General features: G+C 41.7%; 56 protein-coding genes, 2 tRNA genes and 1 riboswitch (2 of these 59 only partly in view). Of the genes, 29 read left to right on the top strand and 29 right to left on the bottom strand.

Annotated elements, in window-relative coordinates:
- A protein-coding gene (locus ABIB50_RS15365; RefSeq protein ID WP_429380970.1) for a DUF3822 family protein crosses the window boundary here: on the bottom strand, positions 1-736 show its 5' portion. It extends 77 nt beyond the left edge of the window; the window shows 736 of its 813 coding nt (coding positions 1-736); it begins with the start codon at positions 734-736; its stop codon lies off the left edge, out of view.
- A 60-nt stretch (positions 737-796) separates the two neighbouring features.
- Between ABIB50_RS15365 and ABIB50_RS15360 the strand changes: the two genes are divergently transcribed.
- Positions 797-2,227: an ATP-dependent DNA helicase gene (locus tag ABIB50_RS15360; protein WP_429380968.1), complete on the top strand. Its 1,431-nt coding sequence runs from the start codon at positions 797-799 to the stop codon at positions 2,225-2,227.
- Here ABIB50_RS15360 and ABIB50_RS15355 read toward each other — a convergent pair.
- Positions 2,224-3,549, bottom strand: coding sequence for a sensor histidine kinase (locus tag ABIB50_RS15355; RefSeq protein ID WP_429380966.1), 1,326 nt, complete (start codon positions 3,547-3,549; stop codon positions 2,224-2,226). The two genes, ABIB50_RS15360 and ABIB50_RS15355, sit on opposite strands and share 4 nt — an antisense overlap.
- 216 nt (positions 3,550-3,765) lie before the next feature.
- On the opposite strand from ABIB50_RS15355, the gene clpB reads away from it, so the two are divergent.
- Positions 3,766-6,381, top strand: coding sequence for an ATP-dependent chaperone ClpB (gene clpB / locus ABIB50_RS15350; protein ID WP_429380964.1), 2,616 nt, complete (start codon positions 3,766-3,768; stop codon positions 6,379-6,381).
- A gap of 62 nt (positions 6,382-6,443) precedes the next feature.
- On the opposite strand, the gene ABIB50_RS15345 is transcribed toward clpB, so the two are convergent.
- The 5 genes from ABIB50_RS15345 to ABIB50_RS15325 all read right to left on the bottom strand — a co-directional run bounded on the left by ABIB50_RS15345 (position 6,444) and on the right by ABIB50_RS15325 (position 11,726).
- Positions 6,444-7,232, bottom strand: a complete 789-nt coding sequence (locus ABIB50_RS15345) for a polysaccharide deacetylase family protein (protein WP_429380962.1) — start codon at positions 7,230-7,232, stop codon at positions 6,444-6,446.
- The gene (locus ABIB50_RS15340) at positions 7,229-8,173 is read right to left on the bottom strand and encodes a glycosyltransferase family 2 protein (protein WP_429380960.1); all 945 of its coding nucleotides are present in this window, start codon (positions 8,171-8,173) and stop codon (positions 7,229-7,231) included. Before ABIB50_RS15340 ends, ABIB50_RS15345 begins: the two co-directional genes overlap by 4 nt.
- Positions 8,170-9,345, bottom strand: a complete 1,176-nt coding sequence (locus ABIB50_RS15335; RefSeq protein ID WP_429380958.1) for a glycosyltransferase family 87 protein — start codon at positions 9,343-9,345, stop codon at positions 8,170-8,172. The genes ABIB50_RS15340 and ABIB50_RS15335 overlap by 4 nt, the downstream gene beginning before the upstream one ends.
- A gap of 108 nt (positions 9,346-9,453) precedes the next feature.
- Positions 9,454-10,671: a homoserine dehydrogenase gene (locus tag ABIB50_RS15330; protein ID WP_429380956.1), complete on the bottom strand. Its 1,218-nt coding sequence runs from the start codon at positions 10,669-10,671 to the stop codon at positions 9,454-9,456.
- A complete protein-coding gene (locus tag ABIB50_RS15325; protein ID WP_429380954.1) occupies positions 10,671-11,726 on the bottom strand; it encodes a homoserine O-acetyltransferase family protein in 1,056 nt (351 codons plus the stop codon). The genes ABIB50_RS15330 and ABIB50_RS15325 overlap by 1 nt, the downstream gene beginning before the upstream one ends.
- Before the next feature lie 214 nt (positions 11,727-11,940).
- Positions 11,941-12,050: riboswitch (SAM riboswitch) on the bottom strand.
- A 221-nt stretch (positions 12,051-12,271) separates the two neighbouring features.
- Between ABIB50_RS15325 and ABIB50_RS15320 the strand changes: the two genes are divergently transcribed.
- On the top strand, positions 12,272-12,784 hold the full coding sequence (locus ABIB50_RS15320) for a DinB family protein (protein WP_429380952.1): 513 nt from the start codon (positions 12,272-12,274) through the stop codon (positions 12,782-12,784).
- Here ABIB50_RS15320 and ABIB50_RS15315 read toward each other — a convergent pair.
- Complete coding sequence (locus ABIB50_RS15315) at positions 12,769-13,884, bottom strand: trans-sulfuration enzyme family protein (RefSeq protein ID WP_429380950.1); 1,116 nt, start codon at positions 13,882-13,884, stop codon at positions 12,769-12,771. The two genes, ABIB50_RS15320 and ABIB50_RS15315, sit on opposite strands and share 16 nt — an antisense overlap.
- A gap of 90 nt (positions 13,885-13,974) precedes the next feature.
- On the opposite strand from ABIB50_RS15315, the gene ABIB50_RS15310 reads away from it, so the two are divergent.
- The 12 genes from ABIB50_RS15310 to ABIB50_RS15255 all read left to right on the top strand — a co-directional run bounded on the left by ABIB50_RS15310 (position 13,975) and on the right by ABIB50_RS15255 (position 23,235).
- A complete protein-coding gene (locus ABIB50_RS15310) occupies positions 13,975-14,484 on the top strand; it encodes a hypothetical protein (RefSeq protein WP_429380948.1) in 510 nt (169 codons plus the stop codon).
- A 194-nt stretch (positions 14,485-14,678) separates the two neighbouring features.
- A complete protein-coding gene (gene mqnE, locus ABIB50_RS15305; protein ID WP_429381006.1) occupies positions 14,679-15,872 on the top strand; it encodes an aminofutalosine synthase MqnE in 1,194 nt (397 codons plus the stop codon).
- Between the two features lie 85 nt (positions 15,873-15,957).
- A complete protein-coding gene (locus ABIB50_RS15300; RefSeq protein ID WP_429380946.1) occupies positions 15,958-16,578 on the top strand; it encodes a histidine phosphatase family protein in 621 nt (206 codons plus the stop codon).
- Positions 16,579-16,586: 8 nt separating this feature from the next.
- A complete protein-coding gene (locus tag ABIB50_RS15295) occupies positions 16,587-17,330 on the top strand; it encodes a menaquinone biosynthetic enzyme MqnA/MqnD family protein (RefSeq protein ID WP_429380944.1) in 744 nt (247 codons plus the stop codon).
- A gap of 94 nt (positions 17,331-17,424) precedes the next feature.
- A complete protein-coding gene (locus ABIB50_RS15290; protein ID WP_429380942.1) occupies positions 17,425-18,063 on the top strand; it encodes a hypothetical protein in 639 nt (212 codons plus the stop codon).
- Positions 18,064-18,341: 278 nt separating this feature from the next.
- A complete protein-coding gene (locus ABIB50_RS15285; RefSeq protein WP_429380940.1) occupies positions 18,342-18,815 on the top strand; it encodes a hypothetical protein in 474 nt (157 codons plus the stop codon).
- Positions 18,816-18,996: 181 nt separating this feature from the next.
- On the top strand, positions 18,997-19,632 hold the full coding sequence (locus ABIB50_RS15280) for a peroxiredoxin (RefSeq protein WP_429380938.1): 636 nt from the start codon (positions 18,997-18,999) through the stop codon (positions 19,630-19,632).
- A 137-nt stretch (positions 19,633-19,769) separates the two neighbouring features.
- Positions 19,770-19,967: a cold-shock protein gene (locus tag ABIB50_RS15275; RefSeq protein ID WP_429380936.1), complete on the top strand. Its 198-nt coding sequence runs from the start codon at positions 19,770-19,772 to the stop codon at positions 19,965-19,967.
- A gap of 122 nt (positions 19,968-20,089) precedes the next feature.
- Positions 20,090-21,340, top strand: a complete 1,251-nt coding sequence (locus ABIB50_RS15270; protein ID WP_429380934.1) for an MFS transporter — start codon at positions 20,090-20,092, stop codon at positions 21,338-21,340.
- On the top strand, positions 21,341-21,838 hold the full coding sequence (locus ABIB50_RS15265) for a hypothetical protein (RefSeq protein WP_429380932.1): 498 nt from the start codon (positions 21,341-21,343) through the stop codon (positions 21,836-21,838). It begins immediately after the preceding gene.
- Positions 21,839-21,922: 84 nt separating this feature from the next.
- Positions 21,923-22,837, top strand: coding sequence for an oxygen-dependent coproporphyrinogen oxidase (gene hemF / locus ABIB50_RS15260; protein WP_429380930.1), 915 nt, complete (start codon positions 21,923-21,925; stop codon positions 22,835-22,837).
- A gap of 2 nt (positions 22,838-22,839) precedes the next feature.
- Positions 22,840-23,235, top strand: a complete 396-nt coding sequence (locus ABIB50_RS15255) for a hypothetical protein (RefSeq protein ID WP_429380928.1) — start codon at positions 22,840-22,842, stop codon at positions 23,233-23,235.
- 54 nt (positions 23,236-23,289) lie between these two features.
- Here ABIB50_RS15255 and ABIB50_RS15250 read toward each other — a convergent pair whose 3' ends face one another.
- Positions 23,290-24,336 (bottom strand): glycosyl hydrolase, encoded by a 1,047-nt coding sequence (locus ABIB50_RS15250; RefSeq protein WP_429380926.1) that lies wholly within the window; start codon positions 24,334-24,336, stop codon positions 23,290-23,292.
- Positions 24,337-24,846: 510 nt separating this feature from the next.
- Between ABIB50_RS15250 and gyrA the strand changes: the two genes are divergently transcribed.
- The 7 genes from gyrA to ABIB50_RS15215 all read left to right on the top strand — a co-directional run bounded on the left by gyrA (position 24,847) and on the right by ABIB50_RS15215 (position 32,959).
- A complete protein-coding gene (gene gyrA / locus ABIB50_RS15245) occupies positions 24,847-27,408 on the top strand; it encodes a DNA gyrase subunit A (protein ID WP_429380924.1) in 2,562 nt (853 codons plus the stop codon).
- A gap of 2 nt (positions 27,409-27,410) precedes the next feature.
- Positions 27,411-28,544, top strand: coding sequence for a tetratricopeptide repeat protein (locus tag ABIB50_RS15240; protein WP_429380922.1), 1,134 nt, complete (start codon positions 27,411-27,413; stop codon positions 28,542-28,544).
- 4 nt (positions 28,545-28,548) lie between these two features.
- The gene (locus tag ABIB50_RS15235; protein WP_429380920.1) at positions 28,549-29,853 is read left to right on the top strand and encodes a tetratricopeptide repeat protein; all 1,305 of its coding nucleotides are present in this window, start codon (positions 28,549-28,551) and stop codon (positions 29,851-29,853) included.
- A gap of 153 nt (positions 29,854-30,006) precedes the next feature.
- The gene (locus tag ABIB50_RS15230; protein WP_429380918.1) at positions 30,007-30,480 is read left to right on the top strand and encodes a PaaI family thioesterase; all 474 of its coding nucleotides are present in this window, start codon (positions 30,007-30,009) and stop codon (positions 30,478-30,480) included.
- Positions 30,481-30,945 (top strand): GNAT family N-acetyltransferase, encoded by a 465-nt coding sequence (locus ABIB50_RS15225; RefSeq protein ID WP_429380916.1) that lies wholly within the window; start codon positions 30,481-30,483, stop codon positions 30,943-30,945.
- 1 nt (position 30,946) lies between these two features.
- Entirely contained in the window at positions 30,947-31,570 is a 624-nt protein-coding gene (locus tag ABIB50_RS15220; RefSeq protein WP_429380914.1) for an AlbA family DNA-binding domain-containing protein, read from the top strand.
- Between the two features lie 9 nt (positions 31,571-31,579).
- Positions 31,580-32,959: an MATE family efflux transporter gene (locus tag ABIB50_RS15215; RefSeq protein WP_429380912.1), complete on the top strand. Its 1,380-nt coding sequence runs from the start codon at positions 31,580-31,582 to the stop codon at positions 32,957-32,959.
- Between the two features lie 93 nt (positions 32,960-33,052).
- Here ABIB50_RS15215 and ABIB50_RS15210 read toward each other — a convergent pair whose 3' ends face one another.
- From ABIB50_RS15210 to ABIB50_RS15200, 3 genes are read right to left on the bottom strand one after another with little or no spacing between them, the layout of a single operon-like run.
- Positions 33,053-33,655, bottom strand: a complete 603-nt coding sequence (locus tag ABIB50_RS15210) for a DNA-3-methyladenine glycosylase (RefSeq protein WP_429380910.1) — start codon at positions 33,653-33,655, stop codon at positions 33,053-33,055.
- Positions 33,652-34,302 (bottom strand): alpha/beta hydrolase, encoded by a 651-nt coding sequence (locus ABIB50_RS15205; protein ID WP_429380908.1) that lies wholly within the window; start codon positions 34,300-34,302, stop codon positions 33,652-33,654. The genes ABIB50_RS15210 and ABIB50_RS15205 overlap by 4 nt, the downstream gene beginning before the upstream one ends.
- Positions 34,295-34,777: a GAF domain-containing protein gene (locus ABIB50_RS15200; protein ID WP_429380906.1), complete on the bottom strand. Its 483-nt coding sequence runs from the start codon at positions 34,775-34,777 to the stop codon at positions 34,295-34,297. The genes ABIB50_RS15205 and ABIB50_RS15200 overlap by 8 nt, the downstream gene beginning before the upstream one ends.
- Before the next feature lie 74 nt (positions 34,778-34,851).
- Between ABIB50_RS15200 and ABIB50_RS15195 the strand changes: the two genes are divergently transcribed.
- The 4 genes from ABIB50_RS15195 (at position 34,852) to ABIB50_RS15180 (ending at position 38,666) form a co-directional block, all read left to right on the top strand.
- A complete protein-coding gene (locus ABIB50_RS15195; RefSeq protein WP_429380904.1) occupies positions 34,852-35,550 on the top strand; it encodes a DUF3291 domain-containing protein in 699 nt (232 codons plus the stop codon).
- A 129-nt stretch (positions 35,551-35,679) separates the two neighbouring features.
- Positions 35,680-35,928, top strand: a complete 249-nt coding sequence (locus ABIB50_RS15190; RefSeq protein ID WP_429380902.1) for a hypothetical protein — start codon at positions 35,680-35,682, stop codon at positions 35,926-35,928.
- A gap of 253 nt (positions 35,929-36,181) precedes the next feature.
- A complete protein-coding gene (locus ABIB50_RS15185) occupies positions 36,182-37,438 on the top strand; it encodes a PQQ-dependent sugar dehydrogenase (protein ID WP_429380900.1) in 1,257 nt (418 codons plus the stop codon).
- 1 nt (position 37,439) lies between these two features.
- A complete protein-coding gene (locus tag ABIB50_RS15180) occupies positions 37,440-38,666 on the top strand; it encodes a PQQ-dependent sugar dehydrogenase (protein ID WP_429380898.1) in 1,227 nt (408 codons plus the stop codon).
- Between the two features lie 251 nt (positions 38,667-38,917).
- Here the strand turns inward: ABIB50_RS15180 and ABIB50_RS15175 are convergent, their stop codons facing one another.
- Positions 38,918-39,802 (bottom strand): TIM barrel protein, encoded by an 885-nt coding sequence (locus ABIB50_RS15175; RefSeq protein ID WP_429380896.1) that lies wholly within the window; start codon positions 39,800-39,802, stop codon positions 38,918-38,920.
- 65 nt (positions 39,803-39,867) lie between these two features.
- On the opposite strand from ABIB50_RS15175, the gene ABIB50_RS15170 reads away from it, so the two are divergent.
- Complete coding sequence (locus ABIB50_RS15170; protein WP_429380894.1) at positions 39,868-40,308, top strand: nuclear transport factor 2 family protein; 441 nt, start codon at positions 39,868-39,870, stop codon at positions 40,306-40,308.
- Positions 40,309-40,368: 60 nt separating this feature from the next.
- Here the strand turns inward: ABIB50_RS15170 and ABIB50_RS15165 are convergent.
- The 12 genes from ABIB50_RS15165 to ABIB50_RS15110 all read right to left on the bottom strand — a co-directional run bounded on the left by ABIB50_RS15165 (position 40,369) and on the right by ABIB50_RS15110 (position 52,871).
- Positions 40,369-40,450, bottom strand: a tRNA-Leu gene (locus tag ABIB50_RS15165).
- Positions 40,451-40,530: 80 nt separating this feature from the next.
- On the bottom strand, positions 40,531-41,322 hold the full coding sequence (locus ABIB50_RS15160; protein WP_429380892.1) for an ABC transporter substrate-binding protein: 792 nt from the start codon (positions 41,320-41,322) through the stop codon (positions 40,531-40,533).
- A gap of 5 nt (positions 41,323-41,327) precedes the next feature.
- Positions 41,328-42,257: a KpsF/GutQ family sugar-phosphate isomerase gene (locus ABIB50_RS15155; RefSeq protein WP_429380890.1), complete on the bottom strand. Its 930-nt coding sequence runs from the start codon at positions 42,255-42,257 to the stop codon at positions 41,328-41,330.
- 85 nt (positions 42,258-42,342) lie between these two features.
- Positions 42,343-43,155 (bottom strand): 3-deoxy-8-phosphooctulonate synthase, encoded by an 813-nt coding sequence (kdsA, locus tag ABIB50_RS15150; protein ID WP_429380888.1) that lies wholly within the window; start codon positions 43,153-43,155, stop codon positions 42,343-42,345.
- Positions 43,156-43,422: 267 nt separating this feature from the next.
- Positions 43,423-45,144: a right-handed parallel beta-helix repeat-containing protein gene (locus ABIB50_RS15145; protein ID WP_429380886.1), complete on the bottom strand. Its 1,722-nt coding sequence runs from the start codon at positions 45,142-45,144 to the stop codon at positions 43,423-43,425.
- A 91-nt stretch (positions 45,145-45,235) separates the two neighbouring features.
- Positions 45,236-45,688, bottom strand: a complete 453-nt coding sequence (gene arr, locus ABIB50_RS15140) for an NAD(+)--rifampin ADP-ribosyltransferase (protein WP_429380884.1) — start codon at positions 45,686-45,688, stop codon at positions 45,236-45,238.
- Positions 45,689-45,907: 219 nt separating this feature from the next.
- Complete coding sequence (locus ABIB50_RS15135) at positions 45,908-46,726, bottom strand: DUF4249 domain-containing protein (RefSeq protein ID WP_429380882.1); 819 nt, start codon at positions 46,724-46,726, stop codon at positions 45,908-45,910.
- Between the two features lie 4 nt (positions 46,727-46,730).
- Complete coding sequence (locus tag ABIB50_RS15130; RefSeq protein ID WP_429380880.1) at positions 46,731-49,403, bottom strand: TonB-dependent receptor; 2,673 nt, start codon at positions 49,401-49,403, stop codon at positions 46,731-46,733.
- Between the two features lie 120 nt (positions 49,404-49,523).
- Positions 49,524-50,504 (bottom strand): FecR family protein, encoded by a 981-nt coding sequence (locus tag ABIB50_RS15125; protein ID WP_429380878.1) that lies wholly within the window; start codon positions 50,502-50,504, stop codon positions 49,524-49,526.
- Between the two features lie 68 nt (positions 50,505-50,572).
- On the bottom strand, positions 50,573-51,154 hold the full coding sequence (locus tag ABIB50_RS15120; protein WP_429380876.1) for an RNA polymerase sigma-70 factor: 582 nt from the start codon (positions 51,152-51,154) through the stop codon (positions 50,573-50,575).
- A gap of 107 nt (positions 51,155-51,261) precedes the next feature.
- Positions 51,262-51,690, bottom strand: a complete 429-nt coding sequence (gene arr, locus ABIB50_RS15115) for an NAD(+)--rifampin ADP-ribosyltransferase (protein ID WP_429380874.1) — start codon at positions 51,688-51,690, stop codon at positions 51,262-51,264.
- A gap of 413 nt (positions 51,691-52,103) precedes the next feature.
- Positions 52,104-52,871 (bottom strand): SDR family oxidoreductase, encoded by a 768-nt coding sequence (locus ABIB50_RS15110; RefSeq protein WP_429380872.1) that lies wholly within the window; start codon positions 52,869-52,871, stop codon positions 52,104-52,106.
- 112 nt (positions 52,872-52,983) lie between these two features.
- On the opposite strand from ABIB50_RS15110, the gene ABIB50_RS15105 reads away from it, so the two are divergent.
- Positions 52,984-53,415: a winged helix-turn-helix transcriptional regulator gene (locus tag ABIB50_RS15105; RefSeq protein ID WP_429380870.1), complete on the top strand. Its 432-nt coding sequence runs from the start codon at positions 52,984-52,986 to the stop codon at positions 53,413-53,415.
- 65 nt (positions 53,416-53,480) lie between these two features.
- Here ABIB50_RS15105 and ABIB50_RS15100 read toward each other — a convergent pair.
- The 4 genes from ABIB50_RS15100 to ABIB50_RS15085 form a co-directional block, all read right to left on the bottom strand.
- A tRNA-Leu gene (locus ABIB50_RS15100) sits at positions 53,481-53,560 on the bottom strand.
- Between the two features lie 27 nt (positions 53,561-53,587).
- Positions 53,588-54,115 (bottom strand): Fe-S protein assembly co-chaperone HscB, encoded by a 528-nt coding sequence (hscB, locus tag ABIB50_RS15095; protein ID WP_429380868.1) that lies wholly within the window; start codon positions 54,113-54,115, stop codon positions 53,588-53,590.
- 78 nt (positions 54,116-54,193) lie between these two features.
- Positions 54,194-55,960: an ATP-binding protein gene (locus ABIB50_RS15090; protein ID WP_429380866.1), complete on the bottom strand. Its 1,767-nt coding sequence runs from the start codon at positions 55,958-55,960 to the stop codon at positions 54,194-54,196.
- Between the two features lie 134 nt (positions 55,961-56,094).
- Complete coding sequence (locus ABIB50_RS15085) at positions 56,095-57,225, bottom strand: acyltransferase family protein (RefSeq protein WP_429380864.1); 1,131 nt, start codon at positions 57,223-57,225, stop codon at positions 56,095-56,097.
- A 137-nt stretch (positions 57,226-57,362) separates the two neighbouring features.
- Between ABIB50_RS15085 and ABIB50_RS15080 the strand changes: the two genes are divergently transcribed.
- Positions 57,363-57,671: the 5' end (the start) of an AAA family ATPase gene (locus ABIB50_RS15080; protein ID WP_429380862.1), read on the top strand. Its footprint extends 441 nt past the window's final position; only the first 309 of its 750 coding nucleotides appear in the window; the start codon lies at positions 57,363-57,365; the stop codon falls past the right edge of the window.

Below are 57,671 nucleotides of genomic sequence, written 5' to 3'. Positions count from 1 at the left end.
ACTCTAATAATTGCGGGTTAAAGAAAGTTACGTTTGAAAAGAAAGTAGCCAGCCGGCTGCTGAATTTATCTTCGGGTTTAATATTGCCGCTTAGTTTAAGGTGGGTACTGTTAGCATGCAACCCTAATTCTTCAACTACAAACGTAGCGAAATAGGCCAGGTCATCCTCGCTTTTAAATTCAAAATTATTATAGAAACGGATAGCATCGTTTTTAAAATACAAAAATTCTGCTTTACCGTTTTCAGTATGCAGATACAGGTCCTGGCTGGTTGAATTATCTTGCGCAGCCGCCATTATCCAGCCCTTATTTACATACACGACATTGTTAAGATCGTACTTCTGTATAGCCGATATTATCTTTTCGTCAACCTTATAAATAATGTAATTGTCTTTATCTAATGATTGTGCTAAAACCCTTTCGTCGGGTTTTACATCTAAAAGGCGGGCATAGTTAGTTATTTGCTCTTTGCTAAAAATAGGTGCAGGCACCAGTGTAAAACCATCAGACGATAAACCAATAATAACTTTTTTATAGGTTGCTGTCAGTTCATTGGCCAATTCCTGCGGATTAGTTAGTTCGGCAAGGTTGCAATTGGTGTCCCACGCAATTACCTGCTTTTTGTAAGTAATCGCGTATGAAAATGAACCTCCGCCGATTTGAATTAGCAGCGTATAATAATACGCCTGGTTAATATTAAACGACGGATCGCGGAAAGTATAAATTTGTTCGCTCATGCTATCAACAAAAGTAATATTTTTTGAATTACTTAGATTAGTTATCAGCATTTTTGCTGCGTGTTAGATAACGATCATATCCGCAAAGCTTTTCCGCACGAACCGACTGCCCAGCAACAGGAGCTATTTGGCCGTTTACACAAGTTTTTATTGGAAGAAAACGGCGACGAATGCTTTATATTGAAAGGATACGCCGGTACCGGTAAAACCACGATAGTAGGGGCATTAGTAAAAGCATTGCGTAATTACAATTACAAATCGGTTTTACTGGCGCCTACAGGCCGTGCCGCTAAGATCATTACCAGCTACTCGGGGCGCAAGGCATTTACCATACATAAGCGCATCTACCGCAAAAAAACGGCGTTGAACGTTGATGAGTCATTTTCCATAGCCGATAATTTAGCCAGCAACACCATATTTATTATTGATGAGGCGTCCATGATCTCTGATCAGCTAAGCGGCAATAACCGCGACACCCTGTTGTTTGACCTGGTTAAGTATGTTTACAACGATAAGAATTGTAAGCTGATGCTGGTGGGCGATACCGCACAGCTACCCCCGGTTGGATCAGACCACAGCCCGGCATTAGACGAGAATTTAATGAAAGCTGATTATGGCCTCTCCATTTTCAGCTATGAATTGACCGATGTACTGCGCCAGGGAAAGGATTCAGGAATTCTATATAATGCTACCCGTATCCGTGATATTATCCGCCAGGGGCAGGAGGTCATCCCGCAAATAACTACTAAAGGGTACACCGATGTTTTCAGGATGACGGGTGAACGCCTGGAAGAGGGACTGGAGTACGCTTATAATAAATATGGTAATGAAAATACGCTCATCATCTGCCGCTCAAACAAAAACGCAAATCTTTATAACAAACAGATTCGTGCCCGTTTACTTTGGCGCGAAGAAGAGTTAACCGGCGGCGACCAGTTGATGATCGTCAAGAACAACTACTTCTGGTTAAAAGACCAGGAGGAGGGAAGCACTGCCTTTATTGCCAATGGCGATATTGCCAGGATACGCAAAGTGCGCAAGTTTGAAGATATGTATGGTTTCCGCTTCGCGGATGTGCAGTTGGAGTTTATTGATTATGCCGAGGACCCGGTATTAGATTGTAAGGTGTTGTTGGATACCCTTTATTCAGAATCGCCGGCATTGCAGCCCATAGATCAAAAACGTTTGTACTTGGAAGCAATGAAGGATTACGACCATATCCCCAGTAAAAAACATAAGCATGACGAGCTAAAGCTGAACCCTTACTATAACGCGCTGCAAATTAAATTTGCCTATGCTATTACCTGCCATAAAGCCCAGGGTGGCCAATGGGACGCGGTTTTTGTAGACCAGGGGTATTTAACAGACGAAATGGTGAACACCGATTTTTTGCGCTGGTTTTATACCGCCTGCACCCGTGCCACTAAAGAATTGTTTTTGGTGAATTTTAACGATAAGTTTTACGGCGAGCCAATTGAGCGGCCGTTTTAAGCACTTACCGGGAGCTGAATAAGGAAGGTAGTACCCTGACCTTCAACACTACTTACGCTTATTTTGCCTGTATGGCTCTCTATAATTTGTTTAACAATACTCAAACCTAAGCCTGTTGATTTTTCGCCCTTTAAACCGGTACGGCCAGCTTTACTAAAGCGTTCAAAAATATGCGGGATCATATCCTGCGGGATACCCAGGCCATGGTCTTTAACCTCGATAGTTATCAAATCGCTTTTTTTATTCAGGTGCAATTCAACCTTGTCATTTTCTTTCGAGAATTTAAGTGCGTTACTTATCAGGTTATCCAATACCCGGGTAAATTTCTCTTTGTTAAGTTGCGCATTTAACGGGTTTACCGAACTTATTAATACAATGTTAATAGGGTTCTGAATTTTCCAGGCATCAATTATACTTTTTAGATATTGATTAAGCTCGATCTTTTGTGTTTCAATAATGTTAATGTTGTCGTTCTTGGCAGCCTCTAACAGATCATCCAAAATTCCACGCGCCTTACTGCATGATTCTTTGATCATGTTAACGTTATCCTGCATGTCTTCATCAATTTCATCCAGTTCTATTATCATGGCTATTGACTCAACAGCGCCTATGGGGTTACGCAAATCATGCGCTACCATACCCAATACCTGGTTTTTAAATTCGCCGGCTTTTTCAATCTCAATATTCTTACTGCGGATCTCAATGATCTGCTGGTAGTAGCTGGCTTTGTAGGAATAGAAGTACCGCGATATTAAATAGAAACCCGATAATAATACCACAGATATTAACTGGTCGTACAGCATACTTGTGGCATCAGCATGTGCATATAGTAACAGCGTTGTGAAAACGATCTCTGTTAATATCAACAAGATAATAACCTCATCATATTCAAATACACACATTACGCTGATAACAATTAATGCGATAAGATAGATAGTTAAATTATTACGGGGCTCGGAAGTAGCTATAAAGGCCGAATACATACCGCTTAAAATGATATATAGCGAAAACATAAATACTAACAGTATCATGCCCGCGCTAGCCTTCTTTATTTTCTTGATATGATTAATGAACAGGTGGCTGCCGAGATAAAAAAATGGCGTTAATGCCAGGTATAGCCAGTTGGTAAAATCAAACTCGGGGAAGTTTTGCGCTTTGGTTATACTGATAGGTAAGATCAAAACCAATACCCGCAATACCAGGTTTATTAAAAAAAATATAGCTGCGCAGTTACGTATAGATACCAGATTCTGCAACGTATAATAATTGCGGAATGCCGACCGGTATTTACCGGATAAGCTTTTAAAGTAATGGGTATCCAACGCGTTAAATTAAGGGTCCTTCAAAAATATCAAAAAATGTGATGGATTTATGCCCGATATCATTTTTTTACTGTTCATTAATCAACTTTAATCGGATTAATTGGTTATAAATTAGCGAGATCGCTAAACAAGCCGACAAAAAGACATACCAGTTTATTTAAAAATGCCATAATTTCATAAAAGAGGTTATGGCAAGTATTTTGACTACTCATCAATATGAATTTTAACAATTTTACCATAAAGGCCCAGGAAGCTGTACAAAAGGCTTCAGAGATTACAACCGGTAATCAGCAGCAAGCTATTGAGCCTGCTCACCTGCTAAAAGGTTTACTATTGGTTGATGAGAATGTTATATCCTTTTTATTAAAGAAATTAAACGTAAACCTTAACCGTTTACATGATATTCTGGACGAGCAGATCGCTTCGTTCCCCAAAGTTAGCGGCAGTGATGTTTACTTGTCGTCAAACTCAAATGCTGTGCTTCAAAAAGCAACAGGTTATTTAAAAGAGTTTAAAGATGAGTTTGTATCGGTCGAGCATATACTGTTAGGGATTTTAAGCGTAAGCGATAAAACCAGTACCGCGCTTAAAGATTTCGGCGTAAACGAAAATGATCTTAAAAAAGCGATCATCGCTTTGCGAGGCGATAATAAAGTAACTGACCAAAATGCCGAAGCATCTTACAACGCGTTAAACAAATACGCCCGTAACCTGAACGAGTATGCTGAATCGGGCAAGCTCGACCCGGTTATTGGCCGTGATGACGAGATCCGTCGTACCATTCAGATCTTATCGCGCCGTACAAAAAACAACCCGATATTGGTTGGTGAACCGGGTGTGGGTAAAACTGCTATTGCCGAGGGTATTGCCTTCCGTATTATAAAAGGTGATGTGCCCGAAAGCTTAAAATCAAAAACGGTTTACTCGCTGGATATGGGCGCCCTTATTGCGGGTGCCAAATACAAAGGCGAGTTTGAAGAACGCCTTAAAGCAGTAATCAAAGAAGTTACCCAGGCCGATGGCGAGATCGTATTATTTATCGACGAGATCCATACCCTGGTAGGTGCAGGTGGCGGCGAAGGGGCTATGGATGCAGCTAACATTTTAAAACCGGCCCTGGCACGTGGCGAACTAAGAGCCATTGGCGCGACAACGCTTAATGAGTATCAAAAATATATTGAGAAGGATAAAGCCTTAGAACGCCGTTTCCAGATGGTTCTGGTTGATGAACCTGATACTGCCGATGCAATTTCTATTCTTCGTGGATTGAAAGAACGCTATGAGGCACACCATAAAGTACGTATTAAAGACGAGGCGATAATTGCAGCGGTCGAAATGTCGCAACGTTATATCTCTGACCGTTTTTTACCGGATAAAGCTATAGACTTAATGGATGAGGCGGCATCTAAACTACGCATCGAGATGGATTCGGTGCCCGAAGTTGTTGATGAACTTAATCGCCGGATAATGCAATTGGAGATCGAACGAGAAGCCATTAAGCGTGAGAAAGACGATAAACGCGTAAAAGAACTGGGCGAGGAGATAGCCAATCTATCTGGCGAGCGTGATTCATTACGCGCCAAATGGCAGGGTGAAAAGGACGTGGTTGACGGTATCAATACTAAAGTTGAGCAGATAGAAAACTACAAGTTAGAAGCTGACCAGGCAGAACGTGCCGGAGATTATGGCAAAGTAGCCGAGCTACGCTACGGCCGCATCCGCGAAGCGCAGGAAGAAGTTGAAAAACTGAAAGAAGCGTTACTGACTAATCAGTCGAATAGTAGGATGCTGAAAGAAGAAGTAACCGCCGATGATATTGCGGGTGTAGTTTCACGTTGGACCGGCATCCCGGTTTCAAAAATGATCCAGAGCGAGCGCGAGAAGCTGTTGAGTTTGGAAGATGAACTGCATAAACGCGTTGCCGGTCAGCATGAAGCTATAGAGGCGATAAGCGATGCTATCCGCCGCAGCCGTGCAGGCTTGCAGGATAAACGAAAGCCAATTGGATCATTCATCTTTTTAGGTACTACCGGCGTTGGTAAAACAGAATTAGCAAAAGCATTAGCCGAATACCTGTTTAACGACGAACACGCCATGGTACGTATTGATATGAGTGAGTACCAGGAACGCCACGCAGTTTCAAGGTTAATAGGAGCGCCTCCGGGATATGTTGGTTATGATGAAGGCGGGCAGCTAACCGAAGCTGTACGCAGAAGGCCTTACAGTGTTATCCTGTTGGATGAGATTGAAAAGGCGCATCCTGATGTATTTAATATATTACTGCAAGTTTTGGATGATGGCCGTTTAACTGATAACAAGGGGCGTTTAGTAAATTTTAAGAACACTATCATTATCATGACATCTAATATCGGCTCAAACATTATCCAGGAGAACTTCCAGGATTTTGATGAGAGCGATAAAGACGAAGTTATCGCCAAAACAAAAAGCCAGTTGTTTGAGGTGTTAAGGCAAACCATCCGACCTGAGTTTTTAAACCGTATTGATGAGATCATCATGTTTACACCGCTTAGCCGTGATGAAATAGGGGATATTGTGAAGCTGCAGTTTAGAGGCGTACAACAAACCCTTGCAGAAATGGGTGTCACTATCGAAGCATCAGACGAAGCTTTGGATTGGCTGGCCCAGTTAGGTTACGACCCGCAATTTGGGGCACGCCCACTTAAGCGTGTAATCCAAAAACGGATCCTGAACGAATTATCTAAGCAGATACTTGCAGGCAAGGTTGACAAAGACAGCAAAATTAAGTTGGATATGTTTGATAACCAGTTTGTGTTTTTAAACACCGGCGAAGCAGAAACTAAGAAGAAGTAATAAAATAATTTGACTCGATACATATAAAGGAGCTGCCCATTTGGGTGGCTCTTTTTGTTGAGCTATTTTTTAGCTTTTATTATCGCCTCAGCGAAATCCGCTGTCCTTGCAAACTCATAGCCTTTTGATTGCGCCCATACAATGAATGATTTTATCTTTCTAACATAATCATCCCCTGAGTTTTTAGAAACGTAATTGGGGAAACCAAATCGTTCCGGCTGTTTCAGATCAGTGAACTCCCAAGGGTGAAAATACAGGTTTAAATAACCATCCTTACGATGCGCGGCGGCGCTCATAAGTTTGATGATGTTTAACGACACATTATGAAATGTCAGCCAAAATAAAGGGAAACGCACTAACGGCGAAACCGAAGCCGGGATTTGTAAAACACCATGATCAAAATACCAGGCGCGTGGTTTTTTTAAATTATTGTAACGGCCCGGAATAAAGGTTGGGTTCATGGATGTGTTATAGGCATAACCCGCTTTCGCAATTTCCGCCTCATCAACCGGCATCATCCGCGCCATACGGAAACCGGTAACCGGCGTGCCTGATATTTCTTCGAGCTTTTGTTTTGACTGGGCCAGATGCTCTACTTTAAAATCAGAATGATAATAGCCATGCGAGGCGATCTCATGCCCATCAGCCACCATTTTAGCTATGATATCGGGTTTGTTAACCGCGTAATTGGCCGTGCAAAAAAACGTAGCTTTTATCCCGGTTGTTTTCAGCAGGTCTAAAATTAAAAGGGTACCAGTGGTAGATATCGCTAACTGATCTTCAAAAGATATGGTTTTGCCATACTCCATTGGCATATCAAATTCCTCTACATCAAACCCTAATAAAATCATTTTTTAGGCTTTACTAAGTTTGTTGACCGGATGATATAATTAGGGCGGTGTTTGGTTTGCATAAAGATCTTACCAAGGTAGGAGCCGATAATGCCTAATACCAGCAGCTGTAAGCCACCAAAAAATGCAACCGTAGCAATTAACGATGCCCAGCCCGAAAGCGCGTCATAGCCGTAGAAATAGCTTATAAAGATGTAAGGAATATACAGCAATGCAGATACCGAAAAGAACAACCCTAACCCCGTAGCAATATAAAGGGGCCGCACACTAAACGCCATAATGCTGCCAACCGCCAGCTTTACCAACTTCCAGAAAGAGTAACTTGCCTCGCCGGTATGGCGCGCGGCAGGGGTATAGGGGATACCAACCTGTAAAAAGCCTACCCACTTAACCATCCCTCTAAAAAATATCTCGTATTCGGTTATTTGTTTTAATTCTGCCACCACCTTTTCGTCCATCAGTCTGAAATCAGATATGCCGTTCTCCAGTGTAATATCTGATATGGCATTGATAAACCTGTAAAACTGTTTCGATGCGAATTTTTGAAAACGACTTACATGCGGGTTGGCGTCTTCGCGGTAAGTATAAATAATATCATAACCCTCCTCCCAGTACTTTAACATCTGCGGCAGTAGGTGGGGGGGATGTTGCAGGTCGGCATCCATGGTGATGATTGCATCGCCTTTGGCCATATCAATACCAGCCTTAAGCGCATAATCCTTACCAAAGTTTTTTGATAGTTCGATATAAAAAACATGCGGATGGGTTTCGGCCTGTAATTTTATTTCATGCAGGGTATTATCTTTACTGCCATCGTTTACAAAAATATATTCGTAATCATAACCCGTAGCGGCCATTGATTTATCCAGTTCGGCAACTAAATGGCTGATATTCTTTTCCTCGTTATAAGCCGGGATTACAATTGATAGTTTCTTTTTCATGCCGCTACTGCAATTATATCCTTATTTGTGAGTTTCCTGAACAATGTCTCGTAAATTATTTTCAACCATATCAAAAAACACGGCAGGGCCTTTAAAGCGTACGGATCTACATAATGCTCTTTCAAATATCGCGGAAACAGATCAGATGGTGAAAGGCTGGTTAATATCAACGCAAAAATTAATAAGGCAATATCCAGTTTTGAGAATGGCCGCTCTGCATTGATGTACCAGATAGCTACGCCCACAAAAGCGATAATATAAGTAGGCGACTCGGATCCCGTACTAAATATCACCGGAAAAATTAAAGTTGAGGCTACCATTAACAGCTGATAGTTTAAGTTACGGAATAATTTTATCCTTAAATATGACAAGCCAAATAGCACAACGCCCGGCAATAACACAACCAGGTTAGACAGATGGGGGAAAGCTATTTTCCTAACCATCCCCATAACCGAAACGTCCTCGCGGGTTGAAGCAATGTTGTATACGTTTTTGCTTACCAGGTCGGCATACCAGTCTTTATAGGTTTGAACAATAAACGCCGGTGTCGATATCAGCATGGGCAATACAAATAACACTACCGACCAAAATATAAGCGACCCTATCAGTTTTATTTTATTGTCAGAAAAGAAGAAAAATGCTAAACCAACTATCCCATACAGCTTTATAAATGTACCTAAAGCTATCATCAGCGCGGCCCAGAAATCATTCCCATTCTTGATAAATATAAAGCTGAATATGATCAATGCTGCTATAAGCGGATTTATCTGCACATTGGCTGCCGATGTCATTAACTCATGAGCGCAAAGCAGTAAGATAATGAGGCCGTGTTTTTTTTTTATAGGTAGCTTTTGAATAGCAAACAACAATAGCCAGGCGGTAAACATAACCCATAAAACTACGCCCAACGCATCGGGCATTAAAGCAAAAGGGGCTATAACATAGGCAAATATTGGCCCGTAATGGTTCAGATCGAAATAATGAACCGCATCATGCAAATACAGGTTTTGCTGGTTGATAACATGGTAAAAGTTATACTTATATACAAAGTAATTATTGTGGATATGGCTATGGCCTAAAACAACACTTTTACCAACTGCAAACAAACTTAAACCAAACCATACCGTAAATACAAAAGGTTTGCTTGTGAAGAATCTGGCAAGTTTATACATCAAATGCGGGGCTTTATTTGGTTGGCAAAAATAGATAATGTTTCGGGCATAAAAAAGGGTTCTGTTTTGCAGAACCCTTTTACAACCTGACTACTGAAAATCAGGCGGTTATTTTTGTGCCGGAGCTAAACTGACCCCTGTTAGCTGATCGGCGAAAGCAATAAATGCTTTGTCTGAATATATACGGGATTCATTTTCAATCAGTTTTTGAAGATTTACTTTTCCGATTACATATTTATAAGTACCTGAATAATAGCGCTCTTTTATATTTATAAAATCCAATAATTCAACCAATTCCTCATTATCATAACGCAGGTAAATGTTCAGCTCGATATCGTTAGTGAAGTTTAAGCCTTTGCTCTCCTTTGTTTTTTTGTATTCGTATTGATAGTCGTAACGCAAAGCCGCGATATCAGACAATACAGCCGAACCTGTAGGATGGCCGCCCGCGCCTTTACCAAAAAAGAATTGCTGATCGGCAAAAGCAGCCTGTACAGTTACACCATTGTATTCGTACTCTACATTGTATAAAAACTCGGTTTCGTTAACAAACTTAGGAAGCACAAACAGTGTTACATGCTTATCATCCAACTCCTTTGCAACGGGCACCAGCTTAATTTTTAAGTTCTTTTCGCGGGCGTACTGGATATCCTGGGCTGCCAGGTTTTGGATCCCGAAGTTAAACACCTTCTCCGGATCGATCACCACACCATAAGCATGCGCCGCGGCTATAATCAGCTTGTATTTGGCATCAAACCCGCCAACATCACTAATAGGGTCTGTTTCGGCAAAACCAAGATCCTGTGCCTGCTTTAATGCAGCATCATAATCCAGATTCTCTAAAAAACCTTTTGATAGGATGTAATTTGATGAGCCATTAAAAATACCGCTGATAGAGTGCAGCAGCTCGTTATCATAATACTCTTCCAGGTTACGGATAATAGGAATACTGCCGCAAACCGCGCCTTCATATAATAAGGAGGTGCCGTATTCTTCCTGTATCGCAATTAATTCGTTCAGGTGCAGGGCTATCATTTTTTTACTGGCCGATACTACATTCTTACCCGTTTTTAACGCGGTAGATACAATATCAAAAGCGGCCTCAGTATCGTTAATTAACTCGATGATGGTATTGATCTCGGGGTTATTTAACAGTTCGTTTTTATCGGTAGTAAAATAATGCTCGGGTAACGATCTTTTTTTAGACGCGTCTTTAATGGCGATCTTTTTTATTTCGAGGTTTAGATTTTTAGTTCTGATGATATCGTGTAATCCCTGGCCAACAACTCCGAAGCCAAAAAGGCCGATATTTAGTTTCTTGCTCATTATGCTATTTGCTGTAATTGGATGATCTTTCCTTTTACGTCTGTTTTAAAAAATGATGTGATAATATTAGTTAATGCTTCTGTTTCAATTAAAAATCCATCGTGCCCGTAGTACGAATCGAACTCGGCAAAGGCCGACTTAGGGATATGTTGGAATAAGTATTGTTGCTCCTCGATAGGGAATAACACATCCGACTTAATGCCAATAACCAGTGTGCGTGCTTTTATTAAACTTAACGCTTTTTCAATGCCACCACGGTTACGGCCCACGTTATGCGAGTCCATTGACTTGGTTAAGTACCAGTAACTATAAGCATTAAACCGGGCCACTAATTTCTCGCCCTGGTAATTTTGATAGCTGGCTGCTTTATAGTTGTCCACGGTAGCGTCGCCATCTTCCTGCTGGCTTATGCCATAGGTTTTATAGCCACGATAAGACAATAAGGCCATGCTGCGTGCAGCTTTAAGCCCCTTAGCACCACCTTTAGGGTTATGGTTATAGAAAGTCCTGTCGGCAGCTATTGCCAGGCGTTGCGATTCGTTAAAGGCAATGCCCCATGGCGAGTGTTTAGCGTTTGCGGCTATAATTATTAAATTCTTTATAAAATCGGGCTCAATAATAGCCCATTCCATAGCTTGCTGGCCGCCTAACGATCCGCCTATTAATGTATGGATGCAATCAATACCTAAATGCTTAGCCAATAATTGCTGCGATTTAACCATATCCCTAACCGTAACCTGCGGAAAAGCCAGGTAATAGGGCAGGCCTGTAGTTGGGTTAATGCTTAAAGGCCCGCTTGATCCATAAGCCGAACCCAGCATGTTGGCACAAACAATAAAATGCTCTTCAGGATTAAAATAGTCGTTATTGCCAAATAAGCCCTTCCACCAATCCAATACATCCGAGTTTGCTGTGAAGGCATGGCAAACCCAAACTACGTTGTCTTTATTTTTATTAAGTGTGCCGTAAGTATGGTAACCTAATTCCACTTCGGGCAGTACGTAGCCCGATTCTGTTTCGAAAGGTTGGTTAGATTTGTAGTATAGTGTATTCATTGTAAAGCTTTGTAATTGGTTTGCTGTTGAGGTTAATGTAAACGGATTGATAAACCGTTGACAGTACACGTATTTTCATGAAGCGAAAAGGGAACGTATTAACTGTAGATCAACAGCAGCGCATATAGCATATAATGCTATAACAGGTGGTTAAACCTTGAGCGGCCTTAAAAGATTTTTGGGAATGGGTGTTTGTTAAATTTTCCATGTTGTTAATTTATATTTCCCGGGATATTTACCGGGTAAGGAATTGGCACCTTCTCTAACTTCAGAGGGTTGCCAGCGGGTCACAGAGCCTAATCTCTCGCCGCTTCTTTATAAATCAAAACCGTATAAGGGAATTGATTATTAACAAGTATTACTACCTGATTATGCTGCAAATATAACGTGATAATTAGTTGAATTACAAATTTTATTTGTTTTTGAGTGATCAGGCCTGTATCAAACGGCTATTTATTGTCTTAAAAGCACCGTTATATTGGCATGTTTCGCCCTTACCAGGTGTAAAAAATTGCTTTAGTTTTGAGGATAAAAAAAATAAATATATGTCCGTAAAAAACATACTATTGGCACAATATGATCTGCATGGTGTATTGTATAATAATGTTATCGCCGGGATAAGTGACGAAGAATCGAACCAAACCGTAGCCGGAATGAAAAACACAGCAAAATGGATAGCCGGCCATATGCTATGGGATCAGGGCATACTTGCGAAAATTGGTGGCGTTAAGTTGGATATACCGTGGGCCTATCATTTTATGTCGAAAGAGGGCGCAACCGAAGATGACCTTAAAGCCCCCAAATGCGAACTGCCAACCTTGCAAATGATCCGGGATAAATGGCAGGAAATACTGCCCGTTATAAGAAACGGGTTAGAAGGTATTAGCAATGATCAGCTTGAACAACAAATTGATACAAGGCATCCTATGTATAAGTTTGATGATACATTAGCCGGTCTTTGGGCATACGCCAATCATCACCACGCTTATTCAATTGGTCAGCTTAGCATATTTAGGCGTGCTTTAGGCAAAGGTGCAATGCGTTACGCCAATGCCTGAGTCAAATCGGCAATTAAATCATCAATATGCTCTAAACCTACAGATACCCGCAGCAGGTTAAACGGCGTTTTAGTATCCGGGCCTTCAACTGTAGCGCGGTGTTCAATTAAACTTTCAACTCCGCCTAAGCTGGTTGCTTTGGTAAATAATTTTAGTCTATTTATAACCTTTCGAGCTTCTTCTTCACCGCCTTTTAAGCAAAAGGATAATACACCGCCAAAGCCTGTCATTTGTGCTTTAGCTACCTCATGGTTGGGGTGCGATGACAAGCCGGGATAAAGTACCTGCTCAACAGACGGATGGTTATCTAAAAACTCAGCCAACAACTGCGCGTTGTGCAAATGCCCCTTTATCCTATAAGGCAATGTTTTAATACTGCGCACCAGGTAATAGCAGTCCATAGGCGAGGGGATGGCGCCGCCCATGGTTTGTACGTTTCTTATCTTTTCCCACCAACCGTCATTCTTCGCGGTTATTAATGCACCGCCCATCAGGTCGCTATGCCCGCCGAAGTATTTGGTGGTAGAGTGCATTACCAGGTCGGCACCCAATGCTAATGGCTGCTGGCATATAGGCGTGGCAAAAGTATTATCGCATACAACTTTAATTTGATGCTGTTTTGCTAACGCGACGACCTTTTTAATATCAGTAACCTTTAATAACGGGTTAGATGGTGTCTCAATCCATATCACACCGGTATTGGGTTTAAGGTGTGCTTTTAAAACATCTGTATCATCAATATCAATAAAATCAAACTCGAGTATCCCGGCAAACAATTGTTTTAGCTGGTTGCGCAGGCCATGGTACATATCATCGGGTGCGATAATATGGGTCCCCGGTTGTAACGACTGAAAAACAGCCATGCCAGCAGCGTTGCCCGATGAAAATGCCGCCGCGTCAGCGCCACCTTCCAACTGCGTTAACACTTTCTCTAACGATGTACGGTTAGGGTTGGCAGCACGACTATAAATCAAGCCTTCGCGGAAACTGCCATCTTCCATACGTTCAAAAGTAGTCGACATGGTTATAGGTTGTACAACTGCACCTGTGGTTTCGTCGGTATGGTTACCGGCATGTATGGCTATGGTTTCCGTTTTCATGATAGTTCAAATTACCGTAAATTATTATTAATTATTAGTTTGATTTTTTAATTTTACAACATCTTAACCTTATAATACATCCAACCACCTATGAGAAAATCAGCTTTATTAATAGCAACCATCTCTGTTTTACTTGCAGTATCATGCAAAAAAGACGTTGTATTAACCAATTTTGACACCAGTTTGCAAACCTGGGAAACGTTCAAAACCAGTGCAAATAACTCTTATGTTTATACAACCAAATCGCAAGGTTGGACAGATGATTCTACGCGTATAACAGTAGTAAATGGCAAAGTAACTAACCGGGATTATTTTATCTTTGTACACGAACCTGCCACAAATGCCGGCAAAAGAGTTGCTTCACCACAATGGAAAGAAACTGCTGCCGACCTGGCATCGCACAAAGAGGGCTTTGACGCTTACACCATGGATCAGCTTTATGAAAAGGCCAAAAATGTTTGGTTAGCTGTGGACAAAAAAACTAACGATATGCGCTTTGAAACAAATAACGCCGGCATAATATCCTTAGTAGGATACGAGCCCAAAGGTGTATCTGATGCCTTTACCGGTATTGCTATAACTTCGGTTACTAAACTATAGCAATTATTATAAATGCCGGGCCATTAATTGCCCATCAGCAATATCTCCGATTTATTTTCAAAAATGTTTTACCGTAGCGATGGGTTTTAAACCCATCGCTACTAATATCGATACAATCAGATCGTTATAAACAGATATTAAATGTTACACCACCATTACACTAACATTTCTTATTTTTGCGAAAAGTATTTTTAATGGGAGCTGAGAACAGGTTACAGGTATTATTGCAGGATCCGGATTTATCTGCCGATTTAAAACACATTGCTGCAAAAGTGCTGAACAAACAGCGCATAACTTTTGACGAAGGTGTTTTGCTATATGAAAAGGGAGAACTGGGTTATTTAGGTGTTTTAGCAAACTACATTCGCGAAGAGCGCCACGGCGATAAAACCTATTTTAACCGTAATTTCCATATCGAACCTACCAATCTTTGTGTTTACGATTGTAAGTTCTGTTCGTACTCGCGCCTGCTTAAACAAAAATCAGAAGGTTGGGAGTATACCATGGACGAGATGTTCGACATGGTAACCAAATATGATAACAAGCCAGTTACCGAGGTGCACATAGTAGGCGGGGTATTACCACAGTACGACGTTGCCTTTTATTCAGAATTGTTTAGACGCATAAAAGCGCACCGGCCCGATTTGCATGTTAAAGCATTAACCCCGGTTGAATACCATTACATATTTAAGAAAGCGAAGATTGATTATGCCACCGGCATGAAAATGATGCTGGATGCCGGCCTGGAATCTATCCCCGGCGGTGGTGCAGAGATTTTTCATCCCGAAATACGCGAGCAAATTGCCAAAGATAAATGTACCGGCGACCAATGGCTGGCTATCCATGAAGAATGGCATAAGCTGGGCGCACGCTCAAACGCCACCATGCTATACGGCCATATAGAACAATATTGGCACCGTGTAGATCATATGGAGCAGTTGCGTCAATTGCAGGATAGGACAGGGGGGTTCCAAACGTTCATCCCGTTAAAGTTTCGTAACCAGGATAACCAGATGTCGCATATACCAGAAACTACCGTTGTGGAAGATTTAAGGAACTATGCTATATCGCGCATCTACCTGGACAACTTCGATCACATCAAAGCCTACTGGGCAATGATAAGCCGCACAACGGCACAGTTATCGCTAAACTTTGGTGTGGATGATATAGATGGAACTTTGGATGATACCACCAAGATCTACTCGATGGCCGGTGCCGAAGAGCAAAATCCGGGCATGAGCACCAAACAATTGGTTGAACTGATAAAACAGGTTGGCCGTTACCCTATAGAGCGTGATACGTTATATAATGTGGTGACAGATTACAACGACTACCAGTTTGCCGAAGAGCCAAAACCGCAGTATTATAAACTGCCGGTGATAAATTAAGGTCATTATATCATTGAGTCATTAGGTCATTTTTATGACCAATTAACAACGACTTAATGACCCAATGACCAAATGACAAGAATAAATGATAATAAAGACACTATACATTGTCCGCCATGGGCAAACAGATCTGAATAAACAAGGCATAGTACAAGGCCGCGGGCGCGATACCGACCTTAACGATGAGGGCCGCAGGCAAGCCAGCTTGTTTTACAACGCTTACAAAAATGTTCCGTTTGATAAGATCTATATATCAGAACTTAAACGCACCCAGCAAAGTATCCAGCAGTTTATTGATGCCGGTATGCCGTACGAAAAACTATCAGGACTTGACGAGTTAGCCTGGGGTATTTACGAGGGTAAAACAAGTACCCCCGAAACCAAAGCCGCGTTTTTATTAATGATGCGCGATTGGGTTGCCGGCCGGCTGGATAGTAAATTTGAGGACGGCGAAAGCCCCAACGATGTAAGGTTACGTCAGTTAGAGGCATTGCGCATCATCATGAGCCATACCGAAGAGGAGCAGGTGTTGATTTGTATGCATGGCCGCGCAATGCGTTTATTTTTATGCCTGCTTACCGGCAGGCCCCTTACCGAAATGGATAGTTTCCCTCACCAAAACCTGGTATTGTATAAAGTTACTTTTGATGGCGAAAAATTTAGCATCGAAAGCTTTAACAATGCCGATCACTTAAAACACGCCTAACTAATTCCGTGAAAAAAATCAGAATATCAGCTGTAAGCTATACTAATACCAAGCCCTTCTTATACGGCATCCAACATACCGACATTATTAATAAAATTGATCTGAGCCTGGATATCCCGGCAGATTGCGCACAGAAACTCATTGATGATAAAGTTGATATCGGCTTAATCCCCGTTGCTGCTACTTTAAATTTACCGTACTGGGAAATCGTGTCGGCTTATTGTATAGGCGCTAACGGCGCCGTAAACTCGGTATTTATATTTAGCAATTGCGAGATCCATGAGGTTACCAAACTGCAGTTAGACCCCGAGTCGCGCTCATCAAATAATCTTGCAAAAGTTTTGTTAAAGAATTTCTGGAAGATTGAGCCGGAACTGGTTGTCAACGCAACCGACTATTCAGTCAGCACGGAAACAACAACCGCCTTTGTACAAATAGGAGACAGGACCTTTGGTAAAAAAGGAAATTACAAGTTTGTTTATGACCTGGCCGAAGAATGGCAGAAGTTTACCGGCCTGCCATTTGTATTTGCCGCCTGGATAGCTAATAAACCTATCCCGCCAAGCTTTGTTGCCGAGTTTAACAGCGCGCTAAAGACAGGTTTGGATCACAGGGCAGAGCTATTAAAAGAACTACCTTCAAGAGCCGACTTTGACCTGGAAGATTACCTGATGCACAAGCTTAACTTTGATCTGACGGAAGATAAACGCAAGGCTTTATACCTGTTCCTGGATTATATAAAGGCACTGTAACATCCCATCACTTAAAATATTTAATAACCAATTAAACCAAGACGACCAAAACCAATCATACTGACACTGTGAACTTCATGGTTTAAAGTTAGTTATGGCACAACGGTTAAAAAGGTTCAGTACAAGTTTTAAAGTTATTGTAATAACCGGCATATTGCTTGTTGCAGCTTATACTATTAAACTGTTTACAACAGGTGCCAAAGAAAAGATTCTTGCCGAACAAACTGTTGTCGCTGAAAACCATCCGGTTAAAAAGCATCGCAAAAAACATAGGCTTAAAAGAAATTTAGCTAAAGCTAAAAAAGGACTCTTTAAAAAGGATACGGTTAAGGTTGTAACACCAAACATGGTAACATTACCGAGGCCCGCACCTGCTAAAGTTACAGTGCCAAATATAGTTGCAGTGCCAAAGCCCGAGCCGGTTAAAGCTGTTGTGCCAAATATAGTTACTGTACCAAAGCCGGCACCTGCTAAACCTGTATTGCCGGTAACGCCGCTATCCGCTAAACTACCGGCCGAAAACAACACTGGCTTTTTATATACCACTTATGTGCACCCCAATGTAACGGGTATTGTAAAAATGCGCCAGGAGGATAAATTCGCATCAAACATTATTGCCGATATACCTGCCAATGCCAAAGTACAGGTACTGCAAAAAGGCCAGATGTATTACCGCGTGGCTTATAACAACAGTATTGGCTTTGTCCCCAAATGGTCATTACAGGATAAATAAGGGTGCTGCTTTTCAGGGTCGGTTCGCCATCGTCCTAATTACCCTATAGTGTTGTAGTTTTTTAAGGCCTGCATTATGTAATGTGCCTGTTACAAAGCCAATTAAGTCTGATTTTTAACTGTAGATATTGTAATTTATACACTAAGTGTAATAAAAAAATTACAATTTGGTACAATTTAATACATATTATTGTAATATTCTTACTATAATTCAAATAATGTTATCTAATTAATAAAATGGTAGTAATTTTGTTGTAACAATTGAAAAATAAAAATACTATGAAAAAATTATTTATGACCGCAGTAATCGCTACTATGCTTAGCGTAACTGCATTTGCAGATGGTGGCAAAAAAGCCACAACTACAACCGGAGAAGAAAACGTATCATATGCAGTATTAGAGCAATTTAAATCTGATTTCGAAAATGCTGTTAACCCTGTTTGGACAGTTACAGCAAGCAGCCAAAAAGTAAGCTTTACACAAAACAATGTAAAGTACACTGCTTTTTATGATTCAAGAGACAACGAATTTTGGGGCGTTAGCCAGGAAGTTGCTTTCGCTACAGTAACAAATTCGATGAAAAACAAAATTGCTAAAAGCTACAAAGACTACGAAGTAACAAGCGTTACCAAATTTGAGCCACAGGATGGTGAAGAACCGGTAATTTATTTTGTGAATGTTAAAAATGCTGACAGCCAGTTGGTATTAACTTTAGCACCTGACGGTGAAGTTAAAAACATCGAAAAAATTTAATTACCCTTTTTAATTAAAAATAAAGTAGCCTCAGCCGGATATCCGGTTGGGGCTTTTTTATTGGTCAATCCTTATATTCTGTAATATCTATGTAAATAGTAGATTATTTTTTGCTTCCCTATTGTTATTTAAAACAATCGCTGTAACTTTAAAAATAAATACAAATTAAATATACACTATCATGAGTTTAAGATTAGGCGATAAAGCCCCGGATTTTACAGCAGATTCCTCATTAGGGGAGATCAACCTTTATGAATACCTTGGCGAGGGCTGGGGCGTATTATTTTCGCACCCTGCAGATTATACACCTGTTTGTACCACCGAGCTTGGCCGCACCGCAGCTTTACAGGACGAGTTTGCTAAACGTAACACCAAAGTACTGGCACTGAGTGTTGATTCGGCCGAATCGCACCGTAGCTGGATAAAAGATATCAATGAAACGCAGCATGTTGATGTACAGTTTCCGATAATTGCAGATGAGAACCGTAAGATTGCCGAAGCTTATGACATGATCCACCCAAATGCTTCTGTTAACGCAACAGTACGTTCGTTATTCATCATCGGCCCTGATAAAACTATCAAGCTGATCATCACTTACCCGGCCTCAACAGGCAGAAATTTCGTAGAGATATTAAGAGTGATTGACTCATTGCAACTAACTGCATACCATAGCGTAGCTACCCCGGCCGACTGGAAAGACGGCGAAGACGTAGTGGTAGTACCAGCTATAAAAACAGAAGATATCCTTGCGAAGTTTCCAAAAGGCTTTACAGAGGTTAAACCATACTTACGCTTAACGCCACAACCTAATAAATAATTTATTTGGATAATTAAATAATTTTATATATTTGGAAAAGGGAGTGTATTTATTCCGCTGACTATTAATACCATTTGTACTCAGCCCGGCATAGATCTATATCTTAATAACGAATTATTTAATACTATTATAATATTATGAAAACTGGAAAAGTAAAATGGTTTAACACACAAAAGGGTTACGGCTTTATTGTTACCGACGACGGTAAAGACCTTTTTGTACACTTCAAGGATGTGCAAGGCGGCGTAAACGCTATTAAAGATAACGATAGCGTTGAGTATGAGGTAGAAGACGGCAGAAAAGGCTTACAGGCAGTAAATGTAAAAAAAGTATAATTTACTAACCGAACTAAAAACTAAAAGAACCTCTGTAAACCCAGGGGTTTTTTTTTGCCAAAAAAATTTAAAAAGCTGCTTAATAAACTTACTTTAGACAAACCAATTTTTAAAATCTATATATGACTGATGCTGTTTCGGCCAAAGCCAATCGTAATGTCACCTTCCTCGTTCTTGTAGCTTCGTTAGGTTACTTTGTTGATATCTATGACCTTGTAATCTTCTCCATAGTACGGGTAAAAAGCCTGGCGGATATTGGTGTAACACCCGATAAAATATTAAGCGAGGGCAGCTACGTAATCAATATGCAAATGGGCGGCTTGCTGTTAGGAGGCATACTATGGGGTATAATAGGCGATAAGCTGGGCCGCATCAAAGTTTTGTTCGGGTCGATATTTTTATACTCGGTAGCCAACTTTGTTAACGGCATGGTGCACGATGTTAATAGCTATGCCGTTATCCGCTTTATTGCCGGCGTAGGTTTAGCGGGTGAGTTGGGTGCAGGTATAACTTTAGTAAGCGAAACCCTAAGCAAAGAACGCAGGGGATATGGTACTACTATTGTTGCCATGATAGGCCTTTTAGGCGCCGTAGCGGCGGCGTATGTAGGCAAGTACGACTGGCGCACATCTTACTACGTTGGTGGCGGCCTGGGCATTGTTTTGCTGTTATTGCGGATGGGTACGTTCGAGTCGGGTATGTTTAAAAATATCCATGATAAGGATGTATCAAAAGGAAATATTTTAATGCTGTTTAATAACCGCAAACGGTTTTTTAAATACATGTGCTGTATTTTAATTGGAGCGCCGCTTTGGTATGTGGTGGGTATCCTGATTACGCAGGCCCCCGAATTTGGTAAAGCCCTGGGTGCAACCGCACCCTTAAGCGCCGGTACGGGTATTATGTATACTTACATTGGCATCTCGGTAGGCGGGGTAGGCGCTGGCTTACTGGCACAGTTTAGCCGGTCGCGTAAAAACACCATGTATATATTTTTGCTGTTGTCAATCATCAGCGTAATGTTTTACCTGAGTGCTAAAGGAATCACCCCAAGCCAGTTTATCTGGTTATGTTTCTTTATGGGTTTCGCGGTGGGTTATTGGGCGACGTTTGTTACCATCGCGTCCGAACAATTTGGCACCAACATCCGGTCGACAGTTACAACCACAGCGCCAAACTTTGTGCGTGGCTCATTAATACCGATCAACTTTGCGTTTAATGCGTTGATGGTACACTTCGGCCGTATAAACGCGGGTTATTTCATGATGATCATCTTAACCGGCATCGCTTTGTTTGCCACCAGTCAACTTAAAGAAAGCTTTGATAAGGACCTGGATTATATTGAAGATGAAGAGTTGAATATGACGACGTAAATGAAGGTTTTGAAGATCAAGTTTATAATAATATTTCTGTTTGGGATATTTGGTTTGCATAATTTACTTTTTGCTCAAAAAGTTGCGCTACCTGATCGAATACCCGGTACGCCAGCTGATACACTTTATTATTTTTTTGATAAGAACCATTCTTCCGATACCATTCGTATGACCAAAACAAGTTCGGAAGTATTTGAAAAATTCTTCAAGATAAATTGTGGCTGCCTTTATCTAGACAACAAAAGTTATGAGGATAAAAACATACTACTAAACTCTTTAACAAAACAGGATGTTATTATTAATGAAAGTAAGTTCAAGTCGCTCAAAATGATAACCTTGACAGAACTGATTGATTTTATAAAGACGCATAACGGCATCTATTTTGGGAAAAATGCTTTCGGTGGAGCATACATTGTTTATATAATTGAGCCAGGGAAAAACGGTTTTATTCTTCACAATGTCCATAATGCAAGTTTTAATAATGTTACGGTTGAATAATTCCCCTATGTATAGATTTCTCGCTATGCTCGAAATGACAACCCAAATACACTCCAATTGCAAAAAAATCGCATTTTTGCACCAATGATCAGCAAAGAACAAATAGCGGCCGACTACCAGCAGATCCAGGACGAGATTTGCCGGGCCTTGGAAGCCGTAGACGGTAAAGCCAAATTTGAAGAAGAAAAGTGGGAGCGCGAAGGCGGCGGTGGTGGCCGTACCCGGGTTATCCAGGATGGTAATATATTTGAAAAAGGCGGCGTAAACTTCTCGGCTGTCGAGGGCGAACTGCCGGAAGTAATGAAGAAAGCATTGAAGATAGAGAGCGACGATTTCTTTGCCACCGGGGTATCTATTGTTATTCATCCCAATCATCCGTTGGTGCCAATCATCCACATGAATATCCGGTACTTTGAAATGCCGTCATCATTTGGCGAGGGTAAAGAGCCTGTCCGCTGGTTTGGCGGGGGGATTGACCTTACACCGCATTACATTTATGATGACGATGCAAAGTTCTTCCACGCCGGTCTAAAAGCGGTGTGCGACAAGTTTAATGCCGACTTCTATACCCGCTTTAATAAATGGGCCGACGATTATTTCTTCATCAAACACCGTGACGAAACCCGCGGCATTGGCGGGATCTTTTATGATCGTATTACCGCTACTGAAGATATGAGTTGGGATGACATCTTTTCATTCTCAAAAGCATTGGGCCGTTCGTTTATCCCCATTTATACCGAACTGGTTAATCGCCATAAACAAGAAACTTTTACCGCCGACCAGCAGCAATGGCAATATCAGCGCCGCAGCCGCTACGCCGAGTTTAACCTGGTGTATGATGCCGGCACCAAATTCGGGTTGGAAACTAATGGCCGGATAGAGTCTATCCTGATGAGCCTGCCGCCAACCGCAAAATGGGTGTACAATTACCAACCAAAACCGGGCAGCGAAGAGGAGCGGACCCTATCATTATTAAAGAAAGACATTAATTGGGTATAAGTATGAATAAGTGGGTAATATTGGTGCTTATTGGGGTATTTTTAGTTTCCTTCAGCGAGGTTAAAACACTTAAAGGCACCTGGCAATATTGCGGCGGAAAATTTAATAATAAACTATCACCGGCACCTGAGGGCTATACCCAGCAACGCAAATATACCGATACGCAGTTTGAAGCATTCCTCTTAGAAAAAGGCGAGAAACCCATGAAATATGAAAGTGGTACATATACCTTAACTGCCGATAGCTGCATAGAAACTCAGACCTACAGCATGCAGGAATCAAAACTGTTAAATATACCGGTACATTATCAATACGCCATCCGCAATGATACGCTTGTTTTGAACGGTAAATTACCGGGTGGGGCTGTGATTGAGGATTATTGGAAGAGGGTGCAGTAGGATTTATAACCCAAACTCGGTCATACGTCATTGCAATGACGCGTGGGGTGAGTGTTACCTGATCTTATCCAGCGTTATCGCTGCCGCATCATTCATCAACTCTTTAGCATGCAGGTTATCTACTATAGCCACTTTCGCATTCGTCCAGCTATGCCATTGTAAAAAGTAGGGTGCTTTGCCTTTAAACGTCTTTAGCACTTCCGTTTCGTCAAAGCGACCATAGGCTTCGCTTTTAGGTCCGACTTCGCCATTGGTAACGGGTTTGCCAAACTTTAACAGCTCAGGATAATCATTAAACTCGGGTGCTGTAGGATAGTTATCCATTGCCACTATATCAACATACTTATCGCCGGGATATAACGCGTCGACAGTAGCCGTATACTTAGGATTTGCTTTATTGGGTGCGTAGATCCAGATCAGGTTATTCAAGCCGTAATCAACTGTAAACGTGTTATACATGTCTACCCAAAGTGCGACGTAATCTTTTGCATTTATCGGGTTGGTTTTGTCATTCGCACCCCACCAAAACCAATTCCCGTTCATTTCGTGGAACGGGCGCCACAATACGGTAACACCTGCATCTTTTAGCTGTTTAAGCGCCGTAGCAATGCGGTTTAATTCGGCACGGTAAGTCTCTTTTTCTTTCGAGTTGGGTGCATCTTTTAATAGTTTCTTAAAGTCGATGCTGTCTTTCTTAGCCATCGAATCCCAACGGACATTATAGCCTGCGGTAAAAGGGCAGTCGGCATGCCAGCTAAGCGTTACCAGGCCACCTTGTTGCCAGTGTTTAATAGCGTATTCGTTAGTCTGGGGCAGGTTTATGTTTTTAAAATAGCCATAATCTAAGCCGATCAAAGCAGGGTAGCGGCCGGTTGAATCATACAACCGCTGAAAATTCTTTTGATACTCCAATGCCACGTCTGGCGACTGGCTGCATTGCTGACCAACTATTATCTGTTTATTGTTTACAATGGTTTTAAAGTAGGCCAGGATGCCCTTTTTGCTTCTGTCGGTAAGTTTTGGGGTGGGGGTTTGGGCGTTAGACGGCAGGCAAATGGTTAACAAAAAAATAAAGGGTATAAGGCGCGTAGCTGTTTTCATATCGATATGAATTTAAATCAAGGTACAACTTTATAAGAATATTGGTTGACCCCGGCATTATTCATCCTTACACTTGTTTCACGCGCGTTGTTTTATGAAACAAAAACCAATGATAATCAATCAATTTACAATCAATTGATTATCAGGATATTAAATATCTTTTATGAATAAATATGCTGTCATAAAAGTTGTTTCATTTTGTTTCACCCAATTTTTACAAACAGTTCACTATCATATAGTTATGTTAAAATATTGTTTCACGTGTTTCATTTGTTTCGTGTTTTTGTGAAACAAAACATGAAACGTCGGCTCGTTTATCAATCCTTTAATGTGGAGTACTGCCTTTATGTGGAAAAAAACAGGAATAACGACGTATTAAGCGTGATTTTTGTGACCATTTTGTTGGTAAAAAACGGTGTTTAAATCAACTAAATTCTTAACTTCGCAGGTCGTATAAAACCTTTTTTTAACGATCAATTATAAAGCAATAATATCTACAAATAAATTAAAATGGCTGAAGGAACAGAGAACGATCCGAACAAAGAAGACAGAATAATTTCGATAAATATTGATGAAGAAATGCGATCGGCTTACATTGATTATTCAATGTCAGTTATCGTATCGCGCGCGCTGCCCGATGTGCGCGACGGATTGAAACCTGTACACAGGCGTGTGCTTTTCGGCATGCTTGACCTGGGGTTAAACAACAACAAGCCTTACAAGAAATCAGCCCGTATTGTGGGTGAGGTTATGGGTAAGTATCACCCGCATGGTGATGCTTCTGTATACGATACCATGGTACGTATGGCGCAGGAGTGGAGCTTACGCTACCCGTTGGTTGAGGGCCAGGGTAACTACGGCTCGATTGATGGTGATAACCCCGCGGCAATGCGTTATACCGAAGCAAGGCTTGAAAAGATTGCCGAGGAGATGCTTGCCGACATTAACAAGGACACCATTGATTTTCAACTAAACTTTGACGACTCGCTACAAGAGCCAACTGTATTGCCGGCCAGATTCCCTAACCTGTTAGTTAACGGTGCATCGGGTATCGCGGTAGGTATGGCTACCAACATGGCGCCGCATAACCTGTCGGAAGTTATTGATGCTACTATGGCGTTAATTGATAACCGCGATATTGAGGTTGCCGAGCTAATGAAACACGTTAAAGGCCCCGATTTCCCTACAGGTGGTATCATCTACGGTTTTGAAGGCCCGCGCGAAGCTTTAGAGACCGGCCGTGGTCGCGTTGTACTGCGTGCCCGCGCCGAGATTGAAATGCACGGCAATGAGCGCGAACGGATTATCGTAACCGAGATACCTTACCAGGTAAATAAAGGTTTAATGATTGAGCGTACCGCCGACCTGGTTAATGAGAAAAAGATAGAAGGTATATCGGCTATCCGCGATGAGTCAAACCGTGAAGGTATCCGTATTGTATATGAGATAAAACGCGAAGCTAACGCAGCCATCGTATTAAATAACTTATTCAAATACACAGCTTTACAAACGTCATTTAGCGTAAATAATATCGCTTTGGTGCATGGCCGCCCAATGATGTTAAATCTTAGAGACCTGATCCATCATTTTGTTGAGCACAGGCATGAGGTTGTTGTACGCCGTACTAAGTTTGAACTGGCCGAGGCCCAAAAACGCGCCCACGTACTTGAAGGTTTATTGATAGCCTTAGATCATTTGGATGAGGTTATTAAGCTGATCCGTGCATCGCAAACACCTGATGAGGCCCGCGAAGGCTTAATGAGCAACTTTGGCTTAAGCGATATACAGGCACGCGCCATACTGGATATGACCCTAAGGAGGTTAACCGGACTGGAACGCGATAAGATCAAAGACGAATACGAAGGCTTAATGAAACTGATAGATTATTTAAACTCCATCTTAGCTGATGAAGGTTTAAGAATGCAGATCATTAAAGACGAGCTGTTAGAAATAAAAGAAAAATACGGTGATGAGCGTAAAACCGAAATGGTACACTCATCAGCAGAGATGCAAACCGAAGACTTTATTGAGGATGAGGATGTTGTAATCACCATCTCTCGCGAAGGTTATATTAAACGCACGCCGCTTACAGAGTACCGCAGGCAGGGCAGGGGCGGTAAAGGATCCATCGGCAGCAACAGCCGCGATGCTGACTTTATTGAGCACTTGCTGATAGCATCTAACCACAATTACATGCTGTTCTTTACCGAATCGGGACAATGTTTCTGGTTAAGGGTGTTTGAAATTCCGGAAGGAACGCGCACATCAAAAGGCCGCGCCATCCAGAACATCATTAACATCCCTAAAGAGGAGAATATCAAAGCATACATTAAAGTTGTTAACCTTAAAGACCAGGATTACCTGGAAAACAACTTTATTATTATGTGTACCAAAAAAGGTGTGATCAAGAAAACTTCGTTAGAAGCTTACTCACGCCCGCGTGCAAATGGTATCAACGCAATTAACGTTAATGATGGCGATTCGTTATTAGAAGCAACGTTAACTACCGGTAACAGCGAAATAGTAATGGCTTTACAATCAGGCCGTGCCATACGCTTTAATGAGTCTACTGTAAGGCCAATGGGGCGTACTGCTACCGGTGTTAGGGGTATTACTTTAGATAGTGATAATGACGAGGTTGTAGGTATGATAAGTATCGACAATCCGGAGACCACCGTACTGGTAGTTTCAGAAAAAGGTTACGGTAAACGTACTGATATTGATGATTACCGCGTTACTAACAGAGGTGGCAAGGGCGTTAAGACACTTAACGTAACTGAAAAAACAGGCAAACTTGTTGCCATAAAAGGTGTTACTGATAATGAAGACCTGATGATCATTAACAAATCGGGTGTTATTATACGTATCGCTATAAGCGAATTAAGGACAATGGGCCGCGCAACGCAAGGAGTGAGGCTGATTACCTTAAAAGGTAATGATGAAATTGCATCAGTAGCTAAAATTGAACATGACGACGAAGAGGATGAAGCAGAAGTAGAAGGAGATGATGCAGAATCAACATCAACGCCTGATACAGATGCCGAAGCCCCATCGGACGACAAAACTGAATAATTATGAGAATAAGCCGTAAAATAATTTTATCGGTTTTATTAATACTGTTTAGTACGCCTTTTGCTTTCTGCCAGACAGAAACGCTAAAAGGCGTAGTAAATAGTTTGGCGTACTATAAAACACGTAAAGAGCTTAAGTTTTTAACTAACGCCAAAAAATCTATTGATAGTTTAATGAAGGTAACGTTAGACAAAGGATTGGATACGAGCGATCTGGAGAAAAACGTTTATCGCGCTGTGATTAGCTCTGCTATATTATATGTTGACTCGCTGAACAAAACGGGACAACCGGAAAATTTTTTCAGGAAAACCGTTGAGCAGGTTGACAAATTAAATTCACGCAAAAAGATCTATAAATTTCAGCCCGAAATGGACTTTGTAAAAGACTGCCTGGCTAATGTTTATATCCGAAAGGGCTTTGCTTATATAAAGATCACGGATTACGCCAATGCCGGGCAGATGTTTTTAAAGGCACACCGGTATGCCCCTTCATTTAAACAGCTTAATGTTTATATAGCCTATACCAATAATAGGTTAGGCAATTTAAGCGCCGCCGCAGTTTATTATGACAATATAGCTAAAACAGACAGTATGCGAACGGATTATATTGAAGAGGCATCCAATGCTTATAAGGCTATAGGTGATACGGCAAAAGCACTCGAAATAATAAAACGGGGCCGAAAATTAATACCAAACGACAAGGCATTATTATTGGATGAGGCTAATATTTATAATAATAAAAGGGATTATAAATCTTTAGCACCATTGTTACCTCAGTTGCTTGATATTAATATAAATAAGCCCGATATTGTGTTTGCCGCAGCTAATTGTTATGATCATTTGTATGAATATGATAAAGCGGAAGCACTTTATTTAGAGGCGATAGAATTAAACAGCTCGGCCTATGATCCTATATTTAATTTAGGGTTACTTTATTTAAAGAAAAGCCTGATTAAAAAGGAGGGGGCGACTGATAAAAATATTACTTATGCGCAGCAATGGGTTGAAAAAGCTCATGAAATATCGCCAAATAATGTAAATTGCCTTGAAGTTTTACAGGTTATTTATGCACAAACAGGCAACAAAGACCAAACAAACAAAATAAACAATAAACTAAAACAGTTAACCAATCAATAACTAAATGATGAAGATTAAATTTTTGATAGCAGGCTTATTGGGCATGGCCTCTACGGTGGCATTTGCACAAAAATATGAAGTAACGAATGCTAAAGAAACGTTCGACAAATATTTAACCTTAAATAAGGTAGCAGTCACTTATTCTGAAGCTGATAAAAACCTTTTAGCCGCACGCGCATCAATAGATAAAGCTGGTGTTAATACTAAAACAGCAACACTGCCTGAAACTTATGCTTTAAAAGCAGCCATTTATGCTACATTAGCTATGCATGATAGTATTCCTGCTAAAACATTGCCTTTATATACTACTGCTGATGAAGCTTTAAAAAAAGCTAAAGAATTAGACGCGGCAGGCGCAAACAAGGCATTAATAAGTGAAGCTACTACTCAAATGGCTCAATATCAACTAAACAGTGGTATAAAGGCGTTTCAGGCAAAAAATTACGAAAATGCTTATACCAGTTTTAATACTTATCAAACACTTCTTCCTACAGACACAACTGCTATGTATTATACAGGTTTAGCCGCTGTGCAGGCGAAGAAATTCCCTGAAGCTTTGGCTAATTATAACAAGTTGCTTCCAACAACGTTCTCAAAAAGAGAAAGCATTTACCTTGATATGTCTACAATAGCTTTAGAGCAAAAAGATACGGTTAGCGCATTAAAATATGTTTCGGAAGGAGTGGATAAGTTCCCCTCAAATTCTGACCTGCGCAGGAGAGAGATAGAGATAAGCCTTCAAACCGGTAAAGCACAGGAAGTTGTTGGTAAAATCCAGTCTGCAATTGCTAACGATCCTAAAAATAAAACACTTTATTATTATGCCGGCTTAACTTATACCTCATTTGGAAATAGCACAGGCGATGCAATATATAAATTAAAGAAAGCCGAAGGTGCTAATCTTAAAGAATCAACTTTGCCTCCGTTTCTGGTGAAATTAACGCCGTTACAGACTAAGAAAGATGATTATATGGCGAAGGCTGCAGAGATGTATAAAAAAGCTCTTGAAATAGATCCCAATTATTACGAGGCAAATTTAAACATGGGCTACGCGCTTTTATCACCGGCAATTGATACTTATAACTACGCGAATAATTATTTACCGGCGAGCAAGCAAAAGGAATATACCGCGACGCTTGCTAAAGCAACAATCATGTTTGATGCCGCCAAACCATATTTATTAAAAGCTGTAGAGTTAAAACCTACATCAGCAGACGCTTTAAAAAACCTTAAAAATTATTATTTAGGTACTAAGAATACAACTGAGGCTAACGCAACTCAGAAACAAATTGACGCCCTGGTAAAATAAAGAGGGGCACATATTTTTAAAGCCTGCACAGTCTGCAGGCTTTAAAAAGCTGATATTACTTAACATAATGTTAATTATGTGAATAATATATAATTGTTAAATTTGCCCGAAGCTATTGTACATATTAATATTTATTACTGATATTTAACCGTTATGGTTGTATCAGAACGATTATCTAAATGGGGAATGCGGATTTACCCGCCTTTGTTATTGCAACGAATCTGGGTGGCTAAAATTGATAAGGGATTTAGAGGCGTAACTGTAAACATCAACAAAAGCATTTTTAACAGAAATTACAATAACTCTATATTTGGCGGAACTATTTTCTCGGCTGCCGATCCGTTTTACCCGCTGTTATTCCACCAGATCTTCATGCATAAAGGGTATAACGTAATAGCCTGGTCAAAATCTTCAGAAATTCAGTTTTTAAAGCCGGGGTTAACTAAATTGCAATTTAAGATCAGGATAAGCGACGAAGACATCGCCGAAGCCGAACATGTGTTAAATACCGGAGGAAAATACATCAAAGCTCATCCTATTGATATTTATAATACAAGCGGCGAGGTTTGCGTAACGGTTATGAACGAGGTTTATTTACGGAATATTAATTTTGTTGAGACAATATAAATGAAGGTTTTTGTTAACGATAAGACGTTTATAGATAAAGGCTTTAAAATATCTACCGATAAAGGCCTGCTTAATTTTGATGTGATATACAGCTATCTTGATACGGAATCGTATTGGGCCAAAGGTATCCCTGCAGAAAGATTGAAAAGGGCAATTGAAAACTCGATGTGCTTTGGCGTGTACCAGGGTAATGAGCAGATAGGGTTTGCACGTGTAATTACGGACAAAGCAACTTTTGGGTATATTGCAGATGTATTTATACTGCCTGGCTTTAGAAACATTGGATTATCAAAATGGTTAATGCAAACCATTATTAACCACCCGGATTTACAAGGGTTAAGACGCTGGAGTTTAGCAACAGCTAATGCCCAGGGATTATACAGCCAGTTTGGATTTACCGAGATAACCCGCCCTGAAAGATGGATGGAAATATTTACGCCCTACCAAGTGCTTAATAAAGAATAAAATGAACGTAAAGAAGCAAATATTTGAGGGCGAAGGTGTAACACTTGATTTTAAAAAAACCATAACCAGCTGCGAAAAAATCGCGCGGACTATGGTTTCGTTCGCCAATAATAAAGGCGGGCGTTTGCTGATTGGCGTGGCTGATGACGGCACGATAAAAGGTGTTAAATCTGAAGATGAAGAGCGGTATATGATCACAAAAGCGGCCCACCTCTACTCCCGCCCTGCCCTTGAGCCTGTATTTGAAGAAGTGTATGTAGATGACAAACTGGTATTGGTTGTAGACACCCCGGCAAGTACCTTAAAACCACATTACGCATTGGCCGAAGATGGCAAATGGTGGGTTTACGTGCGGGTAAAGGATAAAAGCGTACTGGCCAGTAAAGTTGTAGTTGATGTTTTAAAAAGATCGACAGACAGCAACGGTGTATTGATAGAATATTCGACAAAAGAGAAATCATTATTAGAATATTTAGACACTGCCGCACGTATTACCGTTAAAGAGTATTGCGACCTGGTAAAAGTTGGCCGCCGCGCCGCCCAGCGCATCCTGGTTAACATGATCCTGTCGGGAGTTATCCGCGTGCATACTACCGAGAAGGAAGAATACTATACCGCTGCCTAATAACCTATAATGTCATCTTTTTACAATAAATACCGCGCACATTATGGCGATAACCTAACGTTGGCAATACCGGTTGTTATCTCGCAATTGGGCCATACACTGGTACAAACCGCCGATGTTATTATAATTGGGCACTTTGCCGGAACAATTAGTTTAGCAGCCGTATCATTAGCCAACAGCATATTTATGGTGCCGTTAATTATAGGCATCGGTATCTCCTATGGCTCTACCCCATTAATTGCACAGCATAACGGCCGAAAGCAATTTGCCGAGTGCGGGCAGCTGCTATCCAATAGCTTATTTATTAATGTGCTTACCGGTATAATCCTGTTCGGCTTGGTTTGTTTGGGATCTGTTTATTTCCTTGATCAGCTGCACCAGTCGCCGGATGTGTTAAAGCTGGCCAAACCTTTCTTAATGTTGCTGGCACTCTCAGTTATCCCCATGCTGGTATTTAATACCTTTAAACAATTTGCAGAGGGCCTGGGCTTTACCAAGCAGGCCATGATGATCTCTATATGGGGTAATGTGTTAAACATTTTGCTGGGCGTTACCTTCGTTAAGGGCCTGTTCGGTATTCATCCCATGGGGATGATGGGCGTTGGTTACAGTACTTTAATAGATCGTTGTTTAATGGCTACTGTGATGGGATTTTATGTGTTCAGGTCAAAACACTTTAAAGAATATTTGAAAGGTTTCGCCCTGAAAAACATCGACCGCATCCGCAGCCTGAGCATTTTAAAAATCGGCGCGCCGGTGGCTCTTCAATATACTTTCGAGATCAGTGCTTTTAGCGCGGCTGCCATTATTATTGGCACTATGGGCGCTTTGCAATTAGCAGGGCACCAGATAGCCCTGAGCATGGCCTCCATGACCTACATGATGGCCAGCGGACTATCTGCGGCGGCAGCTATTAAATCCGGGAACTATTTTGGCGCCAAAGATCACGGGACCCTTCGATTATCAGCAAACGCCAGTTACCATATTGTATTGGTGTTTATGACCTTAACAGCGCTGATATTTACTTTTGGGAACCACTTATTGCCATGGATCTACACTTCAGATAAAATGGTCATACCAATTGCAGCACAGTTACTTATATTAGCGGCAGTATTTCAATTATTTGATGGCGCCCAAGTTGTAGGACTTGGTATTTTACGCGGTATGGGTGATGTAAATATCCCTACCGTTATTACATTCCTGGCTTATTGGGTTGTGGGTTTGCCTGTCGGATATGTTTTAGGGATTACCCTTAACCTGGGGATTAACGGCGTATGGTACGGACTGGTTTTGGGCCTGGCGGTATCAGCAATTTTGCTGTACTTCCGATTTAAGATCATCAGTAAACATCACCGCGATAAACAGGACATCATTATCGCCCGGGATTAATATCGATTTTTAAATATTAAACCTGGCCCCTAAGGAGTTTTCTGTAAATTGACTACACAAAATACATCGCTGTAAAAACTTAATATAAGCCTGCTACTTATTTGGTTTACTAACGTAAGGGTTTCCTTTTACGTAAAAACGATAGGGTAACAGCGCGTCCTCTTTTGCATAGGCAACCCCTACCCTTGGCACCGCGGCAATATTTTCTGGCGGGATAACCATTCCGCGATCTTCTATCCACAAAGTATCACTTTGCAGGCTGCTGGCATTTATTTTGCGCGAGATCCCCAACGCCTGGGCCACTGACCCAGGCCCCATGGTGATAGTCGGTTTAACTTCCTTCATATTTCGCCTGAATTGCATAATGTCCACTCCATCTGTAGGCTGTATGGCCCTGATTAATATGGCATGAGGCTGTCCCTCAACCGAAGTAACCACGTTAAACATCTCGTGGATGCCATAACATAAATACACATAAGCTATCCCGCCCTGCATATACATGGTTTTGGTACGTGGTGTTAAACGGTTACCAAAGCTATGCGATGCCCGGTCGATTATCCCATTATATGCCTCTGTTTCAACTATATATCCGCCCGTAACTGCACCATCAATATCAGTAAACAAATACTTGCCCAACAGCTCGCGGCTTATAGTAACTACATCATTACGCTCATAAAATTCCTGTGGTAGTTTCATTTCTTCTTTAGGATACCTTTCAATAATTTGTTGATCTGTTTGGCTTTATCAAAAACCATAATATGGGTGCCGCCTTTAATTATGGTAGCATTGCTGATCTTTTTATAATTGAAAACCAGGTCCTTATCCCCTACTATATGATACAAATTAGCCGGCACGGTTTCATTTCTCCATTTCATTACCGCGCCCAACGCCCATTTCATAAATTTTGGCGAGGATTGTTTCAGCATATCATTAAACAGCCAGGTATCGTGCGCATTCATTTTACCAAACACCGGCTTGATCATGAAACCTAATTTTGGAAGGAATGTCCCCGGTATTAATTTGTAAAACGGCAGCACATTACCCACCTTAAAATACCACGGCGCTTCGTTAACTGTTTTGATACTTGATATCAATATCACTTTATTTAAGCGCACCTGTTTGGCTATTTCTGCCGCTATCATCCCGCCAAGCGATACACCAATTACAATAGAATTATCAGTTATAAAGTATTGATGGATAAGTTTTTGCGCATAGGTAGCTAAAGTATCATATTCGTTAGGTTCAAGCCAGCCAACCGGGGTGACATCATTGTCGCCAAGGTCGATATTGTTGAATAAACGGGTGTCAGCACCAAGGCCTGCTATTAAAAATATTTTATGCATTAAAGTTTACCAGCGCCATGATCTCTTTTAAATACCGGGCATCAATGTCATCAAACTTTGCCAGGTCTTCGCTGTCAACATCTAACACACCAACCACGGCATTGTTGTTAAACACCGGCAAAACAATTTCAGACCGCGATGCCGAGCTGCAGGCAATATGGCCGGGGAATTCTTCTACATCCGGCACAATTAAAGTTTCGGCCTGCGCCCATGCCGCCCCGCAAACGCCTTTACCTTTAGCAATGCGTGTACAGGCCACCGGCCCCTGGAACGGGCCCAATACCAACTCGCCATTCTTCACTAAGTAAAATCCCACCCAAAGCCACTTAAACTGCTCTTTTAAAGCGGCACATACATTGGCCATATTTGCAACCAGGTCGGTTTCGCCGTATAGCAAGCCTGCTATCTGTGGGATCAGTGATTTATATTGCTCCTCTTTATCTGTGGAGGTTATGATTGTTAAGTCTTCTGCCATAGAGCAAAGGTAACTAAGCGGGTTTAAAAGTAAATAAGCCAAATCTCATATTTAATCTTTTATTTAGCAGCCTGATGATAGTTAGCCTCACCATAGTACGTTATAAAAAGTGGCGGGTCCCGTTTGCGTTATTGGCGATGGCCATACTGCGGCTGCCCCTATCGCTTCAAAAAGGCTGTTCGTTTTGGAAACTATTAGGCAGCGGGAAAAACGGAACGTTCGACCTGCAACCTGACTGGCAGCAATGGGGGTTATTAGCAGTTTGGGATGACCGGGCCAGCTTTGAACAGTTTTATCATCAATCTTTTATTGCCTTTTGGTGGGACTTTTTTTTGGTAGAGAAGTGGACAATCCTGTTATCTCCCCTGCAAAGTCATGGTAAATGGGATGACAAGCAACCATTCGACACTATAGCCGACGATAATTATACCGGGCCTATCGCCGTGCTGACACGCGCTACCATTCGTTTTAACAAGCTTAAACAGTTTTGGGGTAATGTTGACGGTGCCGCCGGTTTAATGACCACAGCGAAGGGATATATAGCCTCCTTTGGCATTGGCGAGGCTCCCTTATACCGTCAAGCCACGTTTTCTGTATGGGAAAGCGTGGCTGATGTTAAGGCGTTTGCTTACGGCTCGCGCGAGCATGCTGAGGTGATCCGTAAAACACGTGAAGGTAACTGGTACAAGGAAGAGCTTTTCGCCAGGTTTAAACCTATGGCTACCTTTGGCACCATAAAAGGACAAGATCCGTTAAAAGGATTAATTTTATAAAAATAACAAACAAAAAATGTCATTTCGACCGAGGTACGAGGGAGAAATCTATACAAGACAGGTCGGCGAATGTCGATGTATAGATCTCTCCCGTTGGTAGAGATGACAATCTATTTAATCTAACAACCCATGAGAGTAGTAGCAGAATTACCACACCCCGAGTTTAAGATCACCATATTTAGCATGAATCAAAAGTTCATCGTTAAAATGGAACGGGGTATTTTAGAACAAAGCTATAAGATCCCCGAAATGGACCTGACCGATGGCGTAAACAGCGTGTTTGAATTACTGGACGAAGAGTTTTTAAAGGCCTGTGCTGCCCGCTTTATAGAAATGGGTAAGGATTTTAAAGCCAGCTATCACAGGTATAACTATTAATTTACTTAATCTTTATTACTTACTGATTTATAATAAGTTATAAATGTTATCTAAAATATAAAAATCGTAAACAGAATTTTATTTGGTGATAAAAAACAACAATTATAGGGGCAATTATATAGGATACCCACCTTAAATATTCCCACCTACATCGATTGCGTAAAAATATAGATGGGTTCACTTTTAATTGGGTGATAAATTGTAAAATTGCTGATCATAAATCAATCTAAAACAGAACCTTTAATTAACCTTTATGAATAAGATCACCAAAACAAGATCTAAAGTTTATGCAGCTTTAGCTGCGGTAGCGATGTTGGCAACAGTATTGGCCCTCCCCTCGTTCACAAAAAATGATGATGCGGCAACCATCACCATAAACTCAACCAAAATAGTTGAAGGGATCCAGGCTCCTACCGCGCTGGTATTCCCCGGCCCAAACACTGGCTGGGTGGCCGAGCAAACCGGCAAAATCCGCCTGATACGAGATGGTAAGCTAACCGACATTGTGGTTTTAGATACTAAAAGCAAAATGGTTAGGGTTAACTCGGGTTACGAGGAAAAAGGCTTATTAAACATTGCCCTGCATCCAAACTTTAACAACAACGGTAAGTTCTACGTTTTTTACAGCCGCAATACTACCACCCAAAACCCGGCCAACAACCGCAGGTTTGACCATACCGATGTGGTGGCCGAATATAAAATGTTTCCAAAATCTGATGTGGCTGATCCAAACAGCGAACGCATTATATTAACCCAGGATAAACCCGACGGCAACCATAACGGCAGCGGTATTGTATTTGGTGCCGATGGCTACCTGTACGTAACCTTTGGCGATGGCGGCGGTCAGCATGACCAGCACGGCCCTATCGGCAACGGTCAGGATATGAATACGTGGTTGGGTAAAGTACTGCGAATCAATGTAGATGTGGAAGGCACTTACAGCGTGCCTGCAGATAATCCATTTGTGGGTAAAGATGGTGTAAAGCCGGAGATCTGGGCATCGGGTTTCCGTAACCCTTACCGCATAACGTTAGACAAGGCATCAAAACAACTGTTTATTGGCGAGGTAGGCCAGGATACCTGGGAAGAAGTTGATATATTAGAAAAAGGCGCTAATTACGGATGGCGTTTGGTGGAAGGTAACCATTGCCATAACCCGGCTACCGGCTGCAGCTTTGCCGGCATGACCCCTCCCATCGCCGAATACAAACACGATGAAACCGGCGGTGTATCTGTTTTAGGCGGTTATGTTTATAACGGAAAAGATGTACCTTCCCTAAAAAATAAATACATATTTGGCGACTGGACCGGCCCAACCTGGTACCTGCAAAAAGCAGGCAGCAAGTGGACAAAAGGTAAATTAACTATTAAAGGTTTCCCGGTGGGCGGCAAAATAACAGGCTGGGGCGAAGATCAGTCGGGCGAATTGTATTACCTGATAAACTCGGAAGCAGGCCCAGGCCCTTACGGAAGCACTACAGGCAGCGTTTATAAGATCATAAAAAACTAAAATGAGAAAATACTTTACCGGCAAATTAGTAATGGTTTTGATATTAGGGGGAGTTAGCATATTGCTGCTCCCTTCTTACATTTTAAGGCAACCTAAACCCGTTAACGACGAGGTTGCGCCGCCATTAACCTTGAATGCCAAAGAGGTGGTTACCGGCTTGCAGGCACCGTTGGATATGGCTTTCCCGGGCAATGGGGATATATTGGTTGCGGAGCAGGCCGGCAAGATAAGGCTGGTGAAAAATGGCAAACTGGTTGAAACGCCCTTGCTGGACATCAGCAGCAAACTGGTAAAGACCATGCCGGTTGATGTGCGCGGGTTATTGGGTTTTACCATCCATCCAAAGTTTAGCACCAACCACAAGATCTACGTTTTTTACAGCGCGCCTAAAGGCGATCCGGCATCAGATCATAAAGATGTTATAGCCGAATATACCTTAGCGGGCGATGGTACAACTGTTGACCCCAATAGTGGCCGCGTACTATTCACCACAGACCAACCCGGCCAGGGCGATAATGGCGGCGGCTTAAAATTTGGGCCCGATGGTTACCTGTATATTGCTATGGGTGACGGTGGCGGCGGCGGTGATAAACACGGACCTATAGGCAATGGCCAGAACATGAATACGCTATTAGGCAAAATACTGCGTATAAACGTCAACAGCGACTCCACATACACGGTGCCTCATGATAACCCATTTGTTGGTAAAAGTGGCGTCAGGCCGGAGATATGGGCCTATGGGCTGCGTAATACCTGGCGGTTCTCTTTTGATAAAGAAAGTAAGCAGATCTTTACCAGCGATGTTGGGGAAGGTTTATGGGAAGAAATAGACATTATTGAGAAGGGCGGTAACTACGGCTGGAGGATGATTGAAGGCAACCATTGCTATAACCCGAAGCTTGATTGCGACTTTACCGGCACTATACGACCAATAGCCGAATACGACCATAAAAGCGGGGTATCCATTATTGGCGGCTATGTATACAACGGCAAGCAATTACCCGCCATTAAAGGCAAATACTTTTTTGGCGACTGGACCGGCCCTATTTATTACATCCAGAAAAAAGGCGCCGAATGGCAGCGCGGTAAAGTTATCCTGCAAAACTATCCCGCTAACTTAAAGATAACCAGCTTTGGCGAAGATCCGGCCGGCGAGATCTATGTGATAACAAACGGCGGTACTTTACTGGCTGATGTGAAAGGTGCGATTTATAAGATGGTGAAGTAAGGAAAAACAGGTGATCCAGGTGATCCACTTTCGGTGATCCATTCATCAAAAAACGGCAATAATCAACCATTTTTCAATTACTTGATTATAAATGAATTAATTAAGATTTGTGCTTAGTAACCCTGACGAATAAGAGTGATCCAAAGTGATCCGGTCAAAGTGTTAAAATATTTATTTTCAATAAGTTAACCTAAATAGGTGATCCAAGTGATCCACATTTTAAAGTGGATCACCTGCTATCAACTTAATGGCTATACTAAATTCCTTTTGATGTAATTAAAACTTTGGCTGATACTGTTAAAAGGATCGCCGGGGGTTTTGTCCTGCTCAACAAAAAAGTATTTCATTCCGGCTTTATCGGCATGCTTAAATATGGTCTTGAAGTCAATTATTCCGTTACCAACTTCGGTAAAGCTGCCGGCCGGGGTGTTATCCATATCCTTAACATGAAACAGCGGGAACCGGCCCGGGTTATCATTAATCAGCTTGATAGGGTCCTGTTTGGCTTTGGTAACCCAGTACAGGTCCATTTCCATCTTTACCAGGTCCTTATCCGTATTGGCTAATAATATTTCGTAAGGATATTTACCATCCTGCTGTTTAAATTCAAAATCGTGGTTATGATAGCAGAACTGGATACCGGCTTTCTTGCAGCGTTCGCCGGCCCGGTTAAAGTCATCTGCCAGTTTCTTGTAATGGTCAAGGTTCCCGCGTTCGGGGTCAGACAGGTAAGCGCAAACCATATACTTCAAACCTACTTCAGCGGCATCGTCAACGGCTTTGTCCCAATCATGCAGCATGGTGCCCATGGTGTCTTTGCCGTTGGTTTGTTCTTCGCCAAGGCGATAGTGGCTGCTTAGCATTACTAAGCCATTTTGTTTTAAAACCTGCTTAAATGCTTTGGCATCCATTCCATAAAATCGCTCATCGCCGGTATAGGTCGCCCCTTCTACCGAGTTAAAGCCTATCTGTGCAACTTTGGCCAGCGCGGCAGCAGGGTTAGTGGCCATAGCATCCCTAACGGTGTATAACTGTAAGCCTATATATTTTTTATCATAAGCCAATAAGCTTGGCGCGGCCAATAATCCGGCTGATAGCACAGCCGATGTTTTTACAAATGAGCGACGGGTTAACATAAGTTTTTATATTTGGTTTATAGCGTATAGCTTAGGCTAAGGTATTAGTTTTCTTTTATAAATTAATGGAATTGCAGCTTAACAATAAAAACATGAACAGAAACAAGTTATCTAAAGAGTCAACAGAAGAAGTACAGATCCGTGAAGCATTGAATGCCCACTGGCAAGCGTCGGCAACTGGTGATGTAAATGCGGAACATGATATTTACGATGATAATGCTATCTGTGATTATCCCCAGTCAGGCGAACGGATCATCGGACGAAACAACCTGCAAGCCTTGCGAAGCCATCATCCCGGTAAGCCGTCAGGTTTCGAAGTAAAGCGCATTCTCGGGAAAGGCAACCTTTGGATTACGGAATACACCATCGTCTACCAGGAGCAATCAGCATACACCGTGAGCATTATGGAGTTCGTCAACGGTAAGGTTATGCACGAGACACAGTATTTCGCAAATCCCTTCGAGGCGCCAGCCTGGCGAAGTCAATGGGTTCAGCAGATCGCGTGATGCCGCATCAGGGCAAACCTATAAACAAAAAACCCGATCAAATTGACCGGGTTAATGCAGTGCGGAAGAAGGGACTCGAACCCCCACGCCGTGAAGCGCCAGATCCTAAGTCTGGTGCGGCTACCAATTACGCCACTTCCGCAGTTAGGATTTTTAAGAGTGGCAAAGATAGATTAAATTGACAGAATATGAAATTGTAATTTAAACTTTTTGCTAAACCCTTTATTGCTTAGGAGTTATATTTTCAATCAACCGCCTAAAGTATGCCGGGCCATGCAATAAACGGCTGCCATACCACGAAAAAATTTCACCATCAACCAATATTACTGTGGCATTTGGTAGTAGGGTTTTAAAGTCGTCGACATGTTTTTGGGTGAATGGATATGGTTCTGATGATAGCAACACCACTTCTGGGTTAGCAGCAATCAGCATTTCGGGTGTCACTTCGGGATATCGGTCGCTATTAAAAACATTTATCAAACCGCATTTTTGTAGCATATCATCAATAAAGGTATGCCGGCCCGCAACCATATAAGGCTTGCGCCAGATGAGGTAAGCCGTTTTAAAATGGAGAGAAGGAGTAATGAATAGCTTGAACTGATGCTTAATATCGACAACTAATGATTGGGCCTGACTTTTCCGGTCAACCAACCCTCCTACTGTCAGGATCATATCATATGCTTTATCCAGGTTGCTGATATCACTTATCCAAACCGGGCAAAGGGTAGTTAGCGCTTCTATCTGCGATTGGTCGTTTTCTTCTTTATTAGCTATAATAAGGTCGGGTTTGAGCTCTTTAATTAATTCGATATTGAGCTGCTTGGTACCACCTATTTTAATTGTTGATTTGAACTTATCAGCAGGGTGAATACAGAATTTGGTGATACCAACAACCTCTTCATCCAAGCCTAAATAGAATAATAACTCGGTTTGTGAGGGTACTACAGAAATTATGCTTGTCGGAACCTGGGGCAGTTCTATCTTCCGCTTTAGCTGATCATAGAAAACAGCCATTGCAATTACTGGGTATAGATCTGGTAAACACCAATTATGCTGCGTTCTTTGCCCACAAGCACGTTAGTTATCTTCTTTTCCATCATCAATAGCTCTACCTGACTTATAAACTCGTCGCCATCAATAATAATGGGATTTACAGTCATCATATCTTTAACAGATAGTTTGGCTATATCCTGGTTACGCAACAAGGCACGGCGCAGGTCGCCATCTGTAATGATACCTTCAACATTATCCTTGCTGCCCACTATCACCATACCCAGCTTACCTTCCGACATGCTCAATAAAACATCAGTAAAGGAGGCATGTATTTGTATAAATGGCAGGCTATCGGTACGCATCAGGTCCTTAACGCGGGTCAATAGTTTACGGCCCAGGCTACCGCCGGGATGAAAGCGTGCAAAGTCTTCTTCCTGGAACTTCCGCGACTCCATTAGCGCTATTGCCAACGCATCGCCCATGACCAAAGCGGCTGTAGTTGATGAAGTTGGTGCCAGCGCCAGCGGGCAGGCTTCGCGGGTAATTTTAATATTTAAATGATGATCGCTGTTTTTAGCTATGGTTGATGTTGGGCTGCCTGTTATACTGATGATCAGGCTCTTGTTCCACTTCAGGAACGGAATAACCTTTAACACCTCATCAGTTTCGCCCGAGTAAGAGATCAGGATCACTGCGTCATTAGCGCCTATGATACCCAAATCGCCGTGAAACGCGTCACCGGGATGCAGGAAGAAACTGGGCGTACCCGTACTTGAAAAGGTAGCTGCTATCTTTTTACCTATCAACCCTGATTTGCCAATACCGATAACAATGACCTTACCTGTGCAGTTCAATATCGCCTCTACAACGCCGGTAAATGAGTCGTCAAGTAACCCGGCAACATGCTGCAGAGACTCAATTTCAACCTCGAAAACTCTTTTGGCAATATCCTTCATTGTTGTGTTATACGTTTTACGTAGTACGTTTGTCTATTATCAATTTAACGTATAACGTACCACGTCATACGTACAACTCTTACCCCTATCCTATTAACGGTTTTATTACTTCTTCCAGCTCATGTAGCTTAACCATGTTAGGGCCATCGCTCCAGGCATTATCCGGGTCAGGGTGTGCCTCCATGAAATAGCCATCGGCACCGAAGCCTTTAGCGGCCATGGCCATCATGGGTACGAAAGTACGGTCGCCGCCTGTTTTGCCGCCCGCACCGCCGGGGCGCTGTACCGAGTGGGTACAATCCATACAGATTGGGTAACCAAAGCCCTTCATATCATAGATATTCCTGAAATCGACAACTAAGTTGTTGTAACCATACATGTTGCCGCGCTCGGTTAGTATTACCTGGTTATTACCTGCTTCTACCACCTTTTGCGCCGGATAGAACATATCCTGGCCAGATAGGAACTGCGCTTTCTTAACGTTAACTATCTTTCCGGTAACCGCCGCTGCCACCAACAGATCAGTTTGACGGCACAAGAATGCAGGGATCTGCAGTATATCAACCACTTTGGCTGCGATAGCCGCCTGGTAAGGTTCGTGGATATCAGTTGTAACCGGCAGGTTAAACTTGTCTTTTATCTTTTGCAGCATTTCCATGCCTTTTTCAATACCTGGGCCGCGTTGCGCATGTATGGATGTACGGTTAGCCTTATCAAACGACGACTTAAACACCACCTGGATAGGGTACTTTGCTCCTAACTCGGCTACCTTATCGGCAACGGTATATAATAACTCCTGGTTCTCCATTACACATGGGCCCAATATAAAAAACGGCTTCTGCCGCATTTGTTCAAACAATGCCATGGTGCAAAGATGAGAAATTTTATGCTTAGGCACTAATTGCTTTTAAACCCCAAGTGTTTCATAAAATAGTGAAACACCTGAAACACCTGAAACACTTATTTACAGTTAATCAACTGTAAATAAGAAACTTAATAAAATTTGAGTGAAACACTTTGCAACAGTACAATAGTTTAAGTGATTGGCGTTATTAATTGGTAATCAGTTTATTAAACGAATTTTGGTCGATTTTAAAAGTCGGAGTGAAACACCTCTATTTAAATCTATATCAGGACAAGTCAAAAAGTTGACATGTTTTTTTTACTACCTTACAGTTTTTTGTATCACATCCGGCACGCCCGGATTTGCATAAACTTTTACATCATCAGCATACTTTATGTTGATAGGTTTAGTGCATCCTGATATCTCATTCGACCGAATCGTTACGTCGGTTGCACCCGAAATGTAAATCCCGTTTTCCGCATGATCGCCTTCTATTATATTTCCTTCGATAGTGATATGCTTATGCAGACCCGCCAGTGTTTTATCAGGAGCTATGACATTAACAGCAATGCCACTTGTGCGCTCAATTGTACCGGCACCTCCGCCGCATCTTATAATGCGGTTATTCCGGATAATAACATTTGCAGATGTGGGCCCTTCAAGCCAGTTGCTTTCCGCACCTATATGTATCCCTGTGCCGCTTGTTTCTTTGATCAGGCATCTTTCAATTAACACATTCCGCGTTTTTATCAGGATACCGCGCGCCCGGTTATTGATGAAATTACATCCAATAATTTCTACCCTGGGCAAGCGGGTTATATTTATCAAATAATAATTATCAATATCAGCAGGAAGTTTTTCATTTAAGGTAACTGTAGTATAAAGGCTATCAATATTGTTTACCCTTGTTTTTACCACAACCTTTTTAACTACAGCCAGCGTTGAACGGTTAACCAGCTCCAGGGTATCTTTCACGTCCGGGTAATCAAGCACTTGCGCGTGCAGCTCCGCTCCTTTTGTATTTAAATTGTAGGCCGAACTATTTTGAGACTTTTGGAGGCCGTAATAATAATTATGAACGTTAATGCCATCGTCTCCCTGGCCTTCAAACTGGCAGTTTTCATACCGGAGTAGTCCGATACAAGACGTAAAATGTGTGGCGTCAGTATTACTTGACTGGATCCCTCCCGCCGGGGGGACAACCTTAACCCCGGTTAAAGTAATGTTTTTTGAACGATGCCCTACTATACCCATACCCGGTTGAGCATGGATGGTAACATCTTCAAGCTTTATATTTTCGGCCTCCTGGATCAATATAGCCGGGCGAAAATGAAAGCTACGCGGAGATCTTAACAGGTTGCCAAGCATCAACGGGTCAATCTTTCTGAAAAACCTTAGTTTGTGAGGGCCGATAATTTTATGCGGAGGGACAAACTCTGTATTTAAATAACGACGTGCTTTTACATCATAGATAGTTATCCTTAACATGGTAACATTTGTATCAACCGGGTAAATGTCTTCATACAAAGCGTCAAAATATGTTGGTTGGACTTCTACGATCTTTCCTATGCTATAAGGTTTGTGTTTATAATCGATAGTAATTCCCTTTAAACGGATGTTTTTACAATTGTTCAACGATATCGGCTCCAGCCAGCCATCGCATAATAAGGTAGCTCCTTCTGCCTCGATGACTATATTTTGTAACCCTTTAAAATCCAGGCCTTTTACATAGGGGTAATACGGCGTGAAAATTGTTTTCTGCGGATTCTTTCCCAACCTGCCTGCTGCTACATCCTGCATCAGCTGAACTGCCTTTTCATCGCTAAAATCATACACGCCCGGAGGGAAATAGAGTGTAATACCGGGATGTGTTTTACAATAGCTAATAGCTTGGCGCAGCTGCGCCGCATCATTTTGGCCATCATTTGGTAATGCCCCAAATTTGCTAACCGGAACTTTATCAGGAATAGTATATGAAGAACAAATCAAACAGCAAGCCAGGAATAAATAAAGCTTAAAACGGGATAGAAAATACTTGCTCAATTTAAATGCTGCTTATGTTTTGTCTAAAATACGATAAAAACACATCGCCGTACCGCTATCATTTTATAGTTTTATGATACAATCTTTTGTATTAACCCTCAATTGCCTCAATGCCAAGTTCTTTAAGGCGCTGAATGTTATCCTCCATTTCCTTCAACCGTTCCGGCGAGTGTCCCTCCCACTCTGTAACTTCGCCTATAATCAGCAGTGGCTCGCGCGTACGATAGGATTTGGTTGGATTTCCGGGGAACTTCTTGTCTGTTAAATTAGGATCGTCCTCGATATTACCTGTCGGCTTTACAATATAAATTCTCCCGGGTGCGTCACCTAAGGCAAGTTCGGCTCCCCAAATAGCGGCGTCCATTGTAGCTGTCAGGTATACAAATAAGGCTTTCTTCTGCTTGCCATAATTCGAGCTAAAACCGGCGGCAATCAGGTCCCCTGGTTTTAGTTGAGCTTTAGTGCCATGAAAGAATTGCTGTGTATTTATCTCGTGTTTTGTTTCGGTTGTTGTAGCCACGTTTGTGCCTTCATTATTAATCATACAGCCCAAAAGTATAAGGTGCAAAACATTAAAAAAACGTTTTTCAACTATATTTTTTTGAACGCAATAGGATACTCGGATCGGCGTTATCCTTACAACAAACAGCGGAGTTTGGGATGGTTAAAGTGCTTATTGGAGGCGAATTGCGTTAGCGCAATGTGCAATAACCTAATCGCTTATAATAAGCACCCCCACCGAAGCGGAGGTGCTTATTAATATTTAAGGCGCTATTAGTGTCTTCTTTTGGATGTTATGCGCACTAAAATATCCCAGTGCTCCACCTTGTATGTTGGTTACCGGGTTAGCCGGCGCGGCATTGTTACCATCGCCGCCTGCACTTTCTGCAAGGCTGAACCAGTATTTATATACAGTAGCATCAATATTTAGCATTTCTATAGTCACGTGGTTCCCGGAGCGGATATCCCTTGCAGGGTCATCATTGACATTGTCAGCCCTTAACTGATTGTTTACTACCTGCCCGTTGGTAAATTCATCATTGTCTACAAAAACGGTTTTCTCTTTGCGCCCGTCAATATATTGAACAAAACGGTAACTGTTTTTAACAGCGGCCGGATCAAGGTATTTTACGGTAATGTACTTGCGCGTAGTCCCGTCCGCGTTGTTGCCGAAATTGTCTTTTACCAGGTAAATACTATCCAACTTAACCTGTTGTGGCATAGTGCAGGCGCCGGTAAAATCCTTCCCGTTGATATTAACAGAGAGCAGATAGCTTTGGCCAGGAGTACCGGAAAATGTACTGTTTTGATAAACACCCTGGGCTGTTGGGGTTATGATATACGTATTACCGTTGTTACTTATGCTTACCTGTGCCCCGCTAACACCGTTAAAGACATTATCGTCGGTAAATTTTTTAGTTTGGCTTATTAATACCTTACAGCCTCCCGGCTCATTGGTTAATACGCCTTCTATTACATACTGGGGTGTAGTGTTGTTTAATTTAAGGTCGATGGCTTTTTCGCAAGCCGATAAAAAAGTTATCGAAACAATTAATATCAGGTAGGTTATAGAGTAACGCATGTTTTTAAAATTTAAAGTTATAAGTAACCGATGGTACAAAAGTGAACAGTGTTGTCCTTACCGCTTCTGTACGGTTAGGGTCGGCTGCACTGTCGCGGAAAAAGATCCGGTAAGCATTTGGGTTACCGTAAGCATTATATAAACTAAAAGTCAGGTCTGACGAAAATTTGGCAGTTTTCTTTAATTGCCGTGTTGCACCTAAGTCAAGCCGGTGATAAGCTGGCATACGGTCGGCATTACGGTTGGTATAATAGTAATAGTTTTCACCGTCAACCTGGTATTTCCCGCCCGGAAAAGTTACCGCGTCGCCGGTATAGTAAACAAAATTGGCAGATAAAGTCCATTTTTCACTGGCTTTATAGATGGCTACTACTGCAATGTCATGGGTACGGTCCTGGCGTGCATTATACCATTGGTTGTCACTGATGCCGTCTATCTTGCGTTCGCTTTTTGATAACGTATAGCTTATCCAGCCTGTAAGTCGGCCTGTTTTCTTTTTTAACAAAAATTCTGCACCGTATGCCCGGCCCTTGCCATAGAGCAATTGGGTTTCAATAGGTTGATTGGTGTAAATATTGGCACCGTTGCGGTAATCTACTTGGTTTTGCAATATTTTGTAATAGCTTTCTACACTAAATTCGTATTTGTGTTCGCTAAAATCGCGGTAATAACCTACAGAAAATTGATCTGCCAATTCCGGCCTGATCAAATTAGTACTGGCCACCCATTTGTCTGTTGGCGAACCGGCGTTTGAGTTGCTGACCAGGTGCAGGTTTTGCGCATTGCGTGCATACGAGGTTTTAACAGAACTAAAATCGTTCAATTGAAAGGCCGCGGCAATACGTGGCTCGGGGTTTATATATGTTTTAACCGCCTGTCCGGCTGTATAGTATTTACTGCCGGTAATGTTTCCATCAGCATCCAGGTTATAATAATTACCCTTGCCCAATATGGTAAATGCAGAAGCACGTAATCCATAAGTTAAGGTAAAACGATCTGTGGCTTTCCAGGTGTTGCTGATATACGCTGAATTTTCTAAGGCGTACCGGTTCTCCAGCGTTTGTGAAACGATGCCTGAATTACCTGTGGCAGAGATCTCTCCGGGCTTAATAGTATGATAAATGCCATTGAAACCCATTGAGATGGTGTTTTTTTCGTTGGCGTACCATTGCAGGTCTTCTTTTAAGTTCCAGTCCCTGATCTGGGAGTAGATACCTAAATCATTAATATCCTGTTTAATGCTGATCCTGTAATTGTAATCGCTGAAGATAACAGAGGTGTTGGAGAATAACTTATTGTTGAATACATGGTTCCACCGAAGCGTAGCGGTTGTATTTCCCCAGTTAATACCTGCTACATTTTCTGCAGACAGTACATCTTTTCCAAAATACCCCGACAGGTATAAGCGGTCACGGTTGCCCAGGATATAATTGGCCTTGGCATTCAGATCATAGAAGTATAATTTACTGCGGTTAACCGTGCTATCCTTAGACAGTTTTAAGAACATATCTGCATAAGTACGGCGTGCCGAAATCAGGAAGGACGATTTCCCTTTTTGAATCGGCCCTTCCAGATTAAGCCGGGCCGCTATTAAACCAACGCCGCCGCTAACGCCAAACTTTTGGTTATTGCCATCATTCATTTTAATATCAAGGACAGAAGATAAGCGCCCGCCGTATTGTGCAGGCATATCGCCTTTAAAAATATTGATGTTCTTGATCGCATCAGAGTTAAAGGTGGAAAAAAAGCCAAGCAAGTGAGACGCGTTATAAACAGGTGCTTCGTCCAGCAAGATCAGGTTTTGATCTGAAGCCCCGCCGCGAACAAAAAAACCGCCGCTTCCTTCTCCGGCCGATTTTATGCCCGGCAACAGTTGTATGGTTTTAATTACGTCACGCTCGCCCAGCAATACGGGCATGTTTTTGGTGTCCTGTATATTCAACCGTTCAACACCCATTTGTGGGCTGGCAAGATCGCGGCTGTTGGGTGCAGCGGCGTTGATCTTAATTTCCTGTAATTGCTGGCTCTCGTCTTCCATCTCAATGTTCAGCGAATGATCGGCTGTCAGCGTAATAGTCATTAACACCGTTTTCTGGCCCATGGCAGATATAGAAAGTCTGTTCTCGCCGGCAGGCAGGTTGAGCGAAAAAAAACCGTAGCCGTTGCTGGAAGTACCCGTGTTCATATCCAAAACCCGTATTGTTGCGCCAATAATGGTTTCCCCGGTTTGCTTTGATGTTACGGTACCACTAACCCTATATTTTAATGATGAAGGTTTAACCGGGCGCTTATTTGTTTTCTTATCAGGATCATAGCGAATCAATATATCCTGATCAAGCAGCATATAGCTGTATGGATGCTGAGCCAGCACATTGGTTAAAATAGTACTCAGGCTTTGTTCTTTAGCTTGTAAAGTGATTTTAATAGTACTTTTTGCAACAGTTTCGTTATAAGTGAACTTAACACCGCTAATAGCAGATATTTTATCGAGCGCAGTCTTTAGCGGTTCGTTGTTCAGACTGATGCTGCAAACTTTATCCAGCGGACTTTGGGCAAAAGCAGCAGGCCGAACCAGCATCAGAAACACAAGCAATACCATTGCTGTTTTAATTTGCCGCGGCCAGTCTTTAAACCGGCTATTAATTTTCAAACTCTCCGTTCGTTCTTTTTTTTTCATATGTTTAAAGTTTAATGTTAAGTTGTAACCGCCTTAAGTTTCGAAGGCCTTTGGTGGTTACCGTACTGCGTTAATTAATCCCGGTTGTTTTAACAGGCACCGGGTTTTTTTATGAAGAAATTAATTTGTGTTATTTTCCTGTAGATAATAGACGCCATCCTTCAAGATCCATCGTATCTCCATTACCGTACAAAGTTTATTTAGCGTTTGCTCAACCGGCGCCGAGGTATTTAAGCTTCCGTAAAACGCTTTATCACTTAAACCCGAGGCAATTGAAATATTGATACCATATTGCAATTGAAGTTCGCTGCCAATAAATTGGAGCGATGCGCCGTTAAAGTGATACAACCCATTGCGCTGGTCAAGAAAGCGGGCTCCATCAGGATAATTTTCTTTTATCAGTAAACCTGTGGCTGTGTAATATACGGTACGCTGATTAGCGACGATGATATGCTGTTGTTTACGGTTTGCTGTGTTAAGCACAACGCCTACCTTGCCGCTTATTACCGTTACCTCTGCCGAGCTTGCTTTTGGATAGGCCCGTACATTAAAACTGGTACCTAATACCACTGTTTTTAACTTGCCAGAGCTAATAATAAAAGGGTGTTTGGTATCATGCACTACTTCAAAAAAAGCTTCGCCGGTTAATTTTACCTCTCTTTTTGCCGTGCTAAAATGGTTGGGGTAACTGATCTGGGTAGCGGGGCTTAGCCATACTTTTGAACCATCCGGCAAACTAATTTGCAAGTGCTGACCGGGTTTGCTGCTTACCAGTACCTGGTGTACCGGGTTAACGGTGGCTTTATTATAAAACAAAGCTAAACCTATGACAAACAGTACAACCGCGGCGGCAGCAATAGTGTGCCATAACTGTACAACTTTACGCAAGGGGCGTTTAGGCGTTTCTAGGTGTGCCGATATATTTTTTAATATATTATCCCCGATCTGTTGCGGCGTTTTGTATTTGTCATGATGGATCAATATTTCTTCATCATTAAAGGTAGCATACCATTGATCAAACCATAGCCGCTCTTCCGAGCTGATAGTGCCTTGCTCCCATTTATGGGCCAGTTCTGCCGGGTCGTAATTTTTCTTATCCATGGTAAACTATATTAACCTTTCACATATAGTCAGCGTTGATAGGATATACCCTTAGTGAGAAACGGAAATTATTTTTCCAGTAGTAATAAAAATATGGGAGCAGCCACTTTAAGGCTTTGGCGTAAGGTACTTAGCGCTTTAGTCATATGCGCTTCAACGGTTTTTTGCGATATGTTTAGTTCAGCTGCAATTTCTGCATAGGTCTTGTTTTCTTCGCGGCTTAGTAAGAACACAATTCGGCATTTTTCGGGCAGGGTGCCAATCGTTTTCTCCAATTGCATGCGCAGCTCTTTTTCATCCAGCCATTCGGCGGTCGTGTTGGAGTTTACAAGTGAGCTATCGGTTAACCGGGTTATTTGCAGTTGCCGGCGGTGTTGCCGGGCAAGGTGATTAATTACTTTGTATTTTACAGCAACGGATAAATAAGTATTTAAGCCGTGCGTTAGCTGTAAGCTGTTTCTGCGTGACCAAAGGCTCAAAAATATTTCCTGTACAATTTCTTCCGCTTCGGCTATATCACTCAGGCGGTGCATTGCTACCGCAAATATCTTATCCCAATACCGTTGATAAAGCTCAGTAAAAGCTTCCATATTATCTTGCGCAATAAGAGCGATCAGTTCCTGATCTGTGACGGATGTGGTAAAGGGCATATCGATAATAACTGGGCAATGTTAAATAATATTGCCGACTTATTGAACTTATAGCAAAAATCCATTGTTTTAGTCTGCAATGGTCTACCGCCCTACCTTACTGTTAATCAGTCTTGTATCGCCTCAATGCCAAGCTCTTTAAGGCGTTGAATATTATCCTTCATTTCCTTCAACCGTTCCGGCGAGTGTCCCCCCCACTCAGTGACCTCGCCAATAACCAGCAGTGGCTCTCGGGTGCGATAGGATTTGGTTGGATTTCCGGGGAATTTTTTGTCAGTTAAATTAGGATCGTCCGCTATAGCGCCGGTAGGCTGTACTATATAAATTCTCCCCGGCGCGTCGCCCAAAGCCAGTTCCGCTCCCCAAATCGCAGCATCCATTGTAGCTGTCAAATAGACAAATAATGCCTTCTTCTGCTTGCCATAGTTTGAGCTAAAGCCAGCCGCAATCAGGTCGCCTTGTTTTAGTTGAGCTTTAGTGCCGTGAAAGAATTGCTGTGCATTTATATCCTGTTTGGTTTCGGTTAATGTATCCATGCTCTCTTTTTTTTATTGATCCTGAATCAAAAATATAAGGTAGAAGACGCTAAAAAAAAGTTTTTTAACTATATTTTTTAAAACGTAATAGGATGGCCGGACCTGCGTTATACTTACAATAAACCGAGAGATTTTGGGTATTAAACAACAAAGCCCGACGCCCCCACGAACCAATTTTTAGATGATCTGAAACGTTTAGCCACTCTATTTGATGATTAAGGTAATTTTAGATATCTAAGCCGTTTTCAATTGAACCAGCCGATTACACAGAGAGCCCTAAATTCTCAATCAAAGTGGTCTTTAGTGCCTTTGTGGGAAAAAGCGCAGTATATAAACACTATTGTATCAACAGAAACTAAAATATTTGTTGATACAACTTTGGATATTATGATGTTGATAGCAAATAACTATACTTATGATCGAAGCTGGCTTGCACTTTTTGCAGTATTTACTAAACCATATGCCAGTTTTGGAAAGAAACGATGTATAAAATAAACTAATTTGGTATCGCCAACCCGTATGGTAAAACGATCTTTTTTAATACCGACGATCAGCGCGTTGACCAATTTTTCAGGACTTATTCCTTTGGCCTCAAGATTTTCCGTCATCTCTGTCGCTACCACTGGTGGTAAAAGTTCGAACACTTTCACGGTGCTTTTAATTATATTTAAATGATCTCTCAAAACTTCAGTATAAAAACGCATTGCCACTTTAGATGCAGAGTAGGTTGGCGAAAGGTTAAAAGGCACATAACTTAAAACCGAACTGGTATTGATTATGGCACTTTCTTTTCTTGACTTCAGCATATCCATAAACAAATTGTTAAGGCGTATCACACCCAGGTAATTGATGTCCATTTCATACTTTGCCGTTTCAAAATGTTTATCATTAACTATTCCCAGGTTTTTAGCTCCGCCCATAACCCCTGCATTATTGTACAAAATATCGATCCCTCCGATCTCTTTGATCTTATTGAAAAGTGATTGGGCATCATCCGCATTAGCTACATCGCTATTAATAGCACTTAGCGCAGGATATAATTTTTTAGCTGCATCTAATTTCCCCTGGTTCCTACCTGTGATAATTACTTTTGCACCGTTAGCCAAGAATTGCTTTGTAGCTTCCAGTCCTATACCAGCAGCTCCGCCGGTTATCAATATTGTTTTTCCTTTTAATTCCACGACCTTATTTTTTTATGGTTTGGCAAATTAGTTTTATATTTGCTTGCAAATTGCAAGTGCAAATATAATAAAGCACTTTTAATTGGCAACTGAATCATACAAAATATTTTACGTGGAAAAATCAAAAAAAAGGTCGGATTGTCCGATAAGTTGCACATTAGACATTTTAGGAGATAAGTGGTCTTTGCTTATCATCAGGGATATGATGTTTTTTCAGAAATCAACTTATGGCGAGTTTTTAAGATCAGCAGAAGGAATTGCGACAAATATTTTAGCATCGAGGCTACAAGGTTTGGAAGAGAACAAACTGATCGAGAAATTGGATCACCCGGATAGTAAAGCGAAAGTTCTATATACTCTAACTCAAAAAGCAATAGATTTGCTGCCAGTTATCGTCGAAATTCATTTATGGGCAGATAAATATTTCGATAATCCAGCTGACCTGAAAGCGATAATAAAGGATGTGAGAGAGGACAAAAATGAGTTCATCAAATCATTGACAAAAAAGTTGACAGTACAAATGGCAACAGCTAAAAGCCATTGATCATAACGTAGAAATTTACCCCATAAAAAAAGTAGCCAATAAAATTGGCTACTTGTCATAAAATGTACCCAGCGCCGGAGTCGAACCGGCACGGTTTCCCACAGGTGTTTGAGACCAGCGCGTCTACCAATTCCGCCAGCTGGGCATGCTATCTAAGTGTGTCTTTCAACCCTCAGAAGCGGGATGCAAATGTATTTAAACTCTCTTTAATTCGCAACAGATATTTTTGCCTGTAATAAATATTTGCAATATCGTTTAAGCGGCTTTCTTTAGCGGTGTCATCCAGTTGCTCATAATCGGCAGTTAAGCTGTTTAGCTCATCGCTCATATCGCCCTCAACCGCAAGTACTTCTGCGGTTATGCTGCCTAGGTCGGCGGCATTATCAACTTCCATCAAGCGTTCATTAATATCCATCATCTCCATTAAAAAATCTGCCGGCAGTTGTGGTTTTGCGCCGTCTGATACCAGCTCATGCAGCCTTAAAATGTATTCTAACCGCTTTGGGGGATCAGAAAGTGTTTGATATGCCTTGTTATTTATGGTAGATAGTTCAAGGATTTCCTGCTGTTTGGCATCATCCTCGTTGGCATAAAAATCGGGGTGATATTCTTTGCTTAGCTCGTAAAACTTCTTCTTAAGCTGAGCAGCATCAGGGTTAAAGGATTGTGGTATGGCGTAAAAGTCAAAATAATTGATCATGCCGCAAAGGTAGAAGATATGCAAACCAATTGCACGTATTAAATTGAATTATCACGCGCATATTAATACTGTTTCCGGCTATTTCATTACATTTCTTCCCGCTATTTCCATCAACTTTTCTCTAAGATGCTCGGGATTAAAGGGCTTGAGTAAACAATCGTCAATAAAGGGATACTGGGCAACCCGTTCTATAGCTGCGCCAATTGAGGCTGTTACCGCGATGATAGGAATAGTAGTTTTATGAGGTAAAGGTAACTGGCGGATTTGTTTAGCGGCCTCAAATCCATCCATTATTGGCTTGTTTATATCCATCAGGATCACATCATAATCATTCTCTATTACGGCTTTTATAGCTTTTTGACCATCCATCGCTACATCCGGGGTGATGCCCCAATTAGCCAGTATTTTTTTAATAACCAAAATATTCAGCTTTTCATCCTCTACCACCAGCACCCGCATTCCCGCAATAGCTGAAATAGCTTTCGGCGATTCAGCAATTTCAGGCATAGTCGCGGCCGGGTAACTTACCTCAAATTCAAATTTGGTACCCAAGCCCTCCTGGCTTTTGAAACTTAGTTGGCTGTTATGTAACTTAACCAGGTGAAAAGCGATAGTTAAGCCAAGCGTGCCATGAAACTGACGGCTTGTACGTGATAAGGGTGCCGAAAAAGGCTCAAATATTTGCGACTGAAGTTCTTCAGGGATACCAATCCCCGAATCGGCCACGCTAAAATGAAGGCTGACATTTTTGGTGTTAAGGCCGGTAATGCCCACCGTGAGCATTACATACCCTTTTGACGTAAACTTAATGGCATTACCCACTAAATGAAACAATATCTGTGTTAAGCGCATAGGATCACCCAAAACAACTACGTCCTTTAAATCCGGATCACAGTGACAATCCAACTCTAAATGTTTCTCTTTAGCTGCAGGCTTAAAGGTGCCCATGATGTTGGCGATGAGCTCCTCCATTTGAAACGCTTGCTTCTCCAGGGTTATCTTCTCGTTATTGATTTTATTAAAATCCAATATATCATTAACTGTAGCCATCAGGTTATCGGCAGAGAAACGCAGGATATTTAAATTCTCTTTTTGAGCCGGCTTAGGGTTTTCCATCAATAAAATATTGGTCATGCCAATCATCGCGTTTAGCGGTGTGCGCAACTCGTGCGACATAGTGGTAAGGAAATTAGTTTTTGCAGTCGACAGTTCTTCGGCGTCGGCCAGTGCTTTTTGCAAACCAATTCGCAGGTTTATTTCCTGCCGGGTAGACTTGCGCAACGCCCGGAAAAAGGAATAATGAATAAATATCAATAAGCTAAAGTTAAAACAAGACGTTAGCGTAAAGGCATTGCCATTGATCGTGAGGTGCTGAAGAGTGATATCATAGTTGGTATAATTTTCAAGCAGCACGTCGCCAATTATCGGTAGCGTACTAACAAGCGAATAGATAATGCCCCATTTGGCACCTAAAATATAATATGCAGCCGCTAAAACTAATACTGAAAATTGTATGGTAACGATATTTAAGCCAGGGCTAAACATCATTACATTTGACCAGATAAGCAGGGTAAGGCAAATAATAAAAAAATGTGCGGAAATATTCCACCGGCGCCCGGAAAGTAACAGGCTTAGCCCAAACGAAAACAACACAATGTAAATAACCGCTCGATAAAGCAGGAAATTACGGTCCTGGAAAAGATACAATATGCTAAGTGCGACAAAAAGCCCGATAAAAGCTAATAAACAAACCAGCAATAATTTTATCCGGGTCTTGATAAGAAAATCATCCTGCTGACTAAGAAGATAGCGGTAACGGCTAAAAATATATTGTGGTAGCGCCATATAAGCGGTTTTTTGAGCACTAATTCATAAAAACAAGTAACTGCAATATATATAATTCAACCGTGAATAAGCTAAGTTGTTTGAATGTTTTGACACATAATTTTTAACGCCAATTTCTTAACCACTGTTAGCACTTACGCCCTGATATAGGTTCCTTTGTTTTCCAGAAATTTGCCTAAACACCAGCAGATCAACATATAACAAATGGCGAACAATAGCGAGCCAAGCGCTCCCGGGAGCATAGCCTGAAACAATACATTATTTATCCGCTCATACGCGCTGGTACCTTTTACAGGGATCAGGTATAATACGGTTACAAATAATTCTGAAAACAGGTAAACCGTAAGCGGATTTTTGCCTGCAGTGATAAAGAAACCTGCCCATGCCGTTTTGCCTTTACGCATTTCTATCAGGTAGATCAATAAGGAGATGATCAGCAAATCAATACCAACGGTTAACAGCACAAACGGGCTTGTCCATATTTTTTTGGCTATCGGGAAGGTTAAATTCCAGCATAGGGCCGCGAAGATCAAAAAGCTGCCCCATAACATCAGCTTGGCTATGGTTTCGTAGTTCTTTCCTTTTTGCTGAATAAATTGCCCGGCCAGGTAGCCTATTGTTACGTTTACAATAGATGGCAGGGTACTAAGTATCCCTTCAGGGTCGAACGCTACACCTTCGCCATGGTAAAGGTGGCTATCACCTAATACAAGCTTATCAAGGTACGTGCCGGCGTTGGTGAGCATGCCGTAAGGGTCCGCAGCATCGCCATAAATAAGCAGGATAAACCAATAACCAAATAAAAGCACAAGGCTGCCTATAATTATTCCCCTGGCAGAAAGCAATCGCACCATTAATGCCGCAAACAAATACCCTAAAGCAATACGTTGCAGCACCCCCATAATACGGGTATGGCTAATTGGTTTTACCGACCAGCCGGTAACTGCATCATGGTTTACAAACGGGAACCAGTACATCAGGTATCCCAGCAAAAATATAATGGCCGCCCGTTTAAAGATCTTTAATAAAACTGCCGATTGGCTAAGACCGGTAAACTTCTTCATAGAAAAGCTCATAGCCGTACCAACGGCGAACATAAATGAAGGGAAAACCAGGTCGGTTGGTGTAAATCCAAACCAGTGGGCATGTTGCAAAGGCGCAAAGGGTTTGGCACCACTGCCGGGTGTGTTTACAATTATCATAAAACAGATAGTCATCCCGCGAAACACATCGAGCGAGGTAAACCTTTGGGGCCTTTGATCCATAATTGTTGACTTGTTAGGTTATTCTTAATATTTAAAGATAAATAAATCTTTCTGTTGTATCATCAACTACTCATCTGCAACACATCCTAAAATTAAATAAAGAATTATAAATTTGTTTTGTACCAAAGTTCAGCTAAATGCCTTTTTTATCCCGCGTATCGCTTCCGCTAATCCAAGATGGTAGTTATTTGCAAAATATTCCGAGTCTAAACCATGGATTGCAGCTTTCGCTAACAAGTAATGTTACGTTTTTTGTTGGGGAGAATGGGTCGGGTAAGTCAACCTTACTGGAAGGAATTGCCGAACAATGTGGTTTTAGTCTGCGAGGAGGAAATCGTAATCACAATTTAAACACAGGGTATCGGTTTGAGGGATATGAATCTCCACTGGCAAAGCACATAAGCTTGATATGGTCTTCACGCCGAATCAACGAAGGCTTTTTTATG

Source organism: Mucilaginibacter sp. UYCu711 (genome assembly GCF_050433825.1).
Lineage (GTDB): Bacteria > Bacteroidota > Bacteroidia > Sphingobacteriales > Sphingobacteriaceae > Mucilaginibacter.
Note: the sequence above shows the minus strand (reverse complement) of the source record. Positions and strands in the feature narration are given on the sequence as shown.

Coding starts and splice junctions, on each gene's coding strand:
- clpB (WP_429380964.1), top strand. CDS start 3,766: ATGAATTTTAACAATTTTACCATAAAGGCCCAGGAAGCTGTACAAAAG.
- ABIB50_RS15345 (WP_429380962.1), bottom strand. CDS start 7,232: ATGATTTTATTAGGGTTTGATGTAGAGGAATTTGATATGCCAATGGAG.
- ABIB50_RS15340 (WP_429380960.1), bottom strand. CDS start 8,173: ATGAAAAAGAAACTATCAATTGTAATCCCGGCTTATAACGAGGAAAAG.
- ABIB50_RS15335 (WP_429380958.1), bottom strand. CDS start 9,345: ATGTATAAACTTGCCAGATTCTTCACAAGCAAACCTTTTGTATTTACG.
- ABIB50_RS15330 (WP_429380956.1), bottom strand. CDS start 10,671: ATGAGCAAGAAACTAAATATCGGCCTTTTTGGCTTCGGAGTTGTTGGC.
- ABIB50_RS15325 (WP_429380954.1), bottom strand. CDS start 11,726: ATGAATACACTATACTACAAATCTAACCAACCTTTCGAAACAGAATCG.
- ABIB50_RS15320 (WP_429380952.1), top strand. CDS start 12,272: ATGTCCGTAAAAAACATACTATTGGCACAATATGATCTGCATGGTGTA.
- ABIB50_RS15315 (WP_429380950.1), bottom strand. CDS start 13,884: ATGAAAACGGAAACCATAGCCATACATGCCGGTAACCATACCGACGAA.
- ABIB50_RS15310 (WP_429380948.1), top strand. CDS start 13,975: ATGAGAAAATCAGCTTTATTAATAGCAACCATCTCTGTTTTACTTGCA.
- mqnE (WP_429381006.1), top strand. CDS start 14,679: ATGGGAGCTGAGAACAGGTTACAGGTATTATTGCAGGATCCGGATTTA.
- ABIB50_RS15300 (WP_429380946.1), top strand. CDS start 15,958: ATGATAATAAAGACACTATACATTGTCCGCCATGGGCAAACAGATCTG.
- ABIB50_RS15290 (WP_429380942.1), top strand. CDS start 17,425: ATGGCACAACGGTTAAAAAGGTTCAGTACAAGTTTTAAAGTTATTGTA.
- ABIB50_RS15285 (WP_429380940.1), top strand. CDS start 18,342: ATGAAAAAATTATTTATGACCGCAGTAATCGCTACTATGCTTAGCGTA.
- ABIB50_RS15280 (WP_429380938.1), top strand. CDS start 18,997: ATGAGTTTAAGATTAGGCGATAAAGCCCCGGATTTTACAGCAGATTCC.
- ABIB50_RS15275 (WP_429380936.1), top strand. CDS start 19,770: ATGAAAACTGGAAAAGTAAAATGGTTTAACACACAAAAGGGTTACGGC.
- ABIB50_RS15270 (WP_429380934.1), top strand. CDS start 20,090: ATGACTGATGCTGTTTCGGCCAAAGCCAATCGTAATGTCACCTTCCTC.
- ABIB50_RS15265 (WP_429380932.1), top strand. CDS start 21,341: ATGAAGGTTTTGAAGATCAAGTTTATAATAATATTTCTGTTTGGGATA.
- hemF (WP_429380930.1), top strand. CDS start 21,923: ATGATCAGCAAAGAACAAATAGCGGCCGACTACCAGCAGATCCAGGAC.
- ABIB50_RS15255 (WP_429380928.1), top strand. CDS start 22,840: ATGAATAAGTGGGTAATATTGGTGCTTATTGGGGTATTTTTAGTTTCC.
- ABIB50_RS15250 (WP_429380926.1), bottom strand. CDS start 24,336: ATGAAAACAGCTACGCGCCTTATACCCTTTATTTTTTTGTTAACCATT.
- gyrA (WP_429380924.1), top strand. CDS start 24,847: ATGGCTGAAGGAACAGAGAACGATCCGAACAAAGAAGACAGAATAATT.
- ABIB50_RS15240 (WP_429380922.1), top strand. CDS start 27,411: ATGAGAATAAGCCGTAAAATAATTTTATCGGTTTTATTAATACTGTTT.
- ABIB50_RS15235 (WP_429380920.1), top strand. CDS start 28,549: ATGATGAAGATTAAATTTTTGATAGCAGGCTTATTGGGCATGGCCTCT.
- ABIB50_RS15230 (WP_429380918.1), top strand. CDS start 30,007: ATGGTTGTATCAGAACGATTATCTAAATGGGGAATGCGGATTTACCCG.
- ABIB50_RS15225 (WP_429380916.1), top strand. CDS start 30,481: ATGAAGGTTTTTGTTAACGATAAGACGTTTATAGATAAAGGCTTTAAA.
- ABIB50_RS15220 (WP_429380914.1), top strand. CDS start 30,947: ATGAACGTAAAGAAGCAAATATTTGAGGGCGAAGGTGTAACACTTGAT.
- ABIB50_RS15215 (WP_429380912.1), top strand. CDS start 31,580: ATGTCATCTTTTTACAATAAATACCGCGCACATTATGGCGATAACCTA.
- ABIB50_RS15210 (WP_429380910.1), bottom strand. CDS start 33,655: ATGAAACTACCACAGGAATTTTATGAGCGTAATGATGTAGTTACTATA.
- ABIB50_RS15205 (WP_429380908.1), bottom strand. CDS start 34,302: ATGCATAAAATATTTTTAATAGCAGGCCTTGGTGCTGACACCCGTTTA.
- ABIB50_RS15200 (WP_429380906.1), bottom strand. CDS start 34,777: ATGGCAGAAGACTTAACAATCATAACCTCCACAGATAAAGAGGAGCAA.
- ABIB50_RS15195 (WP_429380904.1), top strand. CDS start 34,852: ATGATAGTTAGCCTCACCATAGTACGTTATAAAAAGTGGCGGGTCCCG.
- ABIB50_RS15190 (WP_429380902.1), top strand. CDS start 35,680: ATGAGAGTAGTAGCAGAATTACCACACCCCGAGTTTAAGATCACCATA.
- ABIB50_RS15185 (WP_429380900.1), top strand. CDS start 36,182: ATGAATAAGATCACCAAAACAAGATCTAAAGTTTATGCAGCTTTAGCT.
- ABIB50_RS15180 (WP_429380898.1), top strand. CDS start 37,440: ATGAGAAAATACTTTACCGGCAAATTAGTAATGGTTTTGATATTAGGG.
- ABIB50_RS15175 (WP_429380896.1), bottom strand. CDS start 39,802: ATGTTAACCCGTCGCTCATTTGTAAAAACATCGGCTGTGCTATCAGCC.
- ABIB50_RS15170 (WP_429380894.1), top strand. CDS start 39,868: ATGGAATTGCAGCTTAACAATAAAAACATGAACAGAAACAAGTTATCT.
- ABIB50_RS15160 (WP_429380892.1), bottom strand. CDS start 41,322: ATGGCTGTTTTCTATGATCAGCTAAAGCGGAAGATAGAACTGCCCCAG.
- ABIB50_RS15155 (WP_429380890.1), bottom strand. CDS start 42,257: ATGAAGGATATTGCCAAAAGAGTTTTCGAGGTTGAAATTGAGTCTCTG.
- arr (WP_429380884.1), bottom strand. CDS start 45,688: ATGATTAATAATGAAGGCACAAACGTGGCTACAACAACCGAAACAAAA.
- ABIB50_RS15135 (WP_429380882.1), bottom strand. CDS start 46,726: ATGCGTTACTCTATAACCTACCTGATATTAATTGTTTCGATAACTTTT.
- ABIB50_RS15130 (WP_429380880.1), bottom strand. CDS start 49,403: ATGAAAAAAAAAGAACGAACGGAGAGTTTGAAAATTAATAGCCGGTTT.
- ABIB50_RS15125 (WP_429380878.1), bottom strand. CDS start 50,504: ATGGATAAGAAAAATTACGACCCGGCAGAACTGGCCCATAAATGGGAG.
- ABIB50_RS15120 (WP_429380876.1), bottom strand. CDS start 51,154: ATGCCCTTTACCACATCCGTCACAGATCAGGAACTGATCGCTCTTATT.
- arr (WP_429380874.1), bottom strand. CDS start 51,690: ATGGATACATTAACCGAAACCAAACAGGATATAAATGCACAGCAATTC.
- hscB (WP_429380868.1), bottom strand. CDS start 54,115: ATGATCAATTATTTTGACTTTTACGCCATACCACAATCCTTTAACCCT.
- ABIB50_RS15090 (WP_429380866.1), bottom strand. CDS start 55,960: ATGGCGCTACCACAATATATTTTTAGCCGTTACCGCTATCTTCTTAGT.
- ABIB50_RS15085 (WP_429380864.1), bottom strand. CDS start 57,225: ATGGATCAAAGGCCCCAAAGGTTTACCTCGCTCGATGTGTTTCGCGGG.